Source organism: uncultured Merdimonas sp., assembly GCF_963929015.1.
In the GTDB taxonomy this organism is placed as follows: Bacteria; Bacillota; Clostridia; order Lachnospirales; family Lachnospiraceae; genus Merdimonas.
This window is the reverse complement of the sequence record NZ_CAWVHE010000019.1, coordinates 56501-100529: the sequence shown is the minus strand read 5'-3', so window position 1 is coordinate 100529 and position 44029 is coordinate 56501. Positions and strand designations below refer to the sequence as shown.

Sequence of the window (44029 nt, the reverse complement as noted above, 5' to 3'; positions counted from 1 at the left end):
ACTAGATCGCGTGTTTTCTTGGCGGCTTTATTCTGTCTGTCGGCGACAAAGAGTATGATTACAGCGTAGAAGGAAGGCTTAGCAGGCTGGAACAAAAATTAACCTGGAGGTGAATGGATTGCGCGCAATCAGTTCAGATGAGATTATCTCTATCATAAAAGAAGAAATAAACAACTATGACGAGATCAGCCGCAACCAGGAAGTAGGGACGGTGGTTTCCGTAGGAGACGGGATCGCCACGATCTATGGTCTGGACCATGCCATGTATGGCGAGATCATTACCCTGGAAAACGGCCTGAAAGGCATGGTTCAGGATATCAAACAAAATGAGATCAGCTGCATCTTGTTTGGAGATGACAGCGAAGTTACACAGGGAACAAAAGCAGCCCGGACAAAAAGACGCGCCGGCATTCCGGTAGGAGAGGCCTACATCGGAAGGATCGTGGACGCTCTGGGCTCCCCCATCGACGGGCGGGGCGGGATCGAGGCCAGCGAGTACCGGCCGGTAGAGCAGGAGGCTCCCGGCATTGTGGAACGTAAGTCGGTCAGCGTGCCGCTGGAGACAGGAATCTTGTCCATTGATTCGATGTTCCCGATCGGGCGGGGACAGCGTGAGCTGATCATTGGAGACCGCCAGACCGGAAAAACATCGATCGCCATGGATACCATCCTTAATCAGAAGGGGAAAGATGTGATCTGCATCTATGTAGCGATCGGCCAGAAGGCGTCCACAGTAGCGCAGCTGGTAAATACCCTTCGCAAACATGGCGCGCTTGAGTATACCACGGTATTTTGCTCAACGGCCAGCGAGTGCGCGCCGCTGCAGTATATCGTGCCTTATTCTGCGACTGCGCTTGCAGAATATTTTATGTATCAGGGAAAAGATGTGCTGATCATTTATGACGATCTGTCCAAGCATGCGGTGGCCTACCGCGCCATTTCGCTTTTGCTGGGACGGTCTCCGGGACGTGAAGCCTATCCGGGAGATGTCTTCTATCTGCATTCCAGATTGCTGGAAGCGAAGCAGCCGGTTAAATGAAGAGGCGGGAGGCGGTTCCATTACGGCTCTGCCGATCATCGAGACGCAGGCGGGAGACGTGTCCTGCGTACATTCCCACCAACGTCATTTCCATTACAGACGGGCAGATCTTTCTGGAGAGCAGCCTTTTTAACGCCGGCATGCGCCCGGCGGTCAATGTAGGGCTTTCCGTATCCCGTGTGGGCGGCGCGGCCCAGACCAAGGCGATGAAAAAGGCCAGCGGAAGCATCCGTATCGACCTTGCCCAGGCAAGGGAAATGGAATCCTTTACCCAGTTCAGTTCGGATCTGGATGAAGCAACCAGGGAACAGCTGAAATACGGCGCCGTCCTGACGGAACTTTTAAAACAGCCTCTTGGCAGGCCGCTGTCCATGCAGGAACAGGTGATTACCCTTGTGGCGGCGACAAACCGTCTGATGATGGACGTGGAAACGGCAAAGGTCAAAGAATTTCAGATGGATATGCTGGCGTATTTTGACCGGGAGCACCCGCAGATCGGCCAGACGCTGGAGGAGAAGAAAGTGCTGGACGACGGGTTGAAAGAACAGATCATAGAGGCAGTAAAGCAGTTTAAAGAAACAAGATAAGCAGGTGGAACGATGGCAAATGCAAGAGAGCTGAAAGAAAGGATGGCCAGCATCCAGGAGACGAGAAAGATTACCAATGCCATGTATCTGATCTCTTCTTCAAAAATGAAGCAGGCCAGAAAAAAGCTTGCGGATACAGAACCCTTCTTTTTTGGGATCCAGGCGGAAATTTCCAGAATCCTGCGGCACGTTCCGGATATGCACAGCCATTTCTTCGACACCCGGGAGAAGATCCCGCCGGAAGAACGCAAGATCGGCTGTATCGTGATCACTGCGGATAAAGGGCTGGCCGGCGCGTACAATCATAACGTCATTAAGATGGCGGAGCAGGTGCTGGCGGAGCCGGGAATCCATAAAATGTATGTGCTGGCGAGCTGGGCAGACAGTATTTTTCCAAAAAACAGGGGCTTTTGCTGGATACTTCATTCAGATATACGGTGCAGAAGCCGACGCTGTACAGGGCCCGCGTGATTGCGGAGGAGATGGTTTCCCTTTTTGAAGAAGGGGAACTGGACGATATTTATATCATTTACACCCGGATGGAAAATGCGATGCAGGCAGTGACGGAGAAGATCAAGATCCTGCCGTTGCACAGGGTCAGTTTCACGCCCCAGAACATGCCGTCCATTGCGGGCGTATATCAGGAAGGTATGATCCTGTACCCGTCGGCCCACAGCGTTATGGATAATATTGTGCCAAACTATGTGGTGGGACTGATCTATGGCTGCCTCGTAGAGTCTTACTGCAGCGAGCACAACGCCAGGATGCAGGCAATGCAGAATGCGACCGACAGTGCGTCGGATATGCTGGATGAGCTTAGGATAACATATAACCGTGTGCGCCAGGCCGATATCACTCAGGAACTGACGGAAGTCATCGGCGGGGCAAATGCACAGAAAAGGAAGTGAGCAGGAACATTATGACAAAGGGTAAGATCATACAGGTCATGGGGCCTGTTGTAGACGTGGAATTTGAGAGCCAGAAAGAACTCCCCCGCATCAAGGATGCGTTGGAGGTAGAGAACGGCGGCAAACGCTGTGTCATGGAAGTGGCTCAGCATGTGGGAAATAATGTGGCCCGCTGTATCATGCTGGCTTCCAGCGACGGACTTTATAAAGGAATGGAAGTTACGGCCACAGGCGCGGGGATCCAGGTGCCGGTAGGCGAACAGACCCTGGGACGTCTCTTTAACGTGCTGGGGGAAACAATTGATGATAAAGAGGAGATCGCAGAAGACGCCGAGCGCTGGGTGATCCACCGGAAGGCTCCAAGCTTTGAAGAGCAGAGCCCGGCTGTGGAGGTGCTGGAAACCGGGATCAAGGTCATTGATCTTCTGACTCCGTATGCCAAAGGCGGAAAGATCGGTCTTTTTGGAGGCGCCGGAGTAGGAAAGACGGTGCTGATCCAGGAGCTGATCCACAACATTGCCACCGAGCACGGAGGATATTCTATCTTTACCGGTGTGGGAGAAAGATCCCGTGAAGGAAATGACCTCTGGACCGAGATGAGCGAGTCCGGGTTATCAACAAAACAGCTCTGGTATTCGGACAGATGAACGAGGCCGCCGGGAGCCCGTATGCGTGTGGCGGAGACGGGACTTACCATGGCGGATATTTCCGTGATGAAGAGCATCAGAACGTGCTGTTGTTTATTGACAATATTTTCCGATTTGTGCAGGCGGGTTCCGAGGTGTCCGCTCTGCTTGGACGTATGCCGTCCGCAGTCGGATATCAGCCGACTCTGGCCAATGAAATGGGCGCTCTGCAGGAGCGGATCGCTTCTACAAGAAAGGGATCTGTTACTTCCGTGCAGGCAGTCTATGTGCCTGCGGACGACCTGACAGACCCGGCGCCTGCAACCACATTTTCCCATCTGGATGCCACCACCGTTCTTTCCAGAAAGATCGTGGAGCAGGGAATCTATCCGGCGGTAGATCCGCTGGAATCCACCTCCCGGATCCTGGAGCCGGACGTGGTAGGAGAAGAGCATTACCGGGTGGCGAGAAAGGTGCAGGAGATCCTGCAGAAATACAAAGAACTTCAGGACATTATCGCGATCCTTGGTATGGAAGAACTGTCAGAAGAAGATAAGATGACAGTAAACCGTGCAAGAAAGGTACAGAGATTCCTGTCTCAGCCATTCTCTGTGGCGGAAGTATTTACGGGCACTCCGGGAAAATATGTACCGCTTGAGGAAACAGTCCGCGGCTTTGCGGCCATCATCGACGGAGAGATGGATGAGTATCCGGAAAGCGCCTTCTTTAACGTGGGAACCATCGAGGACGTAAAAGAAAAAGCAAAGGCTCAGATGCAGCAGGCATAAGGAGTGTAAAAAAGCATGGGAACATTTTCGTTAAAGATCATATCCAGCGATAAAATATTTTACGAGGGCCCCTGCCAGTACCTGACGATCCCTGCGCCTGACGGGCAAAAGGGGGTTTTGCCCCATCATGAAAATATGGTGATCGCCGTGGATCCGGGGGAGCTTAAGTTTCGTAAGCCGGACGGCGAATGGGTGGAAGCCGTGGTGTCCATGGGGTTTGCAGAGATCATGAACAACCGGGTGTCTGTGCTGGTCAATACGGCAGAGCGCCCCGAGGACATTGATGTGAAGCGGGCTGAGGAAGCAAAGGAACGGGCCGAGGAGCGGCTGCGTCAGAAGCAGAGCATCCAGGAGTATCACCTGTCCCAGGCTTCGCTGGCAAGAGCCATGGCAAGGCTTAAGGCATCCCGGAATAAGCACGGGGATATCTAGGATACGGGAAATTACACATAAAATATAGAAAATCACACATAAAAAAGCACGACAGGATCGGCTCTTTTATGTGTGATTTTTTTCTGGCAATTTTGGTGATCTTTTGGGGGAAATGGGATAAAAGAGGAGAAAACCAGGGGAAAGCCAGGTGAAAAGCCGGGCATAAAATAGGACTGCGCCTGGGAGGAGTGCAGTCCTGAGGAAAAAGTTATGAAAAAGATTTTGTGTTCAATTTCTTGAACAGTTACAGTATAGAAAAAAGTTGTGATGATTCTGTGTTTAAATTAAGAAAAAAATGTAAACAAACTATGAAATGTCCAGATTGGAAAAGGAACGCAGAATCCTTAAACATGGAACAGTTCCTGCAAAAGATCGCGGAGCGTGTCTTCAAACAGACGCTCTGCCTTCCATACAATGGAGATTTCGTGATGGACCTGCCAGTCCGGCAAATCAATCACCTGGATAGAACCATCACGCAGTTCGTCCAGTACAGCTGTTTTATAGAGGAAGGTAATCCCGCAATTGTTTTTCACCATTTCCTTGATCGTATTCATATTTCCAATGGTGGTGACGTGCGTGAAGTTTTCAATGCCTAGATCATATTCAGACAGGGCGTCTTCCAGGATCCTGCGGGTGCCGGAACCCGGCTCGCGGACAAGAAGACGCTCCGATGTCAGCTCAAAAAGACTCCGGGGCATTTTTTTAAACTTGTAATGCCTGCCGCAGATGGGAATAAAGCGGTCAGTGATAAATGGGGTATGGCGGTACAGATGACGGGGATAATTCCCTTCCAGAATGGCGAAATCAATCTCGCCGGCATCCAGCTTCTGCAGAAGTAAAGCAGTGTTGGCCACAGTAACCGAAATATCAGAATCCGGGTGTGCCGCCAGAAAATGCGACAGAGGATCGGCGATCATAAATTCCCCCACAGTCAGCGTAGCGCCGAAACGCAGACGATAACGAAGATCCGAAAGAGACAAAAGTTGTTCCTTCAGATAAGTTTCATTATTGTAGAGAGAAGTCAGAGAGCTCTTAAGAAGAGCGCCTGCCTCGGTAAGGCAGAGACGCCGCCCCTGAAAACAGAACACCCTGGCTCCATAGTATTCTTCGATAAACTGAATATGCTGCGATACCGCAGGCTGGGTAATATGAAGTTTCTTTGCCGCCCGGGTAAAACTCTGCTCCTCACAGACGGTCAGAAAAGTAAAAACACGATGATCCAGCATGGCAACCTCCATCAATGGGGACGGGGGATTCCTGGGAATCCCCCGTCCCCATTGATGGTATGATAACATACTTTTATAAAAAAATAAATATTTATAATTTTACATTATGAAATTTTCGTGATAGGATTTGCTTTGTGGAAAATGTTGTGGATAATGTGTGGAGGGAGAATATGGAGTTTGTGAGAAAAAATGGGAAGGGGATTTTGCTGTGTCTGTGTATTGCGGTCCCGTCCTGGCTTTTGGGGAAGCGGTTTCCGATTGTCGGCGGGCCGGTAATCGCGATCCTGGCTGGTATGATCCTGACGTTAGGGATAAAAGAGAAGGGGGATCTGGAGAGCGGGATCAAATATACGTCTAAGAAGATTCTGCAGTATGCGGTGATCCTGCTTGGCTTCGGACTGAATCTGCAGGTGATCCTGCAGACCGGGAAGCAGTCGCTGCCAATCATTGTTTCAACGATTGCCACATCTTTGGTGGTTGCCTATGTGCTGCACCGCGCGATGCACATTCCGGGAAAAATATCTACGCTGGTGGGCGTGGGATCGTCTATTTGCGGAGGCTCGGCCGTCGCTGCGACAGCGCCGGTGATTGATGCGGATGATGAAGAGGTGGCGCAGGCGATTTCGGTGATCTTCTTTTTCAATGTACTGGCGGCGGTGTTGTTTCCGACATTGGGAGGAATACTGGGATTTGCGACGGACTCGGGAGAAGCGTTTGGCGTATTTGCAGGAACTGCGGTAAATGATACGTCTTCCGTAACCGCTGCGGCATCTACCTGGGACAGTTTGTATGGCCTGGGAAGCGCCACTCTTGATAAAGCCGTCACTGTAAAGTTGACCAGGACGCTGGCGATCATTCCGATCACACTGGCGCTGGCATTTCTTCGCACTCGCAAAGAGAAAGGGGATGGAAATGGAAAAGTTTCTATGAAGCAGATTTTCCCATTCTTCATTCTGTTTTTTATCGGTGCGTCTGTGATCACCACAGTTGCAACTGCGGCGGGCGTTTCGGCGGAAATCTTCGCGCCTCTGAAAGAATTGTCAAAGTTCTTTATCATTATGGCCATGGCGGCAGTGGGGCTGAATACGAACATTGTGAAATTGGTAAAAACCGGAGGAAAACCGATCCTGATGGGAATGGCCTGCTGGATCGGGATTACGGTAGTAAGCCTTGGTATGCAGCACATGCTGGGAATCTGGTAGCGAAAAGGATCTGGCGGCAGCAGGGATCTGGCGGCAGCAGGAATCTGGCGGCAGCAGGGATCTGGCGGCAGCAGGGATCTGGTGGCAGTTGTAAAAAAGGAGATGTCAGTAAGACATCTCCTTTTCCGGTCATAGATTAATGAAAAACAGGAATGAAATGATAAAGAATCTCCTGGATTCTTTATCAATCCTGCAGGATGCCAAGCCCTCGTTCCAGGGGGAGGCCATTTACAAGCCGTTTCTTGATCTCCTTTTGCAGGCTGGTGTTTTCCGGCAGACTTTCCAGAGACTGGGGAGCTTCGCTTAAATCAAAGACAAAGTAAAGAAAGTCTTTGGGACACTCCTCTACGTCCAGCAGCTTAAAATGCTTCTGGAAGCTTAAGATCCGGCTGTCTGCGGGAAGGCAGTCTCTTAGCTGGGGACTAAGAAGCCAGCTCTGGGTAAAGAAAACAGGCGGCTGCTCTGCGGAAAAAGAGTAGTATTTCGGAATCCATTCAGTGGCCGTCTTTAAGGAAGAAGAGACGATAGTCTCGTCCAGAGGGCCGTCTTCCGGAATATGAACAAAGATCACCGGTGGATTGCCGGTCAAAAATGGTTTGAGAACAGCAAGACCTCCGGGGACCCATTCGAACTGCAGACATCCGTGCCAGGTCATCAGTCCGGAAATAAGACCACTGGAAAAAATCATCTGGCGGAATCGCATCCCGTCGGTCCCGTGCTTTTCGCCGTCCCAGGTGCAGTAATAGCGAATGCCGTATTTCTGCATCCGGATCTGTGCCTCGTCAAAATGATATTTTTCCATATTTTTCTGGTGGATCGGATACCCGCTTAGAAGGACAAGAGTCGCCATCACAGGACTCCCATGGCTGGAAAATGCAGAGGAATGGCTGTCCCAGGTCCAGATATCGCCGCAGTCGGCTTCGGGAGCAAAAAAGAGAATCTGTCTCCAGAGCCAGCACAGAAAGTTCAGTTTTTCATCAGATCTAAGGGTCTGGATTTCCCGGGAAAGCCTGCGGCAAAGAGGCTCTTCCAGCTCGTAAAATGTCATGATCTCATCAAAAGGAAGACTTTCAAGCCAGTTCGGGTCATAGCTGTCAAGAGCATCTGCAAGACAGTGCTCCCAGGAGAGAGGAATCCGGTCAAAAGAGACATAATCTGCAAGTTCTTGTAATTGGTACATAAGAAAACTCCTTTCATAATAGCCAGCGTTCAGCAGATTACAGACACAAAGAAAACATGCTGTTTGAAAGGTATTATATATTCCCGGGTTGCAGGTTTCAATCTTTTAATTCGCAGAGCTGTCTACTCTGCGAAAAGGAAGGAGCAGCTTCCTTCTCGCTTCAGATCGAAGCCAGCTTCTACACAACGCGTAGCGAAGGTGTGCCTGAGGGCATGGAAATTGACCGGACGGATACCGTTTTGGATAAGAACCTTTTTCAGATGGTTTTCAAGAGAACGGGGCTCGACAAATTTATCGCTGCGCCCGGTGAGGAAAAATACATCTTCCGACGACCGAAAGGGCGTAAGCCAGCGGACCAGAAAATCAGGAAGCGGAATGGTCCTTAAGGAGCAAGTACTCTTTGGGGTGCTGATAATGATGCGGGTGCGGTTCCCGGTTGAGTGGCTCATATCCTGCAGCCTTTGCAGCGTGCGGGTTACGAAGATCTCACCTTCCGTAAGGTGGATCTGTCCCCAGGTCAGCGCGCAGAGCTCGCCGATCCGGATAAAAGAAGACATAAAAAAGCCTGAAGCTGCCGGGTGGTAATTTCACAGCAGGGGCAGCTTCTAAGCACTGGCAGAATGTTTTTCTGCAGTTGATTTCGGTATCTGTTATAGGAAGATTCTTTTACCTGCATCCGGACCAGGGAAAGCCATTCTCTGCTGATCTCTTCAAAAGTTACGATTTTGAGGTTGCTCATTTTATTCATACCGTTTTTCCTCCCGTTTGTTCTGGTGTATGTTTTACAGGCATCCGTTGATAGGACAAGCTGCTTTTTTTGGTTGATTCCAGGGCGCATTTTTGACGTTTCATGCACCGGTAAACGAAGTGTATAAAATCACGAAAATTTATTCAAGACAAGTTTGAAAAAGTTGTTATTTATTTGCAAAAAATTGCATAAAAATGCTGATTATACGACATAAACGACCAATTTACCGGCTTATTTTCTTGACAAAGAAGGGGGCAACAGGTAAACTGTAGTCTATAGATATTACCGTTCGGACGATTCGCAGAGTAGACAGCTCTGCGAAAAATAAACACTTTTATATGGATAGAAAGGGCACGAATGATACGGACAGATAATACTGGAATTACAATTTTGCGCGAAGGAGAAAATGTCCAGATCGAGCCTTACGGGAAGCATATAATCCGTGTCCGCGCCGCCGCCGGAGAGATCCAGGACCTGAACTGGACGCTGCTGGAGCCGGGCGAGGCGGAGGCGGAGATCAGAACCACCGAAAAAGAGGCTGTTTTAATAAACGGAGACATTCAAGTCAAAGTTACGGAAGATGGAAAGATTTCTTTCTGGAACAGGAAAGAGGAGCTGCTTTTGCAAGAACTCTGGAGGAATGAACGGGATATTCCTGGCAGAGTGATCCGCGGAAAAGAAGGCGGCTTGTTTCATGTAGAGCAGCATCTGTGCGCCATGGCAGGAGAGCATTTTTACGGGCTTGGCCAGGAGGCGCACGATCTCTTCGATCTAAAAGGCGCGACTCTGGATCTGTGCCAGCAGAATACAAAAAGTACGATCCCCTTCGTAATCTCATCCAGAGGTTATGGATTTCTCTGGAACAATCCCGCCATCGGAAGAGTCGAGTTTGGGACCTCCCAGACCCGCTGGGTGGCGGAGTCGGCCAGACAGATGGATTATCTTGTGATCGCTGCAGATACGCCGGCCGAGATTGAGAAGCGTTACTGCATGCTCACCGGCTTTGCTCCGGAATTTCCGGAGTGGGCGACAGGATTCTGGCAGTCCAAGCTTCGCTATGAGACACAGGAAGAGCTCCTGGAAGTGGCAAGAGAATATAAAAGAAGAGAGATCCCGCTTTCCCTGATCGTGTGCGATTATTTCCACTGGCCGCAGCAGGGAGACTGGAAGTTTGACAAGGCCTGCTGGCCGGATCCCAAAGCGATGGTGGAGGAGTTGAACGAAATGGGCGTCCGCCTTCTGGTGTCGATCTGGCCCACCGTAGATCCGCGCAGCGAGAATTATTTTGCAATGCGGGATCAGAACATGCTGATCCGGGCGGAGCGGGGACCGGGACCTCTGGTATACTGCAGGGGACCTGAGACTTATTATGATCCGACCAATCCACAGGCAAGAGCGTTTGTGTGGGAGCGCGTAAAAGAAAATTATTACAGTCTGGGCATCCGTAATTTCTGGCTGGATGAAGCAGAGCCGGAGATCGGACCTTATGATTACGATAACTTACGCTACTGGATCGGAAATGGAATGGAAGTCAGCAGCCTGTATCCGTTCTATTATGCGAAGACCTTTTATGACGGCCAGATGAGCGAAGGACAAAAAGAGATCGTAAACCTGATACGCTGCGCGTGGGCAGGAAGCCAGCGCTATGGCGTGGTCCTCTGGTCCGGCGATATCTGCGCGGACTTTGCAAGTCTCCGCCGGCAGATCAAGACAGGGCTTCATGTAGCGGTCAGCGGCATCCCCTGGTGGACCACAGACATTGGCGGTTTCCATGGAGGTGATCCGGATTCGGAAGATTACCGGGAGTGTATGGTGAGATGGTTCCAGTTCGGAGCTTTTTGCCCGGTATTCAGACTGCACGGGTTCCGGGACAAAAAAGACAGGCCGGTATCACCCCCGGTTACTCTGGACGGATTCTGTTACTCCGGCGGGCCCAACGAGATCTGGAGCTACGGCGGGGAAGCCTACGAGATCCTGAAGCATTATATCGAGATCCGGGAGCGGTTAAGGCCTTATATCCTGGAACAGTTCCACAAAGCGTCCAAAGAAGGGCTGCCGGTGATGCGGCCGTTGTTCTTTGATTATAAAGAAGAAATCTGCTATGACATCTTTGATCAGTATCTGTTCGGACCGGATCTGATGGTATGCCCGGTATATGAACAGGGAGTAAGAGAACGCAGGGTGTATCTCCCCCAGGGAGAGACCTTTATTGATGCTTTTGATGGCAGGGAATACGAGGGCGGCGCATGGCTCACAGTCCAGGCCCCTCTGGAAAGGATTCCTTTGTTCCTGCGGAAGGGATCAGAACTGAAACCGGAAATGTTCCGGTAACGACAGATCATTTGTGCTTCGTGCATTAATGATAGAACGCAAAAAAGAAAGGAGAGAAGCTATTATGAAAAAGAAATCCGTAAAAGCGACACTGGCGTTCCTGATGACAGCCACGATGGCGGTATCCTTAGTTGGATGTGGCGGTGGATCTGGCGAAGAAGAAGCTGAAGAGCAGAAAACCACGAAGACCGCAGAAGACACAAACTGGGAAGGTGCAGAAAAGGCAGCAGAGTTAAGCGGCGACCTTACTTACATGCACTCTGGCGACGATTACGAGAGAGAGATGTATGCAAATGTGTTCAGCACATATGAGCAGTACGCAACGAACGTAAAAGTTGAGCAGATGTATGTTCCTTCCGACTATGACACCAAACTGCAGACACTGGCAGCCGGCGACGACCTTCCGGATCTGTTCTGGGTAGGTGAGTCCGGAGTCAGAAGATACAACGACTCTGGCATGCTTTCCGAGCTGGACAGCGTGATCGAAGAGTATCCGGATCTGACAGCCGACATCATCGACGGTGTTCTGGACTTTGGTAACATCGATGGCACCCAGGTAGCATTCCCGAAAGACTGGACATCTTATGTAATGTACCTCAATCTGGATATGTTCGAGGAAGCAGGCGTTGACGTGCCGACCAATGACTGGACCGTAGAAGACTACAAAGAGATCGCAGCTGATCTGACACAGAAGAGTGAAGACGGCGAGCGTACTCTGGTATATGGTACCGCGATCAACAACTATCGTGCTGACTGGATCAACTGGATGGGCAACTATGGCGCTGACTGGTTTGCTGACGGAAAGTCCAACCTGTCTTCCGCAGAGGCTCTGGAAGGTTTAGGAGTTATGTATGACCTTGTTCAGGCAGGTTCTGCACCGTCTCCGGGATCTGTATCCGCTACTGGTGACAGCGAAGACCGTCTGTTCATTACCGGTCAGGTTGCAATGTATCCGTCCGGACGTTGGGTAATCCCGTCCTTCCGTACAGAGTGCGACTTTGAGTGGGATGCAGTAGAGATGCCGCAGGGAACCACACGGACCTGTCCGTTTATCTGTAGTATGGTTTGTATCGCTGAAACCAGCGAGAACAAAGATGCAGCAGCCAACCTGCTTTCCTTCCAGATGAGTGATGAAGGACTTGCACTGGTTATGGAATCTGCTCTGTCTCTGCCGGTTTACACCGACCTGATGGAAAGCGAGACATATGTAAATACTCCTCCGTCAACAGATGCCTTTATCAATTCTGCTTCTTATCTGGGCAACGAGTCTCAGATCGAAGCATGCCAGACCGGAAAATGGGCTGAGTACAGCGACATCATTACCGCTCATCTGTCTGACGCTTTTGAAGGAAAGACCACGATCGAGGAAGCTGCAAAAGAAATTGATGACCAGGCGAACTCCACTGTATTTACAGAATAAACCTGCAAATCACAAAGTTTATTGACAATCAGATGTGGCATCCCGGGTTTCCGGGATGCCCTTCTCAAGAAAAGCGAAAGATAAGAAATGTAAGTTCAGTTTAATAAGGAATGGAGTTACGAGCCTATGAAAAAAACCAATACTTCCCGGAAAGGACTGACACTGCATCAGAAAGAGGCGCTGACCGGTTACGCATTTATCCTTCTGCCTCTGATCAGTTTGATCGTCCTGATGTATTATCCGATCATCCGATCCTTCTTTATCAGTTTCTTTAACTGGGATCTTTTGACAGATCCGTCCTTTATCGGGCTGGAAAATTACAAGACCATGATAAATGACGAAGTATTTAGAGTATCCCTCTTAAATACTTTTAAATGGGTAATTATTTATGTTCCCATGTCTGTGGTTACTTCATTTCTGTTAGCTCTTCTTTTGGACAGAAAGATGAAGGCGGCCGGCTTTTTCCGGACATTTTACTATATTCCGGTTGTCTGCCCGATCGTAGTAGTAGCGCTCCTGTGGGTGTGGATCTACAACACAGATTATGGTATTTTGAACTACCTTTTGGGGGTAGTAGGAATTGACCCTGTAGGGTGGCTGACAGACGAGAGATTTTCTCTTCTGGCCATTGCCATTATGTCGACCTGGAAATGGGCCGGTTACAACATGTTGATCTTCCTCTCTGCACTGCAGGGAATTGATGAAAGCCTTTACGAGGCCGCTGCTCTTGACGGTATCACACCATGGCAGAAGTTAAGATACATCAAACTTCCATTGATCATGCCGTCTATTTACTTTGTAATGCTGACAGCGGTGATCGACGCTTTCCAGATGTATACTGAGATCTTTATTATGACCAAGGGCGGTCCCGGATATTCAACTTACACCGTATCCTACTACCTGTGGTCCAATGCGTTTGAATATTCCAAGATGGGATATGCCTGTGCAATGGCAGTTGTCCTGTTTGTAATTATTATGGCAATCACTCTGGTCCAGAACAAATTCCTGAACAGAGAATACGACAATTAGAAGGAGGCCGGAAAAGTGACGAAGAAAAAGAAAAATAAAATATTAATTTATATCCTTCTGCTTTTCGTGGCGGCGCTGGTTGTCCTGCCATTTCTGTGGATGGTTGTTTCTGCGTTTAAAAGTCAGAGGGAGCTGTTTGCCTATCCGCCCACATTCTTCCCGACAGAGTGGAAGTTTGAAAACTTTACGGAGGCGGCGTCCCGTGGAAGTATCAGTTTTGCGGCCATGTTTGTCAACAGTATGAAGATTGCCGTGCCAAGTACGGTGTTTAACATCATCTTCTCCTCGCTGGCAGGTTATGCGTTTGCAAGACTTCGCTTCCCTCACAGGGACAAGATCTTTATGGGATTCCTGGCGGCGATGATGGTACCGTTTGTTGTTACACTGGTTCCCCGGTTCCTGATGTTCAGAGATCTGGGATTCTACGACACATATGTACCGCTGATCGTTCCGGCAATGTTCGGAACACCGTTTTCCGTGTTCCTGACCAGGCAGTTCTTTATGACGCTGCCAAAAGAGCTGGAGGAGGCCGCGATCGTGGACGGCTGCAGTCATCTGCGTATCTGGTGGCAGATCTTCCTGCCGCTGTGTAAGCCGATCATCTCCACGCTGGCGGTATTCCAGTTCCAGAGCTCTTACAACGACTTTATGGGACCGGTTATCTACATCGCATCAGACGCCAAATTTACGGTGCAGATGGGACTTTCCTCATTCCGGAATTCCTTTACATCGAGATACGATCTGATCATGGCCGGATCCATCCTGGCATTGATTCCTGTAGTCATACTCTTTGTATGCTGTCAGAAATACATTGTCCGTGGTATCGCCATGAGTGGATTGAAGGGCTAAAAAAATATTGCGAAAAACAACAAAGAAGGCTTCTGCCGGAAAGAATGCCGGCAGAAGCCTTTCTTTACTGGGGGTAGGAAATGATTGAAATAAACGGACTTGTAAAAGATTATGGCACAAAAAGAGTCTTGGATCATGTGAGTTTCAATGTGAACGAGGGGGAAATCCTGGGCTTGCTGGGGCCGAATGGGGCGGGGAAATCAACGACTATGAATATTATGACAGGAAATCTTTCCTCTACGGATGGAACGGTCCGGATCAACGGGCATGAGATCCTGGAGGAACCGCTTCAGGCGAAAAAGGAGTTGGGATATCTTCCGGAAAACCCACCTCTCTATATGGATATGACGGTAAAGGAATATCTGAAATTTGCGTATCGTTTAAAAAAGTGCAGACTGCCTTATGAAGAACACATCCAGGCAGTGTGCAAAGCTACTTATATCGCGGATGTGTATGACCGGGTGATCAAGAACCTCTCCAAAGGATACCGGCAGAGGATCGGGATTGCCCAGGCTCTGATCGGGGAGCCGAAGGTCCTGATCCTGGACGAGCCTACGTCCGGACTGGATCCGGCCCAGATGATCGAGATCCGCAATCTGATCACCAGTCTTCGTAAGAAGCATACAGTTATTTTTTCTTCTCATATTCTCCCGGAAGTCCAGGCGGTATGCGACCGTGTGGTAGTGATCAACCGGGGAAAGGTACTGGCAGACGACACGCCGTCCGGACTGGAAGAACGGCTGGAAGGAAAGCAGGTCCGGGTCTGCGTGGCAGGACCGGAAAAAGAAGTGTCCCAGACGCTCAGGGAGATCCCCGGCGTACTGGAGGTGACAAGAACCGACTGCCAGGAGCCGGGCAGCTGCGCCTTTGATCTGAAGGTGGAGGATGAAGCTGCAGCAAGAAGGTTGATCGCGGCCCGGATGAAGCAGAGTCCCTGGCTTATGACGGAGATGGCCGGAGTTCATCTGTCTCTGGAAGACATTTTCCTGAAGCTTACGGGAAAGAAGGGAGGAAAAAGACGGTGAGAGCCATATTTTTAAGAGAAATGTCATCTTACTTTATCGCGCCGGCCGGCTATGTATATCTGGCTGCGTTTTACTGCCTGGCAGGGTACCGGTACGGCGTGCTGATCTTAAGCGGACAGGGTGAGATGAGCTATGAATTTACCTTTTTATACACGGTCGTCCTCCTGCTTACGCCGATCCTGACGATGCGGCTGATGAGCGAGGACCGCAAGCAGAAAACAGATCAGATGCTGTTCTCTGCGCCGGTGTCTCTGGGCGGGATCGTAGCCGGCAAATATTTTGCCGCAGTGGTAGTCTTTCTTGTGGGGATCGGCGTGACGGTGCTTCACGCGCTGTTCCTTGCGCCTTATTCGGAAATCAACTGGGCAATTTTCTGGGGCAATCTTACAGGCCTTGCGCTGATGGGAATGGCCGGGATCGCTCTTTGTATGTTCATCTCTGCCCAGACAGAAAGCCAGATCATAGCGGCGATCGGAGGATTTGCATGTATGCTGTTTGTAATCTCTCTGAACTCGCTGGCGGATGTGATCTCCATTGGCCCGCTGCAGGATTTTTTATATACCCTTTCCTTTTATGACCGTTACTATAATCTGACCATGGGGATTTTCAGGGTGTCGGATCTGGCGTTTTTCTTCGCCTTTGCCGCCCTGTTCTTCTTCCTTACCACCCGCGCTCTGGAACGGCGCAGATGGAGCGGACAGTAGACGAACAGGAGGAAAAGACACATGAACAAAATAAGAAGAAAATGGAAGATCGGAATATGGTCGGTGGCAGTGACTGTGCTGGGGATCATCCTGGCGCTGGCCCTGGTGCTGGTGGCAGACCGGCTGACAGAAAAGTTTGGCTGGGATGTGGATCTGACCGCAAACGACAGGTATGCGATATCAGAAGAATCTGTTTCCTGGTTGGAAAACCTGGATCAGGATGTTAAAATCACAGTATTAGTAAAGGAAGAAGATATGGCCTCAGGCAGCTACTATATGGTCCAGGCCTATCAGAACCTGCTGGAGTATCAGCGGCATTCAGACCGGGTGGAGCTGGAATTTGTGGACGTGACGGAGAATCCGGCGTTTGTTTCTAAATATCCGGATCTGGATCTGGGCGCTTATGATATTCTGATCGAAAGCGGAGAGAACCAGTCGGTATTATCTTTACAGGATCTTTATGATTATGACACCACCGGCAGCCAGATCACTGCTTCCAGAGTGGAGCAGAAAGTGACCGGCGCGCTGATGGATGTGACCGCCCAGGACAAGCTTCATGTGACGGTCCTGAACGGATATGGAGAAGCAGAACCGGATGACCTGATCACACTGCTGGAAGGAAACCGGTGCGAAGTAACACAGAGCTCCCTTCTGACCGAAGAGATCGATGCCGAAGCAAAGGCCGCAGTCCTCTATGCGCCGAGAAAGGATCTGGAGGAAAGCAGCGTAAAGAAATTGTCCGAGTGGCTGGACAATAACGGAGAGCAGGGAAGAACCCTCTTTGTATTCATGGATCCGGGAGCAGTGGATCTGCCGAATCTGGAAGCTTTTCTGGAGGACTGGGGACTTACTGCGGAAGATGGATATGTGTTTGAATCCAGCAGCGGACGTTACTATGATCAGATCTATTATCCGGTAGCGCAGTATGCAGAGGAAGAGTATGCTAAAGGCTTTACGGCAAATGACATTACGATCATGGCCCTCTGCCGCCCGGTGGACGTGCTGTTCGAGGAAGAAGACGGATATGAGACCTGTACCCTTCTTGATTTCTCCGAGACTTCGGGAACTGTGACTGCGGACGCGGAAGAAGTAACGGAAGATATGGTGACAGGAGACGCTAAGGGAATGGTTATGTCTACCCACAGCTGGTACGGTTCGGAAGTGACCGCCTCGAATGTCGTCCTGTCCGGATCGGCGCTTGCCTTTACCGGAAGTCTGGTTACAGGGGATACTTTTGCAAATGGAGAGTATATCCTGGGCGTACTTACTACGCTGACCGGGGAAGAGTCAAGCCTGAACATCCCGGCCAAGGATCTGACAGCCGCTACCCATACCATGACGGCTTCCCAGGCTTCTGTACGCACCTGGGGCTTTATGGCGGGCCTGCCGGTCATCGTGCTGGCAGCAGGCGTCATCGTATGGCTGCGAAGAAGACATCGGTAGCAGGGGGATGGATACATGAAAAGACAGTGGATAATGGCGGGGATCCTGTGCCTGTGCCTGGTGGCTCTGGGCGCGGTCTGGCTTGCAATGGGAAATTCTTCCAAACCGGAGGAAAAGAAGGAGGAGATCGCCCTTTCGGGAAAAGGAGAAACCGCCCGTACGATCCTTGCTGAAAATGAGCAGGGTGGATATACGATCGAGTGGAACAAGGAGAAGGCGGCGGTCAAAGGCCTGGAAGATCTTCCGGTTGACGAGGCCGTGGCAAAAGATGTAAAAGCTGCGCTGGAATCCCTTACCGTTGAGCGTAAGATTGAGGATGGCGCGGACAGGCTGGAGGACTTCGGGTTAAGCAAAGCCTCCGCCCGGGCAGAGATCCGGTGGGAAGATGGAACAGAAAGCCAGCTGCTCCTGGGAGGAGAGGTTCCGGACGAGGAAACCAGCCTGCGTTATATCTCCTGGAACGGAGAAGTTTATACAACTGCAGCAGGCAACGTGGAGTGGCTGGAATACGGGGAAGGCGACTTTTTGTCCCGGACCCTGACGCCTTCCGAGACCGATGGAGATCAGACGGTTCTGGTCACCAGAGTGTCTATCGTCCCCAGGGACGGGGAGGAAATGACGCTTGCATATACGGACAGCCAGGAGTTGTCCGGGTATACCGTGAATTCCTATGAAATGGTATCGCCAAGAGAGTATCCGGCAGACGCGTCCATTACGGAGAATCTGTTCCCCGGGCTTTTTGGCCTGGAAGCAGACGCGGTGGCGTCGGTACATCCGGAGGAATCGGAGAAGGAAGCCGCAGGGCTTTCCGATCCGTATAAAATCCTGCAGGTGGAATACACAGATGCAGAGGGAAAGACACAGTCCTTTTCTCTGGCAGTGGGAGAACCAAAGGACGGGCAGGTTCCTGTGATGGCAGATGGGGTGGACGTCATCTATCAGTGCAGCCAGGACAAGCTCTCCTGGATGAATGTGACCGAACAAGACCTGGTGAGCCATACGGTGCTGGCGCCGGATATTAAAACCCTTGCCAGTCTGGAGATCCGCGCAGGGGAAGAAGAATATGCATTTCAGATGGAAAATGTAGGGGAAGAAGAGGAGACGTTCCGGTACGGCGAAGAAGAGCTGGACGGAGATTCCTTCAGGAGCTTTTATTATTCCCTGATCAGTTTTTCCGCAGATGAAGTGTTGTTTGAGGATTATCCGGACACTTCCGCAATGGAAGAGGCAGCCAGGATCCGGTTTGTTTATCAGGATGGAAGCGAAGATGTTCTGACCTGTTTCCAGGAAGCTCCCCGTCAGCTTTATGTAAAGCTGGATCAGGGAGAACGGGGATACCGGATGTCTGCGTCTTTGCTGGAAAATATGCTTAGTACGGCGAAACGCCTGGCCGCAGGAGAAGAGATAACAGCCCGGTACTGATCAATACGGAAAAGAGCCGGAGCTGTGAGAACGTCTCAGGCTCCGGGCTCTTCGGGCTTTTCCGATGTTTCAGGCTCTTCCGGTGTTTCGGGCTCTTCCTGGTCTTCGGATTCTTCCGGATGGTCGGCCTTTTCTTTCGCATCCAGCGCTTTCTGGAAAGCAGGTTCAATCAGCCGTTCCGCCGCAAGCTGATAGCAGGCGGGAAGGAAGGTAAGAAGGACAGGAGCCAGAAGACACATGCTGGCGCAGAGCAGGAAGATAAAGAGCAAAAGCAGCGTAAAGCCGGCTCTTGTTACGGCCAGTGCCACAGAAGTCTTCAGAATGCCGGAAAAGCTCATATAGAACCTGGACAGTACGGGGAAGCCGTACAGGATCAGGATCAGAAGAAAGAGCAGGGCAAGGATAAAGAGAGCAAAATACAGGATCACAAACACCTGATTTTGTCCCTCTGCCGTAAAAAAGAGATAGCTTGCCACACAGAAAGCGCCAAGACCGAAAGCCAGCAGGGTAAGAAGAACGCCCTGTTTCAGGCTGGAGCGAAAGGAGCGCCAGAACGTGGACGTGATATATCCCTCATTTTGAAAGATGGATTTATGTACGGTGTGGTAGAGCGCCGCGCTTGCCGCTCCCATTGTGATCAGCGGGATAGAGAAAAGTGTCCAGAGGACACTTACGATCAGCATATCACATAGTTTTGACAGGAAGGTGAATAATTTACCATCGACATTGAAGAAACGATTCATAAAAATCCTCCTTTAGGGTACTGTATAATGTACTCAGTATACAGCTAGAAAAAGGAGATGTCAAATAGCAAAGGAGAAAAGACTATGACAAGAGAAGAGATTATCAGGCAGGATCTGGAACAGATTTACATCGGCAATCTAAGTACGGTGGACGCAGATCTGAAGCTCCCGGAAAAAGGAAAATACGGCTCTTCCTTTACCTGGGAAACCGGCGAGAGCCGCTTTATCGAGGAAGACGGCACGGTGCACCGCCCCCTTCACGGAATGGGAAACCGCAAGGTAATCCTGACTGTAACGGCAGAATATGAGGGCGCCTCTGACAAAAGAGAGTTTACGGCTACTGTGCTGCAGGAGGCAAAAGAGCTGCTCATTACAGAGGTGCGGACTGTGTCTCTGGAAGCGAAGAAGGGAGACGCGCCCCATCTGCCTTCTGTAGTGATCGTAAAGACTGCGGACGGCAGGCTGACTACCGTACCGGTTGCCTGGGAAGAACCGGATCCGTCTAAGACAGAGGGAACCGTGGAAGTGGAAGGGATCATTACAGGAAGCGATCAGCGCGCCCTTGCAAAGATTACTTACAAAGACAGCCTGGAGAAAGAGAAAGGGCCACAGCAGAAGATCTGGTATTTTCCGCTGTCGGACGTCCGCCTGAAAGAAGGAACACTTTATGAGAAATATCAGAAGCTGATGGTGGACTGGCTGCTTCAGGTGGACGACGGCCAGATGCTTTACAATTTCCGCAAAGCAGCCGGACTGGACACCAGAGGAGCAAAACCCATGACAGGATGGGATGAAGACAGCTGTAAGCTGAAAGGACATACCACAGGCCACTATCTTTCCGGTATCGCGCTTGCATGGGCGGCCACCGGAGACGTCAGATTCCGGGAGAAGATCCACGAGATGGCGGTCGGACTGAAGGAATGTCAGGACGCTTTCCAGGGGCAGGAAGGGATCCATCCGGGATTCTTAAGCGCCTATGATGAAGCACAGTTTGATCTTCTGGAAGAATATACCAAATATCCGGAGATCTGGGCTCCTTATTACACCCTGGATAAGATCATGTCAGGCCTGGAGGATTGTTACCTGCTGGCCGGTGAAGAGGTGGCGCTGCAGATCCTGGATCCCCTGGGAGACTGGGTATATGCAAGATTGTCCCGTCTGCCAAGAGAGCAGAGAGAGAAAATGTGGTCGATGTACATTGCCGGAGAGTTTGGCGGTATGCCGGGGGCTATGGTAAAGCTGTATAAGATCACAGGAAAGAAAGAGCATCTGGACGCGGCTCTTATGTTCTATAATGAGAAACTTTACTATCCGATGGAGGAAGACTGCGATACGCTGGAGGATATGCACGCCAACCAGCACATTCCGCAGATCCTCGGAGCCATGGATCTCTATGAAGTGGAGAAGGAGAAGAAATTCTGGGACATCGGCGAACACTTCTGGGATATCGTAACGGGCGGCCATATTTACTGCATCGGAGGCACCGGCGAGACAGAGATGTTCCACCGGGCGGGAATGAACTTACAGTATCTGACTGAAAAAGCTGCGGAAAGCTGCGCCAGCTACAATATGCTGCGCCTGACTGGACAGATCTTCCAGTACAGACCGCAAGAGCAGCTGATGGAATATTATGAAAATACGCTGTGCAACCATATTCTTGCCAGCAGCAGCCATGAGGCGGACGGCGGCACCACTTACTTTATGCCCCTTTGCCCGGGCGGAGTGAAAGAGTATTCGACTACCGAGAATACCTGCTGCCATGGAACAGGCATGGAAAGCCGGTTCCGTTATATGGAAAACATTTACGCCTATGATGAAAAGAATGTATACGTCAACCTGCTGATCGACTCTGTGCTGTCTGGCAGGGAAGAGCTGGAGCTGACCACAGAGATGGAGAAAGGCCTTGTGACCGTACGCTGCCACAAAGATATGGAACAGAGGCTGAAGATCCGCGTACCGGAGTGGGCGAATGAGAAAGTCCGCGTATTCCGGAACGGAGAAGCCGCAGAGCTGGTTTGCGAAGACGGATATGCCGTGTTTGATTCCGTAAAGGCAGGAGAGGAGATCCGTATGGAGCTGCCCATCGAACTTCGGATCGTTGAAAACGCAGAAGATAAGAGCCTGGTAAATCTTGCCTGCGGTCCGTATTTCCTGGCGGCTGTTTCAGACAGCAAAGACTTCTTAACACTGCCCCGGCTGGATCAGTTCAAAGCAGAAGAGAAGCCGTTCCACTTTACGGCGGAGGGAGTAGAGTTCCTTCCGTTCCCGGAAGTAGATCTGGAACCACAGCATCTGTACTTTAAAAGATAAAAGAGACTAAAAAAGGGAGCCATCAAAGCCCGTGTAAAACGGGCGGATGGCTCCCTTTTTTTGAAGTGTGTACGGAACATGGCGGGATCATACGGTGGTAAAAAGGTCGATGCACTGTCCGGTCATCACGTCCGGAGCGTCCCGCAGGAGATACAGGATGGCGTTTGCCACATCATCTGCGCTGCCCATGGAGATATCGTCCTGGCCCACAGAATGATTGTAGACCCGCTGTCCCGGTGTGTCGACAATGCCAGGGGCAACTGCGTTGACCTGAATGCCGTATTCTCTGGTCTGGATCGCGGCGGTCTTTGTCATGGTTACGATGCCGCCTTTGGCTACGGCGTAAGCGCCCATCTGGGAGGCAATGCGTCCCATGCGGGAGGAGACGCTGACCACTTTGCCGCTGCCCTGGTTTATCATCACCGGAAGAATATGCTTCATACAAAGGAAGGGGATCCTTAAATTGGTGCGGATGATCTGGTCCCACTGCCCTTCGCTCCACTCCCACAGGCGGATGGCCTGGTGTTCTCTTCCTTCATAGATTTCTCTGGGATAGCCGCCGGCATTGTTGACCAGGATATCGATGCGGCCAAATGTCTCAAGTACCGTGTCCACGAGAGAATGGACTGCTTCGCCGCAGGTCAGATCCCGGGAAAGGGCCATGGCCTTTCCGCCGTTTTTTTCAATGAGGCTTACCGTTTCATCAAGGTCCGCCTGTGTGCGGGCCACTGCGATCACAAAGGCGCCCTCCCGGGCGACGGCAAGGGCGCAGGCCCGGCCGATGCCTTTGCCGGCGCCGGTAATGACAGCAATTTTATCTTGCAGACGCATAATGATTCCTCCTGTTTTGTGTGTTAGACGATGAGTTCCGGGTCAAAAAAATCTGCCGGAGCCTGACAGATCCGGCTGTCTCCGATCTCCCGGAGAAGGATCAGGTTCAGCGCTCCTCCAAGATGCTTCTTGTCTCTGGACATGGCGCCTAAAAGATCCGAAAGGGGAAGACCGCTTGCATGGGGAAGTCCGTACTGGTCCAGGACCTGCAGGATCTCCCGGGCGGTTCCGGGCCGGGTAAGGCCGTGCGTTTCTGCCAGAAGTGTGATCTGATACATGCCGATGCCGACCGCTTCCCCGTGGCTTTCTTTTTCATAATGGTTGTATTGTTCGATGGCGTGAGCCAGAGTGTGTCCAAAATTCAGGAGCATCCGCTCACCGGTGTCGAACTGGTCGGCCTCCACCACCTGACGCTTAATATCCACACAGCGCCGGATTATGGCGGGAAGTTCCGGTTTCAGCTCCTCAAAGGAAGCGTGGCTTCTAAGGAGACGAAAGAGCCCGGCGTCCCGGATGCACCCGTATTTGATCACTTCTCCCATGCCATCGCTTACAAACCGCCGGTCCAGGGTGTCAAGGACTGAAGGATCGATAAGGACCAGAGAAGGCTGGTAAAAAGCGCCGGCCAGATTTTTTCCCTGGGGAAGATCCACTGCCACCTTTCCTCCTACCGAGGAGTCCACCTGCGCCAGCAGGGAAGTGGGGATCTGGATCAGCTGAACGCCCCTTAGGTAAGTGGCTGCCGCGAATCCGGCCAGATCTCCGATGACGCCGCCTCCCAGGGCGATCACCAGATCGCTGCGGGAAATGCCTGCATCGAGCATGGCGCCATAGAGGACCGGAAGGGTGTTGAAATTTTTGGTGGCCTCCCCGTGGGGGAGCTCCAGATGGTAACACTCATAGCGCGTTTCCAGACGGTCTTTGAGAGCGGTTCCATACAGGGGATAGACCTGATCGTCGGAAATAATCATGATCCGTCTGCCGGAAAACACTTCTTCCACATAGAACAGAGCCTGGTCCAGAATGTGAGGTTCAATGTAAATGGGGTAACTGTCCGCCCCCAGATTTACAGTCAGTTTCATAAGATTCTCCTTACATGGTCTTTCCTACAACGGCGGCGATCTGGGAGACGTCCCGGATCAGGTCGTCGTATTTGTGTGGTTTCAGAGACTGTGCGCCGTCGCACAGAGCGCATTCCGGATTGTTGTGGACCTCAATCATCAGCCCGTCAGCGCCGGCGGCGATAGAAGCCTTGGCCATAGAATCTACCAGCCACCATTTTCCTCCGGCATGGCTGGGATCTACGATAACCGGCAGATGGGTCAGTCTGCGAAGCACAGGGATGCTCTGGAGATCCAGGGTATTTCTGGTGTAAGTCTCAAAGGTACGGATGCCCCGTTCGCAGAGAATGACATTTTCATTTCCGGATGCCATAATATATTCGGCGGACATGATCCATTCCTCGTAGGTAGCGTTAAGTCCTCTCTTTAGCAGGATCGGACGGTCCACCTGTCCCAGCTGCTTGAGAAGATCAAAGTTCTGCATATTTCTCGCGCCAATCTGGATCAGATCCACTTTTTCATTAAAAATGTCAAGATACTCCGGGGACATCAGCTCTGTGACGATGGGAAGACCGGTGGCCTCTCTGACCTCGCAGAGAATGTCCAGGCCCTGAAGCCCCAGACCCTGGAAGGAGTAGGGGCTGGTGCGGGGTTTAAAGGCGCCGCCTCTTAAGAGGTTGGCGCCGGAGGCCTTGACTGCTTCTGCGATCTCCATCACCTGGTCTACAGACTCCACAGAGCAGGGACCGGCGATCATGCCCAGATGGCCGCCTCCGACCTTGACGCCTGATACGTCCACAACGGAATCTTCCGGATGGAAGGCCCGGTTGGCAAGCTTGTAAGGCTCCTGGACATGCATAACCTTGTCAACGGCTGAGTCGACTTCAAAAAGCTTGGGATCCACCTGCGTGGTATCGCCGATACAGCCGATGATGGTCATCTCTGCGCCCACTACAATGTGGGAATCAAGCCCTTTTCTTTTGACCATCTGCTCCACGCGATTGATGTCTTCTTGTTTTGCCCGTGGTTTCAGTACGATAATCATAGATGCTTCCTCCAATATTTACATATGACAGAAATATTTATACTGTAAAATTTTACTTATTTAAAGTGTGAAAACAATTGTATACTACATGAATCCTGGAAAGATGTCAACAGATTTGAAGAAAATTCCCGAAAACCGCCTGCGCGTGTGGTATAATGATTGCACATGAGTGCAATCCGGCCCAATTGCATTGGGCCGCCCCGCTGCGCGGGAATTCTACCGGTGATCCACAGCTTGGGAAGTAAATGCCGCCTGCGGCGTCGCTTCCTTCCCTTCGCGTGTGGTATAATGATTGCACATGTGGAGTTTCCGGTGGGGAAGGAGGGGACAGGTAATGGTGAAGGTATGGGTGGCGGACATCTCGCCGCTTCTGGAGCAGGAATTTTATGAGGACTGTAAGCGCCGTCTTCCCCTGTGGAGAAGAGACAAGGCGGACCGCTTAAAAGGCGGCAGGGCAAAAGCCCAGAGCGTGGGAGCCTGGATGCTGTGGATGCAGGTGCAAAGAGAAGAGAGGTTGCCGCAGGACGCGGTGTTTAATTTGTCTCATTCCGGAAATTATGTAATGTGCGCTGTCAGCGATAAGAAAGACGTTCAGGTAGGATGCGATCTGGAGGTGTACGGAGAATACCGGGACAAGGTCGCCAGACGTTTTTTCTGCGAAGAAGAGTATCGCTATATTATAGGAAGAGAAGGGAAAGAAGAGAGACGGATCTGGTTTTACCGGTACTGGGTATTAAAAGAAAGTTTCTTAAAGGCCACAAGAAGGGGAATGGGGCTGGACACCCGTTCTTTTTGCGTGGGCCGGAACCGGGACGGCCGTCCTTTTCTTATGAGGCAGCCGGCGCAGTATCCGCAGACTTATTATTATCAGGAATACCGGGAGGAAAGCATTCCTGCCGGGATGGCGGTCTGTACGACAGATCCGGAGATTGACGGGCGGCTGTACCAGGTGAAAATCCGGGCGCAGGGAGAAGAAGCAACGGTTGACGCAGATATAGCCAGGTGCTAAAATAAAAAAAGGGAAAAGACTGGGTTTATCAAGAAAGAATATTGTTTACAAAGAGATAAAACCGTCAGGAGAGTATAAAAGGAAAGTTAATAAGGAGGATGAATTATGCTGGACCTAACATTTGGGGAACAAGTGAAACTTATCTTAAGCCGCAGGGGCATGACAATCAAGGAACTCGCAGAAACCATCGAGAAGCGTACCGGAAAAAAGATGTCGCGTCAGAATCTGACACAGCGTCTCGGACGTGACAATTTCCAGGAACAGGATATGCGGATGATCGCGGAGATCCTTGGGTGTCCATTTCAGCTCAGTATTCTGGAAGAAGACGGCCAGACCACACCCACAGAAGAAAAACTGCACAAAGAAGCGCCTGTGACGACAGCAGCGGAAGAGCCGATGCCGGAAGAAGCAGAGGAAGCCGTGGCGGAAGAGCCGGTAGCGGAAGAAGCAGAGGAAGCCGTGACAGAAGAGCCGGTAGCGGAAGAAGCAGAGGAAGCCGTGGCAGAAGAGCCGATGCCGGAAGAAGCAGAGGAAGCGGCGGAAGAACCGGCGACTGCAGAGAGGGATATCACCATCGGCGAACTGGTGGACATCCACGAAGAACTGGACGCCATGGAAGAAGAAAAGGCACAGGCCGAAAAAGCGTCCAGAGAAGAGAAAAAGCATGGCTGGCGTTCTTTCTTTAAGAAGATCCGAAAGGGAGAGGAAGCGCAGCATGCAGAACAGCCGGCAGCAGAAGAGACCGGCGACAGAACAGCCGAAGTAGAAGACGCGGCAGAGCCGGAGGCAGACAGCACCCTCGTCCGTATGCCGGAAGCCATGGCGGAAAGCGCGGCAGAAGCTTATGCGCCGGAAGAAGAGCCGGAGTACTATGAGGGATATGGATACGGCGAAGAAGAAGTCGGCATCCCGGAAGAAGAGATGGAAGAAGTACCGGAAGATCCTTATGCGGAATTCCGTATGTCCAATGAAGAAGATCTGGAAAAAGGAGATATCAATCCTTATACCGGAAGAGAATATAAGAGCAACAGCGTCCGCATGCATCCGACGCGGATCGGATATGTGCAGGTGTATGACAGAGGAAAGCATACCTGGACAGATATGACAGAGTGGGCCTTCCTTGGCTACCAGGAGCGTAAGAAGGCGATCATGGGCAAGGATTACGACCCGCCGGTCTATCTGGACTAAAGAGGATGGTCAGAAAGTGAATTGGGAACAGTTACTGTCGCAGAAGCGAAGCAGGGAGAGCACGGGAAAGGCGCAGATATATAAAAATACAGATCTTAGGAGTGAATTTGAGAAAGACTACCACCGGATCATAGGGAGCGCGTCTTTTCGCCGCCTGCAGGATAAAACACAGGTATTTCCGCTGGACAAAAGCGATTTTATCAGGACCCGCCTGACCCATTCTCTGGAAGTGTCGTCTTTTGCCAAATCACTGGGGCAGAATATCGGGGAAAATATTCTGGAGTACCAGAGAGATCCGGCGTTTACGCCCAGGATGAAGGAGGATATCTGCCATATCCTTCAGTGCGCGGGGCTTCTTCACGATATCGGGAATCCGCCCTTTGGCCATTTTGGAGAAATCGCCATCCGGGAATGGTTTCAGAAGAATCTGCCTGTGATGACTTTTCACGGCAGCCCAATATCCCAGGTGCTCTTGCCGCAGATGCGGGAGGATTTCTATCATTTTGAAGGAAATGCCCAGGCTTTGCGGCTGGTAAGCAAGCTGCATTTCCTGGTGGACGAACACGGCATGAACCTGACCTACGGCCTTCTGGGAACTCTGATCAAGTATCCCGTTTCCTCGTTGGAGCTGGATCCCGGATCCAGAGATATCCGGAACCGGAAACTGGGCTATTATCTGGCGGATCAGGAGTTGTTCCGGGATATTGAAAGAGAGACCGGGGCCTGCGGCGCCCGTCATCCGCTGGCATTTATCCTGGAAGCGGCAGACGACATTGCTTACAAGACGGCGGATATTGAAGATGCGTTTGTGAAGGGATTTATCAGTTATTCCAGGCTCCTCCAGGAAGTGAAGGCATTGGAGACGCCAGGAGAAGAGGATGAAAAGGGAAGATTTTCCCCGGCGGCAAAGCTGGAAGAATATTATCGGAAGGGGCTGGACAAGAAAGTGTCAGACCCGGAAGAATACGCGGTAAAGAACTGGATCGTCCGGATCCAGGGATTTCTGATCGGCTGCGCCACCGCAGGGTTTACCGGTCATTACGAAGAGATCATGGAAGGCGTTTACCCGGACGATATCTTCTTTGACACCCCGGCAAGAGAGCTGATGGATCTGCTGGGGGATCTGGCCTACCGGGAAGTCTTTACCTCCGAGGCCATTTACCGGATGGAGGTGAAAGAAGCCGTGATCCTCAACGATCTGTTGGATCAGTTTATGGGCGCTGCGGTGAAGTATGACGATCCGGGGCAGGCCTTAAGCTCCATTGACCGGAGAATGGTATATTTTATCTCAAATAATTACAAAAATGCCTATCATTATCATGCCAGAGGACGCGACGAGGTCTGGAAACTGTACCTTAGGATCCTTCTGGTGACAGATTATATCTGCGGAATGACAGACAGCTATGCAAAAAGACTCTATCAGGAGCTGAAAGCGATGATCTAGGTACGGATCCGGGTAGGGATCCAGGCATATTTCCGGAAACCGGGGAATAGATTGTGGTAAATAGACCGGTGAAAGGACGTGTGGGATTGAAACGATGGATCCGCTATCTGTACGAGTATGAACAGGACAAAAGACTTCGCAATGTTGGCTTTGTAAAAGCGGAGCAGGATGAAGAAACCTGCGTGCTGCACATACATGGCAGGGGGATGATGCCCCGTAAAAGAGAGACTTTGCAGATTTATCTGCTTCTGGCAGAAGAAACACAGTGTTATGCAATATGGCAGGGGGAAACAGACAATGTGAACCCTGCCATTAATTACCGGATGCAGTACAGCGCGGCCGGGATCGGAGGCCGGGAACCATTCGCAAAAGTTGAAGGCGTGCTGCTCCTGGCAGAAGACGGAAGGCGGTTTGCCGCGTTGTGGGAGGAGCGGCCGGTCAATATCAGTAAGGTGCCGGTTCTGGAGACCGGAACCCTGATAGCGCCGGAGAAATGTCCGGCGGAAGAAGATCCGGAAGAAAGCCCCGCGGAAGAAGAGCCGGAGGAACATCCGGCGGAAGAAGATCCGGAAGAAAGCCCCGTGGAAGAAGAGCCGGAGGAACATTCGGCAGAAGTGGAGCCGGAAGAAAGCCCGACAGAAGCAGAAGCGGCCGGGGAACCGGAGCAAACCGAAGAGCGTCCCGGATTTTGCTGCACCAAGATCCAGAGGAAGGATCTGGCGAGGCTTCCCCGGTGTGAATGGAAGCTTTCCAATAACAGTTTTCTGCTGCACGGGTATTACAATTACCGTCACCTGGTATTTTTGGATGACGGGGAGTGGCTGCGGCTCGGCGTGCCGGGGATCTACCATCCCAGGGAGGCAAAGGCGGCTGCGGCCTTCGGATTTGCAGAATTTATCCGGCGCAGGGATATTGAGGTAGAGCTTGCGGACGAAGAAGCGGACGAACAAGAGGAGTTTGGTTACTGGTGCCGGCTGATCAAAAGGCTGGAACCCGGGAACAGAAGATAGATACAGGAGAGAAGCACATGGAAACAACAGGCCGGGATCAGAAAAAAGACGAAAAATATATGCGGGAAGCCATCCGCCAGGCAAAGAAGGCCTGTGCCCTGGGAGAGGTACCCATCGGATGTGTGATTGTTTATCGGGATAAGATCATTGGCAGGGGGTATAATCGCAGGACTGTGGATAAAAATACCCTTGCCCATGCGGAGATCATCGCCATCCGCAAAGCGTGCAGGAAGATGAATGACTGGAGACTTGAGGAGTGTACCATGTATGTGACGCTGGAGCCCTGTCAGATGTGCGCGGGCGCCATTGTACAGTCCCGGATGACCAGAGTGGTGGTGGGGTGCATGAATCCCAAGGCGGGATGCGCGGGGTCGATCCTGAATCTTCTGCAGATGAAAGAATTTAATCATCAGGTAGAGCTTGTTACAGGAGTATTGGGGGAAGAATGCAGTCAGATGATGAAAGCATTTTTTAAAGAATTGCGAAAAAAGAAAAAAAGCGTGCATTGCGCCTCGAACGCAGATCCCCAGACGTTACCTTGACAGTTGACTCAGCCCAGGCGCCCTTACGGCACCCGGAAGATTCTGCTTAGTGCTGCTTCGTTCCCGACCTGACACGATTCACAGATTTCCGTCGCGTAAGACCCAAGCCTCAATGCCACTTGTCAAGGGCAGCTCTGCAAAGCTGTGCCCTCAGCGCAATATCACCCCTGCTATAGCGGATTGCAGGTACAAGGTACCGCTAACACCCCGGCTGCACGGTTCTTAATTTTACCCTGTTTTGGAGGAAATGTCAAGAATATGAAGATAGTTTTGGCTGCGATTAACGCGAAATACATTCATTCCAATCTGGCGGTCTACAGCCTGAAGGCTTACGCCCGGGATCCCCGGGTGGAGATCGCGGAATACACCATCAATCAGACGAAGGACGAGATCCTTGGCGACCTTTATCGAAGGGAGCCGGATCTTCTTTGCTTTTCCTGCTATATCTGGAATCTGAACTATGTAGAAGATCTGGCCGTGGAATTTGCAAAAGTCTGTAAGACGGCAAAGATCTGGATCGGCGGCCCGGAAGTTTCCTACGATCCGGTGGAGACGCTAAAGCGGCTTCCTGTGGTGGAGGGGATTATGAAGGGAGAAGGGGAGGAAACCTTTGCCTGCCTGTGCCGGATCTTCCGGGATGGAGAAGGGGAAGGAAAGGAAGAAGCTGACAGAAGAGAGCGGGAGCTGGAAGCGCTGTCCGGGATCACTTACCGGGACAGGGAAGGCAGGATCCGGGATCATCCGTGGCGGGAGCCCATAGATCTTAGCACAGTTCCCTTTGTCTATGAGCAGATGGAGATTCCGCCCCACAGGATCATTTATTATGAATCCAGCAGAGGCTGTCCATTTTCCTGCAGTTATTGCCTGTCTTCGGTGGACAAGAAGTTAAGGTTCCGGGATCTGTCAATGGTAAAGAGAGAGCTCCAGTATCTGATCGACCGGGAGGTTCCCCAGGTGAAGTTTGTGGACAGGACCTTTAATGTCAGCCATAGCCGGGCGCTGGAGATCTGGGAGTATCTGCTGGAACATGACCGGGGGAAGACCAATTTTCACTTCGAGGTAGCGGCGGATCTGCTCAATGAAGAAGAGCTGTCCCTGATCGCCAGGATGCGGCCAGGCCTGATCCAGCTGGAGATCGGCGTTCAGTCCACCAACCCTGCCACGATCTGCGAGATCCGGCGGCGGATGGATGTGGAGCGTGTAAAAGAGGTGGTATCCAGGATCCGGAAAAAGAGGAATGTCCATCAGCATCTGGATCTGATCGCCGGGCTGCCTTTTGAAGACCTTGACAGTTTCCGAAGATCCTTTGACCAGGTGTATGAGATGAGACCGGACCAGCTGCAGCTGGGATTTCTGAAAGTGCTGAAGGGCTCTTATATGGAAGAGATGCAAAAGTCCTACGGCCTGGTCTGCCAGAGCCGGCCTCCGTATGAGGTCCTTGAGACCAGGTGGCTGTCTTACAAAGACGTGCTGCTCTTAAAAGGCGTAGAAGAGATGGTAGAGGTATATTATAACAGTGGGCAGTTTGCTCATACGCTGCGGCGTCTGGAACATTTCTACGACTCTCCCTTCCGGATGTTTGAATCCTTGTGGGAGTATTATCAGGGACGGGATCTTCAGAAGATCCGTCACAGGCGGGAGGCCAGGTATGAGATCCTGCTTGCCTGGGCGAAAGAAGGCTTTCCGGAGGAAGAAAAGGAGATCCGGGAACTTCTGATTTGTGATTATTATCTGCGGGAGAACGCAAAGAACCGGCCGGCGTTTGCGGGGCCCTGCACTGTAGACAAAGAAAAGCAGCGCCGCTTCTATGAAAAAGAAGCAGAAGCCGGAAAATATCTCCCGGACTGCAGGGGATACGATAAAAACCAGCTTCGCCGGATGACCCATCTGGAGTATTTTTCTGCTGCAGATCAATATGTACTGTTCGATTATTTTGTAAAAAATCCATTGAACCAGGACGCGAGAGTCTGTAAGATAGATGTGGAAGATATGGAGGAAAAGAGAAATGAATTTTAATAATAAGAAAACAAGAAGGATCATTGCTATTATCATTATTGCCGTAATCCTTGCCATGGTGCTGACGATGGTGATCCCATATCTGATGGTATAGCGAATGAACAGCTAAAAGGAGGACGCATGTCAGACAAAAGGCTGAAACACCGGATTGCCAGAAACAAGCGAAGAGAACAAAGGAAAAAGCAGAAAATCCGCCGGGCCCTGTGCCTGGCTTTTGTCGGTGCGTTGGCCTGCCTGGGGGTTGCATATGGATGTCTGCGCCACTATGTCTGCGGGTTTCCGCAAGACCGGATCCTGGACCGGGTCTATATCGGGACAGTGGACGTATCCGGGATGACCGGGAAAGAAGCGAAGCAAGCGGTGCAGGAACATCATCAGGAGCATCTGGAATATCAGGTGACCATGAAGGTAGAGGAAGCGTCTGCAAAAGCTACATTAGGAGAGCTTGGGCTTTATCACAAAGATGTGGACCGACTGGTAGAGGAAGCGCTAAGCTATGGAAAAGAAGGGACGGTCTTTGGAAGGTTCCGGCAGATCCGCAGTCTGAAAAAAGAACCGGCAGTAGTAAAAGAGGAATTAAAACTGAAGAAAAAAGAGGCGAAGGCTGTGATCAGAGAACGGGCGGTGCCTCTGGCGGTCCGTGCAGAGGATGCTTATATTGAGCGCAGCGCAGACGGAGAGTTTCAGATTGTAAAAGAAAAAACCGGCCACACGGTGGCTGTTGCAGAATCCGTGAAAAAAATCGGGCAGGCTATCGGGAAAAACTGGGATCATGAGGACATTACCGTAGATCTGGTCATGAAAAAAGAAGAGCCAAAGGTAACGGCTGCAGATCTGGACACCATAGAAGATGAGCTGGGAAGCTTTTTCTACCGATGCAGGCGGCGGTGAGCGCTGGCAGAACCTGAAGACCGGAGTGGAGAAGCTAAACGGCACGATCCTGATGCCGGGCGAGAGCCTCTCTGTGTGCAAAGCCACGGCGCCCTACGACGCGGAGCACGGATATGTGGAGGCCGGTTCCTATGAGAATGGGCAGGTGGTAGACTCCTACGGCGGCGGGATCTGCCAGGTATCTACCACTTTGTACAACGCTGTGCTCTATGCAGAACTTCAGGTAGATCAGAGGTATCCGCATTCCATGCTGGTCAATTATGTAAAACCCTCAAGGGACGCGGCGATCGCGGAAGGAATCCTGGACTTTGTATTTACCAATAATTACAAGACTCCGGTCTACATTGCAGGAGAGATCGACGACGCCAACCAGATGCGTTTCACCATTTACGGAAAAGACGAAAGGCCCAGGGGCCGGACGGTGGAATATGAAAGCGAGACACTGGAGACGCAGGAATATGCAGTCACTTATCAGGAGGATCCGGCGGCGGCGCTTGGAAGCATCCGCTATTCGGGAAGTCCGCACACAGGAACCACGGCCCAGCTCTGGAAAGTGGTTTACCAGGACGGAGTAGAAGAGTCCAGAGAAGTGATCAATCACAGCGTCTATGAAAAGTCCGACCAGATCATACTGGTGGGGACAAAATCAGAGGACCCGGACCGGGCGGCGCGGGTGCGGGACGCCATTGTTTCACAGGATCCTGACCGGATCACGGCTGCGGTGAATCAGTAAGAACAGGAGAATAGATATGAAAAAGATCATCCTGACCGGACATCTCGGACTGGACGGTATGAAAGTGATCATGGAAAAAAAAGAGACGGATTTAAAAAAGAGGTATGCGCCGGCGTTTCTGGGGGAGGCGAAAAGGCAGATCTCCCGGGAGCCGGAATATACGAAAGAGCAGGTGGAAGCGCTGACGCAGGCGGCCGTATTTCCTCTGGGTGAGGGAGGAATCTTTACGGGTCTTTGGAATCTGGCGGCAGAGCTTGAGACAGGCATTGTGACGGATCTGAAAAAATTTTCTCTGCTTCAGGAAACCATAGAGATCTGCGAGCGCTATCGGATCAATCCCTATCAGCTTCGCTCCCGGGGATGTTATCTTGTGGTAACGGACGATGAGACGGCGGTGAGGAACCGGCTGGAAGAGAGGGGGATCCCCTGCGCGGTGATCGGCGAATTGACCAATAACAATGATAAAATTATCCAAAATGGAGAAGATATTCGCTATATTGACCGTCCGGGGCCGGATGAATTGGAAAAAATATTGTGAAAATAGATAATTTTAGTAAAAACTAGAGAAAAAAATGATACAATTTTAACAAATGTGTATATTGACGGGCGTCCTTCATTTATTTACAATATGAATAAAAGGAGGGCGCCATTTATGTTTCATATCGTGTTATTGGAGCCGGAAATCCCGTCAAATACAGGCAACATTGGACGAACCTGCGTAGCCACCGGCACAAAGCTTCACCTTATCGAACCGCTTGGCTTCCGGTTAAATGAGAAAAATCTGAAGCGGGCCGGCATGGATTACTGGCAGGACCTGGATGTACAGACTTACATTGATTATCCGGATTTTCTGGAAAAGAATCCAGGGGCGAAAATTTATATGGCAACCACCAAAGCGGCAAAGGTCTATACAGAAGTCCGGTATGAACCGGACTGTTATATTATGTTCGGAAAAGAAAGCGCAGGGATACCGGAAGAGATTCTGGTAGAGCACAAAGAAGACTGCGTGAGGATCCCGATGATCGGAGATACCCGTTCTCTGAATCTGGGGAACTCGGCGGCGATTATTTTGTATGAAGCGCTTCGCCAGAATCAGTTTGCCGGACTGAATCTGGAAGGGCATCTACACAGGCTCCAGTGGTAAAATGCAGGAAATATTGTTTGATTATTCATTCTGCCATGGCAAATGTGCTAGACTTTTGCTAAGATTCATATTATAATTGTGACTACAGGGCGAAAGCTTAAGAGAGGTGGTGAACAGACGGATGGTAGAAGAGACCATTAAAACCATCAAAGAGACGGAGAGCGCGGCGGAAGAAATCGTAAAAAAAGCAGACGCCGAGTGCTCTGCGATTCTGGAAGAAGCGTCAAAAAAAGCCGCAGATATCAGAGAAAATGCGGTTCGTGACGCAAATGCCGCTGCACAGGACAGTCTGCTGTCGGCAAAGGAAGCCGGCGAAAAGAAGATGCAGGAAGCGTTGAAGGAAACGCAAATGCAGATTGCATCTTTAAAGGAAGCAGCGCTTTCAAAAGAAGAGGAAGCGGTGTCCGCAGTGATCGCGGATCTCGTCTGACCGGTCCGGGCAGACGGGAAATTCCGGAAAAAAATAAGAGAAAAGGAGGGATGAGGCTATGGCAGTTTTGCAGATGCAAAGAATTAGTATCTGCGCGCTGAAAAAAGATCGTAAGGCAATCCTGGAAAAAATACAGTCTATGGGCGTCATAGAGATGAACCAGGTAGCGGAAGAGGAAGAAGGCTTTGAGAAGATGGACACCTTCGGCGCAAGACAGCGGTTTGAAAAGAAAGCGTTGCTTTCCGATAACGCGCTGGATATCCTGGATATGTATGCGCCGGAAAAGAAGTCCATGTTCGCCGGGCTGGAAGGCAAAGCCCTGGTAGAAGCCGACCGGTTCGCTTCTGTCACGGCAAGAAAAGATGAGATCCTTAAGACAGCCGATCGTCTGGTGGCCTGCAGTAAAGAGATCGCAGAACACCGGGCGGAGATCACCAGGCTGGAGAACCAGATTGAAGCGCTGGTCCCGTGGATGCCGCTGGATGTTCCCATGAACTTTCAAGGCACAGGGAAGACACAGATGCTACTTGGAACCATGCCGGGAGCGACAGATCTGGCCACAGTCTATGAAAAGATCGCCGAAGGCTGCCCCAGACAGAAGGGGTGGATGTTTCGGTCATCTACAGCGATCAGGACGCCACATATCTGGCGGTTCTGTGCCTGAAAAAAGACGCGGGCGCCGTAGAAGACGCCTTAAGAGCCGCAGGATTCGCAAAGCCGTCTCAGGTGACGGATGCTGTGCCGGCAAAAAAGACGGCAGAGCTAAAGGAGAGTATCGAACAACTGAATAAAAGGATCAGTGAAACGGAGGAAGAGATCCGCTCCTGTGCAAAGGAGAGGGAGGAGCTTAAGATCGTCGGCGACTATTTCCGGATGCGTGCAAGAAAATACGAGGTGCTTGGAACCTTGCCACAGTCCCAGAGAACATTTGTGATCAGCGGGTATATCCCGAAGAAAGCCGCGCCGGCCGTGGAAAAAGCCATCGGAGACCACTTCGACTGCGTGATCGATATCGATGAGCTAAGAGATGACGAAGAGCCGCCCACAGTCCTTCAGAACAACGCATTTTCTTCCAGTGTGGAAGGCGTTCTGGAGGCATACGGACTTCCCCACAAAGGCGAGTTTGACCCGACCACCATTATGTCATTCTTCTATGTATTTTTCTTTGGCATGATGTTGTCGGATGCGGCGTATGGAGCGATCGTAGCCATCGCCTGTTTCGTAGCACTGAAAAAATATCCGCGGATGAGCGCCAGCATGCACAAGTCGTTGAAGCTGTTTTTCTTCTGCGGATTATCCACCATCGTATGGGGAATCTTATTCTCCGGATATTTCGGCGATGCGGTGGACGTGATCGGAAGAACCTTCTTCGGCGTAGAAGTAACGGTGCCGCCGCTGTGGTTCGCGCCTCTGAACAACCCGATGAAGCTTCTGATCTATTCCATGGCGTTTGGTCTGGTCCATCTGTTTGTGGGCCTTGGGATCAAGGGATATATGCAGATTAAGGATAAACAGTATCTGGATTTCTTCTGTGACGTAGTCCTGTGGTACATTTTCCTGATCGGCCTGATCCTGATGCTGATTCCATCAGACATCTTCGCATCTATCGCACAGATGACGGTGGTATTCCCGCCGGCTCTTAACACACTGGCGAAGGTGCTGGCCATCATCGGAGCGGTCGGACTTCTCCTGATGAGCGGCCGGTCCAGCAAAAATCCGGTGCTTCGGATCGCGCTGGGAGCCTACGACATTTACAACATCACCGGATGGTTAAGCGACGTGTTGTCTTACTCCCGTCTTCTGGCCCTTGGCCTTGCGACCGGAGTTATCGCATCCGTAGTCAACCAGATGGGAAGCATGTTCGGAGGCGGCGTGATCGGAGCCATCCTGTTTGCGCTGGTCTTTGTGGTAGGACATCTGATGAACCTTGCGATCAACCTTCTGGGGGCATATGTACACACCAATCGTCTCCAGTTTGTGGAATTTTTCGGAAAATTCTATGAAGGCGGCGGACGGCCCTTTGAACCGTTCGAGACAGATACAAAATATGTAGATATTAAGGAGGAAAGTTTATCATGAGTATATGGGAGAATTTAGGACTTGTTTATGCACTTCTTGGCGCGGCTGCAGCAGTATTTCTTGCAGGCGCAGGATCCGCGCTTGGCGTAGGGATCGCCGGTCAGGCGGCCTCCGGCGTTGTAACCGAAGACCCCAGTAAATTTGCCAAGGTACTGGTAATGCAGCTTCTGCCCGGTACCCAGGGTATTTACGGACTTCTGGTAGGATTTATCACTCTTTCCAAGATCGGCCTTCTCGGAGGCGGCGCGGCAGACCTGACGCCGGAAACCGGACTTCTTGTCCTGGCAGCATGTCTCCCGGTAGGCATCGTAGGACTGATCTCCGGAAAATCCCAGGGACAGTGTTCCGCAGCAGCCATCGGTATCATCGCAAAGAAACCGGATCAGTTTGGTAAAGCCATGCTGTTCCCGGCGATGGTTGAGACCTACGCGATCCTTTCTCTTCTGATCTCTATTCTGGCAGTAACAGCAATCCAGATCTAATTGCGACAGGAAACAGAAAACAGAAATCAAGAAAAGGAGTGCAAGGATTTATGACTGGAATAGAAAAAATGAAAAGTCAGATCCTGGACGAAGCGAAAGCAGCCGCCGAGAGCAAGATCGCCGAGGCGCGCCGCCAGGCGGACGAGATGATCCGCGCTGCCGGTGAAGAGGCTGCAAAGCAGGCGGAAGCCATCTTACGGAAGTCAGAAACTGATGTGGCAAATTACCATGAGCGGCTGGAATCCTCCATGGATCTTCAGAAGAGGACCCGGATTCTTTCTGCCAAGCAGGAAGTGATCGCCGAAGTGCTCGGGAAAGCATATGAAAAAGTAAAGGCCATGGAGCCGGAGGAATATTTCTCCATGCTCCTTAAGATGGTTGAGAAATATGCGCTGCCACAGGACGGAGAGATCTGTGTTTCGCCGGCGGATCTTAAGAGAATGCCGGAAGGATTTCGGGATCAGGTTTCCAGAATTGCAGAAGAAAAGGGCGGAAGCCTTACGCTGTCCGGAGAAGGCAGAAATATTGAGAACGGATTTGTTCTGATCTATGGCGGGATCGAGGAAAACTGTACGATCAATGCCATGTTTGATGCAAAGAAAGACGAGCTGTCCGACATCGTGCATCGGTTGATATTTTCACAGGCGTAACCAGATGGGAGGAATAAAATGAGTGAACAATATACCTACGCGGTTGCGCGCATACGGGCCCTGGAAGTCGGACTGTTTTCAAACAGCACCATTGATCAGCTGATCGCCTGCCAGGATTACGGGCAGTGCCTGCAGTTTCTGGAGGAAAAGGGCTGGGGAGACACAGAAAGCTCCGGCAGCGCTGAGGCGATCCTGACCAGAGAAGAGGAGAAGATCTGGGAAGTGGTCAAAGATCTGCACATCGATATGGAGAATTTTGCAGTTCTTTCTTATCCCAAGCTTTTCCATAATCTGAAGGCCGCAATTAAGGAGGTATGCACACAGGACAAGAACCGGCATATTTATTATGAGGATGTGGCGGTTCCGGGAAGTGTGATGCGCGGGATCATAGAAGAAAAAGACTTCGGAAAGCTCCCCGCATATATGCAGCATGCGGCAGAGGAAGCCTATGAGTCGCTTCTTCATACCGGGGACGGACAGTTGTGCGATTGTATCATTGACCGGGCGGCGCTTGACGCCATCTATGAAGCCGGTAAGGAATCGGATGCCGCGATCATCCGTGATTATGCGGAATCCACAGTAGGCGTGGCGGATATCAAGATAGCCGTTCGTTCACAGAAGACCGCGAAGTCAATGGAGTTTATGAAACGGGCCATGGCAGAATGCGACAGTGTAAATGTAGACCAGCTCTCCAAAGCTGCGCTTGCCGGCATGGACGCTATCCGCGATTATCTGCAGGGAACAGCCTATGCAGAAGGTGCGGAAGCGCTGGCGGAGTCTCCGTCGGCATTTGAGAGATGGTGCGACAACCGGATCATTCAGACCATCAGCCCGCAGAAATATCAGGCATTTACCATAGGCCCTGTGATCGCCTATGTAATTGCCAGGCAAAATGAAATTAAAACGGTACGAATCATTCTTTCCGGCAAACAGAACGACTTACCGGAGGATTCGATCCGAGAAAGGGTAAGGGAGATGTATGTATAAGATTGCAGTGATCGGCGATTATGACAGCATCTACGGCTTTGCCGCACTGGGCCTGGATACATTTCCTGTAACGACCCATGAGGAAGCCGGAGAACGATTACATGTGCTGGCAGCAAAGGGATATGGGATCATCTATATCACGGAAGCGCTGGCAGCAGAGATAAAACATGAGATTGCAAGGTATCAGGATCAGCTGCTCCCGGCCATCATCCAGATCCCGGGAATATCCGGGAACACCGGCGATGGCGTCCGTGGAGTCAAGAAGTCCGTGGAGCAGGCAGTGGGCTCCGATATCTTATTCAGTAACTAAGAAAGTAGAGGTGATTCGTCCATTATGAGTAGCATAGGTACGATTAAAAAAGTAGCGGGACCGCTGGTCATCGCTTCCGGCATGCGGGACGCCAACATGTCCGACGTGGTGCGTGTAAGCAAGCAGCGTCTGATCGGAGAGATCATCGAGATGCACGGAGATGAAGCGTCCATCCAGGTATACGAGGAAACCTCGGGCCTTGGACCCGGCGAGCCGGTAGAATCTACGGGAGCGCCCATGTCGGTAGAACTTGGGCCTGGCCTGATTTCCAGTATCTACGACGGGATTCAGAGGCCCCTTGACGATATTATGAAGATTTCCGGCAACAACCTGCAAAGAGGCGTGGAGGTTGCCGCCCTGAAAAGAGATAAGAAATGGGAATTTGTCCCGGTTGCAAAAGTGGGAGATCAGGTAGAGCCCGGAGACGTGCTGGGAACTGTTCAGGAAACTGCTGTTGTACAGCAGAAGATCATGGTTCCCTACGGCGTGGAAGGTACCGTCAAAGAGATTGCTTCCGGAGAGCATACGGTAGAAGAAGTGATCGCCGTGATTGAAACAAAAGACGGCGACAAAGAACTGACCATGGTACAGAAGTGGCCGGTAAGAAGGGGACGCCCCTATGTAAAGAAGCTGCCTCTGGATATGCCTCTGGTAACGGGACAGCGCGTGGTTGACACTTTCTTCCCCATTGCAAAGGGGGGTGTTGCCGCAGTTCCCGGACCATTCGGAAGCGGGAAGACAGTTATCCAGCATCAGCTGGCAAAATGGGCTGAGGCTGACATCGTTGTCTACATTGGATGCGGCGAGCGTGGAAATGAGATGACCGACGTTCTGAACGAGTTCCCGGAACTGAAAGACCCGAAGACCGGACGTTCTTTGATGGAGCGGACGGTGCTGATCGCCAACACGTCAGACATGCCGTTTGCAGCCCGTGAGGCGTCCATTTATACCGGTATCACGATTGCAGAATATTTCCGTGACATGGGTTACTCCGTAGCCCTGATGGCAGATTCCACTTCCCGGTGGGCAGAGGCCCTTCGTGAGATGTCCGGACGTCTGGAAGAGATGCCAGGTGAAGAAGGTTATCCTGCATACCTGGGCTCCCGTCTGGCGGAATTCTATGAGCGGGCCGGACATGTAATTTCCCTTGGGAAAGAAGGAAGAGAAGGATCCCTGTCCGTAATCGGAGCCGTATCTCCTCCGGGTGGTGACACCTCAGAGCCGGTATCCCAGGCAACCCTTCGTATTGTAAAGGTATTCTGGGGACTGGATTCCAACCTGGCGTACAAGAGACATTTCCCGGCTATTAACTGGCTGACCAGTTATTCTCTGTATCTGGACAATGTCAGCGGCTGGTTCAACAGCCAGGTGGCGCCAGACTGGATGGAAGACCGTCAGAAGATGATGAGCCTTCTGCAGGACGAGGCAGAGTTGGAAGAGATCGTGCAGATGGTTGGCATGGACGCCCTGTCTCCGCAGGACCGTCTGAAGATGGAAGCTGCAAGATCCATCCGTGAGGACTTCCTGCACCAGAACTCCTTCCATGAAGTAGATACCTATACGCCCCTGCGGAAACAGTATCTGATGATGAAGCTGGTGCTTGCCTTCTATGAGCAGTCCATGGAGGCATTAAATAAAGGCGCGTCCATGAAAGTCCTCCTGGGTATGGCGGTCAGAGAAAAGATCGGCCGTTACAAATACACCGAGGTGGCAAATATCGAGGACGAGTATGAAAAGATCATGAATGAATTAAGCACAGAGATTGCAGGTGCATTCGGGAAGGAGGACTTCTAATTATGCCAAAGGAATATAGAACCATACAGGAAGTTGCCGGACCGCTGATGATGGTAAAAGGTGTAGAAGGCGTAGCCTTTGACGAGCTGGGCGAGATCGAGCTTGCAAATGGCGAGAAACGCCGCTGCAAAGTGCTGGAAGTAGACGGCGATAATGTAGTTGTTCAGCTCTACGAAAACGCCGCAGGTATTAACTTAAGCAACAGTAAGGTGCGTTTCCTGGGCCGGAGTATGGAGCTTGGCGTATCCGGCGATATGCTGGGTCGTGTCTTTGACGGACTGGGACGCCCCATTGACGATGGTCCGGAGATCCTTCCGGAAGAGAGAAGGGATATCAACGGTCTGCCTATGAACCCGGCGGCCCGGGTATACCCGTCCGAGTTTATCCAGACCGGCGTGTCCGCTATCGACGGACTGAACACACTGGTACGTGGACAGAAACTGCCGATCTTCTCCTGTTCCGGTCTGCCCCACAATCAGCTGGCGGCCCAGATCGCAAGACAGGCCAAGGTGCGCGGAAAAGACGAGAACTTTGCCGTTGTATTCGCTGCAATGGGTATTACCTTTGAAGAGTCCAACTTCTTCGTAGAATCCTTTAAGGAGACTGGAGCCATCGACCGTACCGTATTGTTTGTCAACCTGGCAAATGACCCGGCGGTAGAGCGTATCTCCACGCCCCGTATGGCGCTGACGGCGGCAGAATACCTGGCGTTTGAAAAAGACATGCACGTACTGGTTATCCTGACCGATATCACAAACTACGCGGACGCTCTCCGTGAGATCTCTGCGGCAAAGAAAGAGGTGCCTGGACGACGTGGATATCCTGGATACATGTACACCGACCTGGCTCAGATGTATGAGCGCGCAGGCCGTCAGAGAGGAAAGATCGGAAGCATCACCATGATCCCGATCCTGACCATGCCGGAAGATGACAAGACCCATCCGATCCCGGACCTTACCGGATATATCACAGAGGGTCAGGTAATCTTAAGCCGTGACCTGTACCGCAAGGGCCTGCAGCCGCCGATCGACGTACTGCCGTCCCTTTCCCGTCTGAAAGATAAAGGTATCGGCGAAGGAAAGACAAGAGCAGACCACTCCAACACCATGAACCAGTTGTTCGCGGCATACTCCCGTGGTAAAGACGCGAAGGAACTGATGACCATCTTAGGAGAGGCGGCGCTGACAGAGATCGACCTGATCTACGCCCAGTTTGCGGATGCATTCGAGAAAGAATATGTCAACCAGGGCTACAACACCGACCGGTCCATTGAAGAGACACTGGAGATCGGCTGGAAGCTTCTGTCCATCCTGCCAAGATCCGAGCTGAAACGTATCGATGATAAGTTCTTAGATATGTACTACGGTAAACAGTAAGCCATGCAGCGAGATGAAGCGGAAGCGGAATCGAGCCGGGGCATGGCGTAGTATGAAAAGGAGGCAGATATATGGCATCTACGCAGATCACTCCTACCCGTATGGAACTGACTAAGACCAAGAAGAAACTTGCCACCGCCAGAAGAGGCCACAAGCTTCTGAAGGATAAGCGTGACGAGCTGATGCGCCAGTTCCTGGATATGGCACGGGAGAATATGGAGCTCCGTGAAAAGGTAGAAGCCGGAATCCTCTCTGCAAATAAGAATTTTGTCATCGCAAAGGCCGGAATGGACGAGGCAACTCTGAATACGGCCCTGATGGCGCCCAAGCAGGAAGTAAGCTTAAATGTAGACAAGAGAAATGTTATGAGCGTCAACATCCCTGCGTTCGAGACAAAGACCAGGACAGCGGACGCCAATGATATTTACTCTTATGGTTTTGCTTTTACATCCAGCGACCTGGATGGGGCGGTGAAATCCCTGGCAGACATCCTGCCGGATATGCTGAAGCTTGCAGAGCGGGAGAAAGCGTGCCAGCTGATGGCGGCGGAGATCGAAAAGACCAGACGCCGTGTAAACGCGCTGGAGCATGTGATCATTCCGGAAGCACAGGAGACCATAAAATATATCACGATGAAGCTGGATGAGAACGAGAGAAGTTCCCAGATCCGTCTGATGAAAGTAAAAGATATGATGCTGGAGGAAGCTCATCACTACAGCGAAAGAGCTTAAGAAAGCAGATAAAGAAAAAAGAGCGCGGCAGCCTCACCTTTTTAAGGGAAGGCTGCCGTGTTTTTTGCTAAAAAGCAGAAAGAATCCGAGTTGTTTTTCTTTTGCAATTATGATAGTCTATAGCTATCTAGCCGGTGAAGGCCGGATCTAAAATTCTTATATTCTTTTTTCAATTCTACATTTCTAAAAGGAGGAGTCCGTCTATGAAGAAATCTCTCAAATCTCATTTTCCAATGATTCGTTCAAAAGAGGAAATACGTCTTA

General features: G+C 51.2%; 39 protein-coding genes, 1 other RNA gene and 5 pseudogenes (1 of these 45 only partly in view). 36 read left to right on the top strand and 9 right to left on the bottom strand.

From position 1 onward, the window contains the following. Positions 1-17: 17 nt before the first annotated feature. The 6 genes and pseudogenes from ABGT54_RS12795 to atpC all read left to right on the top strand — a co-directional run. Positions 18-113: pseudogene (locus tag ABGT54_RS12795) on the top strand (F0F1 ATP synthase subunit delta); the annotation flags it as partial. A gap of 5 nt (positions 114-118) precedes the next feature. Beyond that, positions 119-1626, top strand: a pseudogene (gene atpA, locus ABGT54_RS12790) (F0F1 ATP synthase subunit alpha). A 12-nt stretch (positions 1627-1638) separates the two neighbouring features. Continuing rightward, positions 1639-2534: pseudogene (gene atpG, locus ABGT54_RS12785) on the top strand (ATP synthase F1 subunit gamma). Between the two features lie 11 nt (positions 2535-2545). Then, positions 2546-3181: a hypothetical protein gene (locus ABGT54_RS12780; RefSeq protein ID WP_346664429.1), complete on the top strand. Its 636-nt coding sequence runs from the start codon at positions 2546-2548 to the stop codon at positions 3179-3181. Next, the gene (locus ABGT54_RS12775) at positions 3178-3948 is read left to right on the top strand and encodes a hypothetical protein (protein WP_346664428.1); all 771 of its coding nucleotides are present in this window, start codon (positions 3178-3180) and stop codon (positions 3946-3948) included. Before ABGT54_RS12780 ends, ABGT54_RS12775 begins: the two co-directional genes overlap by 4 nt. A gap of 15 nt (positions 3949-3963) precedes the next feature. Continuing rightward, positions 3964-4380 carry an ATP synthase F1 subunit epsilon gene (atpC, locus tag ABGT54_RS12770; protein ID WP_346664427.1) on the top strand — a complete coding sequence of 139 codons (417 nt, stop codon included), beginning with the start codon at positions 3964-3966 and terminating at the stop codon, positions 4378-4380. A 344-nt stretch (positions 4381-4724) separates the two neighbouring features. Here the strand turns inward: atpC and ABGT54_RS12765 are convergent, their stop codons facing one another. Continuing rightward, a complete protein-coding gene (locus ABGT54_RS12765) occupies positions 4725-5606 on the bottom strand; it encodes a LysR family transcriptional regulator (RefSeq protein ID WP_346664426.1) in 882 nt (293 codons plus the stop codon). Positions 5607-5776: 170 nt separating this feature from the next. Here ABGT54_RS12765 and ABGT54_RS12760 point away from each other — a divergent pair, with 170 nt between their 5' ends. Then, a complete protein-coding gene (locus ABGT54_RS12760) occupies positions 5777-6808 on the top strand; it encodes a YeiH family protein (RefSeq protein ID WP_346664425.1) in 1032 nt (343 codons plus the stop codon). A 184-nt stretch (positions 6809-6992) separates the two neighbouring features. Here the strand turns inward: ABGT54_RS12760 and ABGT54_RS12755 are convergent, their stop codons facing one another. The 3 genes from ABGT54_RS12755 to ABGT54_RS12745 all read right to left on the bottom strand — a co-directional run bounded on the left by ABGT54_RS12755 (position 6993) and on the right by ABGT54_RS12745 (position 8736). After that, positions 6993-7988, bottom strand: a complete 996-nt coding sequence (locus ABGT54_RS12755) for a hypothetical protein (RefSeq protein WP_346664424.1) — start codon at positions 7986-7988, stop codon at positions 6993-6995. A gap of 122 nt (positions 7989-8110) precedes the next feature. After that, positions 8111-8545 carry a site-specific integrase gene (locus ABGT54_RS12750; RefSeq protein ID WP_346664423.1) on the bottom strand — a complete coding sequence of 145 codons (435 nt, stop codon included), beginning with the start codon at positions 8543-8545 and terminating at the stop codon, positions 8111-8113. Next, a complete protein-coding gene (locus ABGT54_RS12745; RefSeq protein WP_346664422.1) occupies positions 8506-8736 on the bottom strand; it encodes a hypothetical protein in 231 nt (76 codons plus the stop codon). Before ABGT54_RS12745 ends, ABGT54_RS12750 begins: the two co-directional genes overlap by 40 nt. A gap of 357 nt (positions 8737-9093) precedes the next feature. On the opposite strand from ABGT54_RS12745, the gene ABGT54_RS12740 reads away from it, so the two are divergent. The 8 genes from ABGT54_RS12740 (at position 9094) to ABGT54_RS12705 (ending at position 18959) form a co-directional block, all read left to right on the top strand. Next, positions 9094-11067, top strand: a complete 1974-nt coding sequence (locus ABGT54_RS12740; RefSeq protein WP_346664421.1) for a TIM-barrel domain-containing protein — start codon at positions 9094-9096, stop codon at positions 11065-11067. Positions 11068-11131: 64 nt separating this feature from the next. Beyond that, positions 11132-12487 (top strand): sugar ABC transporter substrate-binding protein, encoded by a 1356-nt coding sequence (locus tag ABGT54_RS12735; protein WP_346664420.1) that lies wholly within the window; start codon positions 11132-11134, stop codon positions 12485-12487. 126 nt (positions 12488-12613) lie between these two features. Further along, on the top strand, positions 12614-13516 hold the full coding sequence (locus ABGT54_RS12730; RefSeq protein WP_346664419.1) for a sugar ABC transporter permease: 903 nt from the start codon (positions 12614-12616) through the stop codon (positions 13514-13516). Between the two features lie 15 nt (positions 13517-13531). After that, a complete protein-coding gene (locus ABGT54_RS12725) occupies positions 13532-14365 on the top strand; it encodes a carbohydrate ABC transporter permease (protein WP_346664418.1) in 834 nt (277 codons plus the stop codon). A gap of 80 nt (positions 14366-14445) precedes the next feature. After that, positions 14446-15390 (top strand): ABC transporter ATP-binding protein, encoded by a 945-nt coding sequence (locus ABGT54_RS12720; RefSeq protein ID WP_346664417.1) that lies wholly within the window; start codon positions 14446-14448, stop codon positions 15388-15390. Then, the gene (locus tag ABGT54_RS12715) at positions 15387-16094 is read left to right on the top strand and encodes an ABC-2 transporter permease (protein ID WP_346664416.1); all 708 of its coding nucleotides are present in this window, start codon (positions 15387-15389) and stop codon (positions 16092-16094) included. Before ABGT54_RS12720 ends, ABGT54_RS12715 begins: the two co-directional genes overlap by 4 nt. A gap of 21 nt (positions 16095-16115) precedes the next feature. Next, positions 16116-17537: a GldG family protein gene (locus ABGT54_RS12710; RefSeq protein ID WP_346664415.1), complete on the top strand. Its 1422-nt coding sequence runs from the start codon at positions 16116-16118 to the stop codon at positions 17535-17537. A gap of 15 nt (positions 17538-17552) precedes the next feature. Beyond that, complete coding sequence (locus ABGT54_RS12705; protein WP_346664414.1) at positions 17553-18959, top strand: DUF4340 domain-containing protein; 1407 nt, start codon at positions 17553-17555, stop codon at positions 18957-18959. Positions 18960-18994: 35 nt separating this feature from the next. Here the strand turns inward: ABGT54_RS12705 and ABGT54_RS12700 are convergent, their stop codons facing one another. Further along, positions 18995-19702 carry a YesL family protein gene (locus tag ABGT54_RS12700; protein ID WP_346664413.1) on the bottom strand — a complete coding sequence of 236 codons (708 nt, stop codon included), beginning with the start codon at positions 19700-19702 and terminating at the stop codon, positions 18995-18997. An 84-nt stretch (positions 19703-19786) separates the two neighbouring features. Between ABGT54_RS12700 and ABGT54_RS12695 the strand changes: the two genes are divergently transcribed. Next, complete coding sequence (locus ABGT54_RS12695) at positions 19787-22012, top strand: beta-L-arabinofuranosidase domain-containing protein (protein ID WP_346664412.1); 2226 nt, start codon at positions 19787-19789, stop codon at positions 22010-22012. An 87-nt stretch (positions 22013-22099) separates the two neighbouring features. Here the strand turns inward: ABGT54_RS12695 and ABGT54_RS12690 are convergent, their stop codons facing one another. From ABGT54_RS12690 to aroF, 3 genes are read right to left on the bottom strand one after another with little or no spacing between them, the layout of a single operon-like run. Further along, positions 22100-22843 carry an SDR family NAD(P)-dependent oxidoreductase gene (locus ABGT54_RS12690; RefSeq protein WP_346664411.1) on the bottom strand — a complete coding sequence of 248 codons (744 nt, stop codon included), beginning with the start codon at positions 22841-22843 and terminating at the stop codon, positions 22100-22102. A 23-nt stretch (positions 22844-22866) separates the two neighbouring features. Then, positions 22867-23925, bottom strand: a complete 1059-nt coding sequence (aroB, locus tag ABGT54_RS12685) for a 3-dehydroquinate synthase (protein WP_346664410.1) — start codon at positions 23923-23925, stop codon at positions 22867-22869. A gap of 10 nt (positions 23926-23935) precedes the next feature. After that, a complete protein-coding gene (aroF, locus tag ABGT54_RS12680; RefSeq protein WP_346664409.1) occupies positions 23936-24949 on the bottom strand; it encodes a 3-deoxy-7-phosphoheptulonate synthase in 1014 nt (337 codons plus the stop codon). 334 nt (positions 24950-25283) lie between these two features. Here aroF and ABGT54_RS12675 point away from each other — a divergent pair, with 334 nt between their 5' ends. The 5 genes and pseudogenes from ABGT54_RS12675 to tadA form a co-directional block, all read left to right on the top strand. After that, positions 25284-25958 carry a 4'-phosphopantetheinyl transferase superfamily protein gene (locus ABGT54_RS12675; protein WP_346664408.1) on the top strand — a complete coding sequence of 225 codons (675 nt, stop codon included), beginning with the start codon at positions 25284-25286 and terminating at the stop codon, positions 25956-25958. Between the two features lie 105 nt (positions 25959-26063). After that, a complete protein-coding gene (locus tag ABGT54_RS12670; RefSeq protein ID WP_346664407.1) occupies positions 26064-27146 on the top strand; it encodes a hypothetical protein in 1083 nt (360 codons plus the stop codon). Between the two features lie 16 nt (positions 27147-27162). After that, complete coding sequence (locus ABGT54_RS12665) at positions 27163-28590, top strand: deoxyguanosinetriphosphate triphosphohydrolase (protein WP_346664406.1); 1428 nt, start codon at positions 27163-27165, stop codon at positions 28588-28590. 53 nt (positions 28591-28643) lie between these two features. Continuing rightward, on the top strand, positions 28644-29600 hold the full coding sequence (locus tag ABGT54_RS12660) for a DUF6128 domain-containing protein (RefSeq protein WP_346664405.1): 957 nt from the start codon (positions 28644-28646) through the stop codon (positions 29598-29600). Between the two features lie 17 nt (positions 29601-29617). Beyond that, positions 29618-30097 (top strand): annotated as a pseudogene (gene tadA / locus ABGT54_RS12655) (tRNA adenosine(34) deaminase TadA); the annotation flags it as partial. Between the two features lies 1 nt (position 30098). Here the strand turns inward: tadA and ffs are convergent. After that, an RNA gene (gene ffs, locus ABGT54_RS12650) (signal recognition particle sRNA large type) lies at positions 30099-30361 on the bottom strand. Positions 30362-30400: 39 nt separating this feature from the next. Between ffs and ABGT54_RS12645 the strand changes: the two genes are divergently transcribed. From ABGT54_RS12645 to ABGT54_RS12575, 15 genes and pseudogenes are all read left to right on the top strand, one after another. Continuing rightward, positions 30401-32158 carry a B12-binding domain-containing radical SAM protein gene (locus ABGT54_RS12645; protein ID WP_346664404.1) on the top strand — a complete coding sequence of 586 codons (1758 nt, stop codon included), beginning with the start codon at positions 30401-30403 and terminating at the stop codon, positions 32156-32158. A gap of 120 nt (positions 32159-32278) precedes the next feature. Further along, the gene (locus ABGT54_RS12640) at positions 32279-33049 is read left to right on the top strand and encodes a peptidoglycan binding domain-containing protein (RefSeq protein ID WP_346664403.1); all 771 of its coding nucleotides are present in this window, start codon (positions 32279-32281) and stop codon (positions 33047-33049) included. Continuing rightward, a complete protein-coding gene (locus ABGT54_RS12635) occupies positions 33009-33782 on the top strand; it encodes a VanW family protein (protein WP_346664402.1) in 774 nt (257 codons plus the stop codon). Before ABGT54_RS12640 ends, ABGT54_RS12635 begins: the two co-directional genes overlap by 41 nt. Before the next feature lie 16 nt (positions 33783-33798). Then, positions 33799-34320: an AIR synthase-related protein gene (locus ABGT54_RS12630; RefSeq protein WP_346664401.1), complete on the top strand. Its 522-nt coding sequence runs from the start codon at positions 33799-33801 to the stop codon at positions 34318-34320. 114 nt (positions 34321-34434) lie between these two features. Further along, the gene (locus ABGT54_RS12625; protein WP_346664400.1) at positions 34435-34926 is read left to right on the top strand and encodes a tRNA (cytidine(34)-2'-O)-methyltransferase; all 492 of its coding nucleotides are present in this window, start codon (positions 34435-34437) and stop codon (positions 34924-34926) included. A gap of 109 nt (positions 34927-35035) precedes the next feature. Beyond that, positions 35036-35356 carry a hypothetical protein gene (locus ABGT54_RS12620; protein WP_346664399.1) on the top strand — a complete coding sequence of 107 codons (321 nt, stop codon included), beginning with the start codon at positions 35036-35038 and terminating at the stop codon, positions 35354-35356. Positions 35357-35414: 58 nt separating this feature from the next. Next, positions 35415-37435: pseudogene (locus ABGT54_RS12615) on the top strand (V-type ATP synthase subunit I). Further along, a complete protein-coding gene (locus ABGT54_RS12610; RefSeq protein ID WP_204908196.1) occupies positions 37432-37917 on the top strand; it encodes a V-type ATP synthase subunit K in 486 nt (161 codons plus the stop codon). Before ABGT54_RS12615 ends, ABGT54_RS12610 begins: the two are co-directional and overlap by 4 nt. 50 nt (positions 37918-37967) lie before the next feature. Next, positions 37968-38567 carry a V-type ATP synthase subunit E gene (locus ABGT54_RS12605; protein ID WP_346664398.1) on the top strand — a complete coding sequence of 200 codons (600 nt, stop codon included), beginning with the start codon at positions 37968-37970 and terminating at the stop codon, positions 38565-38567. A gap of 18 nt (positions 38568-38585) precedes the next feature. After that, the gene (locus ABGT54_RS12600; RefSeq protein WP_346664397.1) at positions 38586-39554 is read left to right on the top strand and encodes a V-type ATPase subunit; all 969 of its coding nucleotides are present in this window, start codon (positions 38586-38588) and stop codon (positions 39552-39554) included. After that, positions 39547-39864, top strand: a complete 318-nt coding sequence (locus ABGT54_RS12595) for a V-type ATP synthase subunit F (protein WP_346664396.1) — start codon at positions 39547-39549, stop codon at positions 39862-39864. Before ABGT54_RS12600 ends, ABGT54_RS12595 begins: the two co-directional genes overlap by 8 nt. Before the next feature lie 24 nt (positions 39865-39888). Beyond that, the gene (locus tag ABGT54_RS12590; protein ID WP_346664395.1) at positions 39889-41658 is read left to right on the top strand and encodes a V-type ATP synthase subunit A; all 1770 of its coding nucleotides are present in this window, start codon (positions 39889-39891) and stop codon (positions 41656-41658) included. A gap of 2 nt (positions 41659-41660) precedes the next feature. Then, a complete protein-coding gene (locus ABGT54_RS12585) occupies positions 41661-43034 on the top strand; it encodes a V-type ATP synthase subunit B (protein WP_346664394.1) in 1374 nt (457 codons plus the stop codon). Positions 43035-43105: 71 nt separating this feature from the next. After that, positions 43106-43765, top strand: a complete 660-nt coding sequence (locus tag ABGT54_RS12580; protein ID WP_204908202.1) for a V-type ATP synthase subunit D — start codon at positions 43106-43108, stop codon at positions 43763-43765. A 203-nt stretch (positions 43766-43968) separates the two neighbouring features. Continuing rightward, positions 43969-44029, top strand: partial view of a PD-(D/E)XK nuclease family transposase gene (locus tag ABGT54_RS12575; protein WP_346664393.1) — the 5' end (the start) only. It continues 965 nt past the right edge of the window; the window shows 61 of its 1026 coding nt (coding positions 1-61); it begins with the start codon at positions 43969-43971; its stop codon lies off the right edge, out of view.

Coding starts and splice junctions, on each gene's coding strand:
- ABGT54_RS12780 (WP_346664429.1), top strand. CDS start 2,546: ATGACAAAGGGTAAGATCATACAGGTCATGGGGCCTGTTGTAGACGTG.
- ABGT54_RS12775 (WP_346664428.1), top strand. CDS start 3,178: ATGAACGAGGCCGCCGGGAGCCCGTATGCGTGTGGCGGAGACGGGACT.
- atpC (WP_346664427.1), top strand. CDS start 3,964: ATGGGAACATTTTCGTTAAAGATCATATCCAGCGATAAAATATTTTAC.
- ABGT54_RS12765 (WP_346664426.1), bottom strand. CDS start 5,606: ATGCTGGATCATCGTGTTTTTACTTTTCTGACCGTCTGTGAGGAGCAG.
- ABGT54_RS12760 (WP_346664425.1), top strand. CDS start 5,777: ATGGAGTTTGTGAGAAAAAATGGGAAGGGGATTTTGCTGTGTCTGTGT.
- ABGT54_RS12755 (WP_346664424.1), bottom strand. CDS start 7,988: ATGTACCAATTACAAGAACTTGCAGATTATGTCTCTTTTGACCGGATT.
- ABGT54_RS12750 (WP_346664423.1), bottom strand. CDS start 8,545: ATGTCTTCTTTTATCCGGATCGGCGAGCTCTGCGCGCTGACCTGGGGA.
- ABGT54_RS12745 (WP_346664422.1), bottom strand. CDS start 8,736: ATGAATAAAATGAGCAACCTCAAAATCGTAACTTTTGAAGAGATCAGC.
- ABGT54_RS12740 (WP_346664421.1), top strand. CDS start 9,094: ATGATACGGACAGATAATACTGGAATTACAATTTTGCGCGAAGGAGAA.
- ABGT54_RS12735 (WP_346664420.1), top strand. CDS start 11,132: ATGAAAAAGAAATCCGTAAAAGCGACACTGGCGTTCCTGATGACAGCC.
- ABGT54_RS12730 (WP_346664419.1), top strand. CDS start 12,614: ATGAAAAAAACCAATACTTCCCGGAAAGGACTGACACTGCATCAGAAA.
- ABGT54_RS12720 (WP_346664417.1), top strand. CDS start 14,446: ATGATTGAAATAAACGGACTTGTAAAAGATTATGGCACAAAAAGAGTC.
- ABGT54_RS12710 (WP_346664415.1), top strand. CDS start 16,116: ATGAACAAAATAAGAAGAAAATGGAAGATCGGAATATGGTCGGTGGCA.
- ABGT54_RS12705 (WP_346664414.1), top strand. CDS start 17,553: ATGAAAAGACAGTGGATAATGGCGGGGATCCTGTGCCTGTGCCTGGTG.
- ABGT54_RS12700 (WP_346664413.1), bottom strand. CDS start 19,702: ATGAATCGTTTCTTCAATGTCGATGGTAAATTATTCACCTTCCTGTCA.
- ABGT54_RS12695 (WP_346664412.1), top strand. CDS start 19,787: ATGACAAGAGAAGAGATTATCAGGCAGGATCTGGAACAGATTTACATC.
- ABGT54_RS12690 (WP_346664411.1), bottom strand. CDS start 22,843: ATGCGTCTGCAAGATAAAATTGCTGTCATTACCGGCGCCGGCAAAGGC.
- aroB (WP_346664410.1), bottom strand. CDS start 23,925: ATGAAACTGACTGTAAATCTGGGGGCGGACAGTTACCCCATTTACATT.
- aroF (WP_346664409.1), bottom strand. CDS start 24,949: ATGATTATCGTACTGAAACCACGGGCAAAACAAGAAGACATCAATCGC.
- ABGT54_RS12675 (WP_346664408.1), top strand. CDS start 25,284: ATGGTGAAGGTATGGGTGGCGGACATCTCGCCGCTTCTGGAGCAGGAA.
- ABGT54_RS12670 (WP_346664407.1), top strand. CDS start 26,064: ATGCTGGACCTAACATTTGGGGAACAAGTGAAACTTATCTTAAGCCGC.
- ABGT54_RS12645 (WP_346664404.1), top strand. CDS start 30,401: ATGAAGATAGTTTTGGCTGCGATTAACGCGAAATACATTCATTCCAAT.
- ABGT54_RS12640 (WP_346664403.1), top strand. CDS start 32,279: ATGTCAGACAAAAGGCTGAAACACCGGATTGCCAGAAACAAGCGAAGA.
- ABGT54_RS12635 (WP_346664402.1), top strand. CDS start 33,009: ATGAGCTGGGAAGCTTTTTCTACCGATGCAGGCGGCGGTGAGCGCTGG.
- ABGT54_RS12630 (WP_346664401.1), top strand. CDS start 33,799: ATGAAAAAGATCATCCTGACCGGACATCTCGGACTGGACGGTATGAAA.
- ABGT54_RS12625 (WP_346664400.1), top strand. CDS start 34,435: ATGTTTCATATCGTGTTATTGGAGCCGGAAATCCCGTCAAATACAGGC.
- ABGT54_RS12610 (WP_204908196.1), top strand. CDS start 37,432: ATGAGTATATGGGAGAATTTAGGACTTGTTTATGCACTTCTTGGCGCG.
- ABGT54_RS12605 (WP_346664398.1), top strand. CDS start 37,968: ATGACTGGAATAGAAAAAATGAAAAGTCAGATCCTGGACGAAGCGAAA.
- ABGT54_RS12600 (WP_346664397.1), top strand. CDS start 38,586: ATGAGTGAACAATATACCTACGCGGTTGCGCGCATACGGGCCCTGGAA.
- ABGT54_RS12595 (WP_346664396.1), top strand. CDS start 39,547: ATGTATAAGATTGCAGTGATCGGCGATTATGACAGCATCTACGGCTTT.
- ABGT54_RS12590 (WP_346664395.1), top strand. CDS start 39,889: ATGAGTAGCATAGGTACGATTAAAAAAGTAGCGGGACCGCTGGTCATC.
- ABGT54_RS12585 (WP_346664394.1), top strand. CDS start 41,661: ATGCCAAAGGAATATAGAACCATACAGGAAGTTGCCGGACCGCTGATG.
- ABGT54_RS12580 (WP_204908202.1), top strand. CDS start 43,106: ATGGCATCTACGCAGATCACTCCTACCCGTATGGAACTGACTAAGACC.